This window comes from Burkholderia sp. Bp8984, assembly GCF_003853755.1.
GTDB lineage: Bacteria > Pseudomonadota > Gammaproteobacteria > Burkholderiales > Burkholderiaceae > Burkholderia.
In genome coordinates, this window is sequence record NZ_QTQN01000002.1 from 282,456 (window position 1) to 339,765 (window position 57,310).

The following is a 57,310-nucleotide window of genomic DNA, read 5'->3' on the forward strand; positions in this document are numbered from 1 at the left end:
GTCGAGCACCAGCGTGATCATGTTGCCGCCCTTGTAGGTCAGGTCGTCGCGCAGGAAGTTCGTGTCGCCGAACTGCAGCATGAACACGGGGTTCTGCTTCGCGTCGAGCTTCACGAACCGCGTGCCGTCGCGCGACAGCAGCAGCCCGTCCTGGGACGCGACGGCCTGCACGTAGTTCGCCGACCACGGCGCGCCGTCCGACATCACGTTGATCGACAACTGCGCGTCGCACTGCGCGGCAAAGCCGTCGAGCTCGCGCGCCATCGCGACCGTCTCCATCATGTCGGGGAATTCCGGTGCGCCGTCGATCGTGTCGGCGAACTGCTGGACGCCCGTCACGAACTCGGAGAATTCGAGCTCGTTCAGCGCGCCGCTGCGGTTCGCGAGCTGCGCGGCCGCGCGCAGCTCTTCATAGCGCACGCCGTTCTGCAGCAGCTCCCATTGGCCGCCTTCCGGCTTGCCTTCGATATGCACGGGCTTGCTGCCCGCGCGGCGCAGCCGCTGCGCGGCCGGCAGGATCTTGTCGCCCGGCAGCGGCGCGCCGAGGCGAATCGGCACGATGCAGTCGATCCGGCGGTCGACGATCGCGGGCGGCGCCGACGAAATCGTCGTGGCGGCCGGCAGCACGGGTTCGGCCGGTTCGTGCGATGCGGCGGCGGCCGGCGCTTCCTGCGCGGCGGCAGCGGCATCGTCGACGGCCTGCTCGGCCGACTCGGTCGACCCCGACGGCGCGGCGCCCCCGGTGGCTTCGGCCTGCAGGTCGGCCGGCGTGTCGGCAGGCGCCACGCCGCCGAAGGTCGGCTCGACGCGCGCGGCTTCGACCGGCGCGCTCGCGGCGGCGGCGGCCGGTGCCGGCGCCGCGGGCTCGCGGCGTGCGGGCTGGCGCACCGGCTCGATGAACGGCAGCTCTTCGTCGCGCTCGGGGCGATTCATCGCCTCGACCGCCTCTTCCGGCATCGGGCGCGGCATCCTGCGCCGCACCTTCGCGCCCTGCCACGCGTTGTAGACCACGACGCCGCCCACCACGACGGCGCCCGCGCCGATCAAACCGAGTGTCAACTCGTCCATGCACGCTCCATCAGCAATTCTTGTTCGTCGGAACCGCGAACGGGCGCCCATGCGCCGCGCGAACGCGGTCCGGTTTCTTCAAACGTCAATTCTGGGCAAAACCCGCGGCGGTTTCCATGTCCACCGCGACGATCCGCGACACGCCCTGCTCCTGCATCGTCACGCCGATCAGTTGCTGCGCCATCTCCATCGCGATCTTGTTGTGCGAGATGAAGAGGAACTGCGTCTTGTCGGACATCGCGCGCACGAGATTCGCGAAACGCTCGGTGTTCGCGTCGTCGAGCGGCGCGTCGACCTCGTCGAGCAGACAGAACGGCGCCGGGTTCAACTGGAACATCGCGAACACCAGTGCGGTGGCGGTCAGCGCCTTTTCGCCGCCCGACAGCAGGTGGATGGTCGCGTTCTTCTTGCCCGGCGGCTGCGCCATTACCTGCACGCCCGCATCGAGGATTTCGTCGCCCGTCATGATCAGCTTCGCCTGGCCGCCGCCGAACAGGCGCGGGAACAGGTCGCTGAAGTGACGGTTGACCTCGTCGAAGGTACCCTGCAGCAGCGTGCGGGTTTCCTGGTCGATCTTGTGGATCGCATCCTCGAGCGTCGTGATCGCGTCGGTCAGGTCGGCCGACTGCGCATCGAGGAACACCTTGCGCTCGCTCGCGGCCTTCAGCTCGTCGAGCGCGGCCATGTTGACCGGACCCAGCGCGTTGATCGCGTTGTTCAGGCGCGTGACCTCGCCCTGCAGGTACGACGGTTTCAGGTCCGGCGTCAGCTTCTCGCGCAGCGCTTCCTCGTCGACCTCGGCCGCCGCGAGCTGCTCGGCAAACTGCTCGACGGACAGGCGCGCGGCCTGCTCCTTCAGCTGCAGCTCGGTGATGCGGTCGCGCAGCGGCTGCAGCGAACGCTCGGCGACGAGACGCTGCTCGTCCGACGCGCGCAGCTTCGCGGTCAGGTCATCGAGTTCGATCCGCGCGGCCTGCAGCGCCTCTTCCTTCACCGCGCGAATTTCGAGCGCGTCCTGCAGGCCCGTGTGCGCGGTCTGCTCGTTGATCGTTTCGAGTTCGGCGCGCGCGTCTTCCAGCGACGCGGCGACGCGCTCGCTCTGCTCGTGCGCGACCTGGATGCTGCGCTTCAGTTCGTCGATGCGCGTGACCGCGTTGCGCGCGGCGAAGCGCGCGTCGTTCGCGCCGCGCTCGAGGTCGCGCGCTTCCTGGCGCGCCTGCGTCAGCGATTCGTCGAGCGCCTCGAACGCGAGCTGGTTGTCCTCGAAGCGCGCCTGCAGTTCCGCGAGTTCGCCGTCGAAGCGTTCGAAGTTCGCTTCCGATTCCGCGCGCAGTGCGCGCTGCTCGTCGATCTGCGCGCCGATCTCCTCGAGTTCCTCGCGGATCTGCGTGCTGCGCTGCGTGTAGCGTTCATGCGCCTGGGCGAGCTTCAGCACGTCCATCTGCAATGCATGCACGCGCTGGGTCGCGCGTTCGGCCTGCGCGCGCACGTCGCCGAGCGCCTGCGTGGCCTGCGTGTGTGCGGCTTCCGCGCGCACCGCCGCCGTGCGGGCCTCGTCGGCCAGCAGCGCCTGCGCGCGCACCTGGCGCGTCAGGTTTTCGATCTCCTGCTGGCGGGCCAGCATCCCGGCCTGCTCCGAATCGGCCGCGTACAGCTGCACGCCGACACGCGTGACGATGTGGCCGGCCTTCACGACGAACGCGCCGCCGGCCGGCAGTTGCGCGCGCGTCGCGAGTGCCTGCGCGACGTCGTCGGCGACGTACACGTTGCCGAGCCAGTCGTTCAGCACCGCGCGGATGCCTGCATCGTCGATGCGCACGAGCGACAGCACCGGGCGCAGCCCGGCCGCGGCGGCCGGCGGCTCGCCGGCCACGGGCGGCGCGTAGAACGCGAGCTTCGCGGGCGGCGCATCGGTCGCGAACGCCTTCACCCAGTCGAGATTCGACACTTCGAGCGCGGCCAGGCGCTCGCGCAGCACGGCCTCGAGCGCCGCTTCCCAGCCGGCCTCGACGTGCAGCTTCTTCCAGAGACGCGGCAGCGCGCCGAGCTCGTGCTTGTCCAGCCACGGCTGGATCTTGCCTTCGGTCTGCACGTTCTCCTGCAGCTGCTTGAGCGCGGCGAGCCGCGCCTCGAGCTGGTGGATCTGCGCGCTTTCGGCCTGCACGCGCTCCTGGGCCGCGCGGCGCTCGCCGTCGAGGCGCGGTACAGCTTCCTGCGCATCGGCGAGGCGCGCCTGGGCTTCGGCGAGGATTTCTTCCTGCTCGGCGAGCTGCATGCGCAGTTCCTCGAGCTGCGCTTCGTCGGGCGCGTCGAGCCCGCCCGCCTCGGACTTCAGGCGCTCGTGGCGCTGCTGAAGCTGCTGGAGCTGCTGGTCGGCATTGCGCTGGTGCGCGGCCTCGAGCTTCAGCGACTGTTCGGTCTGCGCGATCCGCGCGCGCTCGTCGTTGAGCTGCGCCTGCGCATCGCGCCATTTCGCCTCGAGCGCCGGCAGCGCGTCGTGTTTCGCGGCCGCGTTGTCTTCGGCGAGCGCGGCCTTTTCGTCGGCCATCGCGCGCGCCTCTTCGGCTTCCTCGAGCTCGTCCTGCGCCTTCTCGGCCTGCGCGCGCCATTGCTCGCGCTGCGCGTTCAGCGCGGCGATCTGCGCCTGCACGCGGTTGCGCGATTCGACGATGAACTTGATCTCGGCCTCGAGGCGGCTCACTTCGGCGTTGGCCTCGTAGAGCGCGCCCTGCGCGCCCTGCATCGCGTCGCTCGCCGAGTAATGCGCGACCCGCAGCGTCTCGAGCTGCGATTCGACCTCGCGCAGTTTCGCCGTCTGCGCCTCGAGGTCGATCTGCGCCTGTTCGATCGCGCGCTGCTGCTTCTGCTGCTCGCCGGCGGCCTCGTTCTTGCGCAGCAGCCACAACAGGCGCTGCTTCTCCTCGCCGTCGGCGACGAGTTCCTTGTACTTGGTCGCGACGACGGCCTGCGCCTCGAGCTTCTCGAGGTTCGCGCCGAGCTCGCGGACGATGTCCTCGACGCGCGTCAGGTTCTCGCGCGTGTCGTGCAGGCGGTTCTCGGTCTCGCGGCGGCGCTCCTTGTACTTCGACACGCCCGCGGCTTCCTCGAGGAACACGCGCAGCTCTTCCGGCTTCGCCTCGATGATCCGCGCGATCATGCCCTGCCCGATGATCGCGTACGCGCGGGGCCCGAGGCCCGTGCCGAGGAAGATGTCCTGGATGTCGCGGCGGCGCGCCGGCAGGTTGTTGATGTAGTAGCTCGACGTGCCGTCGCGCGTCAGCACGCGCTTCACGGCAATCTCGCCGTACTGGCCCCACTGCCCGGCCGCGCGGCCGTCGGAGTTGTCGAAGATCAGTTCGACGCTGGCCCGGCTGCCGGGCTTGCGGGCGGTCGAGCCGTTGAAGATCACGTCCTGCATCGACTCGCCGCGCAGCTCGGACGCGCGCGACTCGCCGAGCACCCAGCGCACGGCATCGATGATGTTGGACTTGCCGCACCCGTTCGGGCCCACCACGCCGACAAGCTGGCCCGGAACCTGGAAATGCGTGGGATCGACAAAGGATTTGAAGCCAGCGAGTTTGATCGAGCTCAGACGCACGGCGGTATCGGATGTGAAGAAGAGGTGAAACGGACGGGGCCGCGACGCGCGGGGCCGGACGGCCCGTGTGCGCGATGCGCCCCGGAATTCAAAAGCGGGGCCGCGCGCATCTCAAGCGTTGGGCCCCGCAAACGGCTTCCATCATACCATCGCGCGTGCGCCGTCCCGCCCGTCGCCGGGTTTGCCCGATGCCGGCGCGGCACGATGGACCCGGCTCGACAGCAGCGTCGCCAGCACGATGCACGCGCCGCCCGCCCACTCGCGCGCGCTCGGCAGTTCGCTCGCGAACACCCACGCCGACAGCGCGGTGATCACGATCTCGAACAGCATGATGATCGACGCGCGGTTCGCCGGCACGCGCGCGAGCCCGTATTGCACGAGCAGGTTGTTGGCGGCCATCGTCACGCCGATCGCGGCGATGATCGCTGCCGCGACGCCGAGCTGGCTTCCCGCAGGCGCGGCCGGCAGCCCCTCGAACAGCGACGCGACCGCGCCGAACACCGCCGCGCCGCCGAACAGCGTCGCCGTGCGCATCTCGGCGCGCATCTCCGGCAGCTCGCGGCTCGCCTTGATCACGAGCACGTTGCTCATCGCGAAACTCAGGCCGGCCGCGAGCCCCGCCCATTCGGCCGGGTTGGCCGGCAGCGGCACGCCGAGCTGCGGCGACCACAGCATCAGCATCGCGCCGCCGATCGACAGCGCCGCGAGCGCCGCGCCGGCCCAGGTCAGCCGCTCGCGCAGCAGGAAATGCGCGTAGATCGCGGTCCATGCCGGGGTCAGGTAGAACAGCAGCATCACGCGCAGCACTTCGCCGTGGATCGTGCCCCACACGAAACCGAGGTTGGTCACGCCCGCCGTGATCGCGATGCCCGGCAGCACCCAGTGCCAGCGCAGCGTGGCGATCGTGCGGTGCCGCACGACGACCACGAACAGGAACGCGACCGCGCTCGTCAGCGCGCTCGCCAGCGTGCCGGTGAGCCCGAGCGACGCGAGAATCCGCAGCGGATACCAGATCAGGCCCCATACCGACGCGCCGATCAGGATGGCCAGCGTCGGCAGGCTGCCGCGTACCGCGTTATTCATTTGATTCGCTACCCTTTATTCGAGCGGCCCGGCCGCCGTTCCGGCGGGCCGCGACCGCATTGCGTCACGTTATAATCGTCCGCTGCGAGCCGCGCGCCGTCGGCGCCCGCTCGCAGCCGTGCGGCACCCGCGCCGCCCCTTTCGCCCTTTCGCTCCAACCGGCCGCGATGGCCGCTTCGCCCGTGAACCCTCGACTCGACTCGCTCCAGCCCTATCCCTTCGAAAAGCTGCGCGCCCTGTTCAAGGACGTGACGCCTTCCGGCGACCTGAAACCGATCAGCTTCGGCATCGGCGAGCCCAAGCACCCGACGCCGGCGCTGATCCGCGACGCCGTGGTGGCCGCGCTCGACGGTCTCGCGTCGTACCCGGCCACGGCCGGCTCGGACGCGCTGCGCACGTCGATCGCACACTGGCTCGAACGCCGCTACGGGCTGCCGGCAATCGACCCGGCCACGCAGGTGCTGCCGGTGTCGGGGTCGCGCGAGGCGCTGTTCTCGCTCGCGCAGACGGTGATCGACGCGCGCCCGCGCGCGGATGGCAAGAAGGCGATCGTACTCTGTCCGAATCCGTTCTATCAAATTTACGAAGGCGCGGCGCTGCTGGCCGGTGCCGAACCCTATTTCGCGAACAGCGACCCGACGCGCAACTTCGCGTGCGACTACGCGGCCGTGCCCGATGAAGTGTGGGCGCGCACCCAGCTGCTGTACGTGTGCTCGCCGGGCAACCCGACGGGCGCCGTGCTGACGCTCGACGACTGGCGCGAGCTGTTCGCGCTGTCCGACCGCCACGGTTTCGTGATCGCGTCCGACGAGTGCTATTCGGAGATCTATTTCGACGAAGCGGCGCCGCCGCTCGGCGGCCTCGAGGCCGCGCACCGCCTCGGCCGCGGCTTCGAGCGGCTCGTGATGCTGTCGAGCCTGTCGAAGCGCTCGAACGTGCCGGGCATGCGCTCGGGCTTCGTCGCCGGCGACGCCGCGCTGCTGAAAAAATTCCTGCTGTACCGCACGTACCACGGCGCCGCGCTGTCGCCGGTCTGGCAGCATGCGAGCATCGCCGCGTGGAACGACGAAGCGCACGTGCGCGAGAACCGCGCGCTGTACCTGCAGAAGTTCAGCACGGTCACGCCGATGCTGGCCGACGTGATCGACGTGAAGCTGCCCGACGCCGCGTTCTACCTGTGGGCCAACGTCGCGCGCACCGGCCTCTCGGACACCGAGTTCGCCCGCCGCCTGTACGCCGACTATAATGTGACGGTTCTGCCCGGCTCGTACCTCGCGCGCGATGCGCACGGCACGAATCCGGGCCGCGATTTCATCCGGATCGCGCTCGTCGCGGGCACCCCCGAATGCGTCGAGGGCGCGCAACGCATCGTCGATTTCTGCCGCTCTCTTGCGCGGTAAGACGTCCATCCCGATCAATTCCATTCATCTCCTGCGAAAACGAACATGTCGCAACAACTTCAGCAAATCATCGATACCGCCTGGGAAAACCGCGCCGAGCTGTCGCCGAAGGCCGCGCCCGCCGACGTCCGCGAAGCCGTCGCGCACGCGATCGAGCAGCTCGACAAGGGTGCACTGCGCGTCGCCGAGAAGATCGACGGCAACTGGACCGTCCATCAGTGGCTGAAGAAGGCCGTGCTGCTGTCGTTCCGCCTGGAGGACAACGCACCGATGCCGGCGGGCGGCTACTCGCAGTTCTACGACAAGGTGCCGTCGAAGTTCGCGAACTACACGGCCGAAGACTTCGCCGCGGGCGGCTTCCGCGTCGTGCCGCCGGCCATCGCGCGCCGCGGCTCGTTCATCGCGAAGAACGTCGTGCTGATGCCGTCGTACACCAACATCGGCGCGTACGTCGACGAAGGCACGATGGTCGACACGTGGGCGACGGTCGGCTCGTGCGCGCAGATCGGCAAGAACGTGCACCTGTCGGGCGGCGTCGGCATCGGCGGCGTGCTCGAGCCGCTGCAGGCCAACCCGGTCATCATCGAAGACAACTGCTTCATCGGCGCGCGCTCGGAAGTCGTCGAAGGCGTGATCGTCGAGGAGAACTCGGTGATCTCGATGGGCGTGTACCTCGGCCAGAGCACCAAGATCTACGATCGCGAAACGGGCGAAGTCAGCTACGGCCGCATCCCGGCCGGCTCGGTCGTCGTCGCCGGCAACCTGCCGTCGAAGGACGGCTCGCACAGCCTGTACTGCGCGGTGATCGTGAAGAAGGTCGACGCGAAGACCCGCGCGAAGGTCGGCCTGAACGAGTTGCTGCGAGGCGACTGATGGCGAAGCCGCACACCGTGGTCGTCTACGGCATTCCGAACTGCGACACCGTGAAGAAGGCCCGCGTGTGGCTCGACGATCACGGCGTCGAGTTCGAGTTCCACGACTTCAAGAAGCTCGGCGTCAGCGCACCGCTGGTCGAAGACTGGCTGAAGGACGTATCGCTCGACGCGCTCGTGAACAAGCGCGGCACGACGTGGCGCGGCCTGGACGACGCCATGAAGGCGGCTGCGGAAACGAAGTCCGGCGCGGTTGCGCTGATGATCCACAAGCCGTCGGTCATCAAGCGCCCCGTGCTCGTCGTCAACGGCCGCGTGAAATCGCTCGGCTTCGTGGCCGATCAGTACGCGGCGCTGTTTGCCGCCTAGGGCGGCCCGCGCGGCGCCCGCGCTGCACACGACGCCTCATCGCTGCCGGCCACCGCGCCGGCATTTTTTATCGAAAGTGGTCCGAACCATGTCTGCCACCCTAGCCCTTACCGAACAGCTGATCGCCCGCGCGTCCGTCACGCCCGACGACCAGCATTGCCAGCAGATCATGACCGAGCGCCTCGCCGCGCTCGGCTTCGAATGCGAAACCATCGCGTCGCACGGCGTGACCAACCTGTGGGCCGTCAAGCGCGGCGCCGACGGCCGCGACGGCAAGCTGCTCGCGTTCGCGGGCCACACCGACGTCGTGCCGACCGGCCCGCTCGAGCAGTGGACCTCGCCGCCGTTCATTCCCGCGCATCGTGACGGCAAGCTGTACGGCCGCGGCGCGGCCGACATGAAGACGTCGCTCGCGGCGTTCGTCGTCGCGTCCGAGGAATTCGTCGCGGCCCACCCCGGCCACCGCGGCGCGATCGCGTTCCTGATCACGAGCGACGAGGAAGGCCCGGCCACCGACGGCACCGTGAAAGTCGTCGAGCTGCTAGAAGCGCGCGGCGAACGTCTCGACTACTGCATCGTCGGCGAGCCGACGTCGACCGCCGAACTCGGCGACGTCGTGAAGAACGGCCGCCGCGGCTCGATGTCGGGCGAACTGATCGTCAAGGGCGTGCAGGGCCACATCGCCTACCCTCACCTCGCGAAGAACCCGATCCACCTGCTCGCGCCGGCGCTCGCCGAGCTCGCCGCCGAACAGTGGGACGAAGGCAACGAATACTTCCCGCCGACCACCTGGCAGGTGTCGAACCTGCACGCCGGCACCGGTGCGACCAACGTGATCCCAGGCCACGCGGACCTGATGTTCAATTTCCGCTTTTCGACGGCGAGCACCGTCGAGGGCCTGCAGGCGCGCGTGCATGCGATCCTCGACAAGCACGGCCTCGAATATTCGCTGAAGTGGTCGGTGAGCGGCCTGCCGTTCCTCACGCCGCGCGGCGACCTGTCGAACGCGCTGGAGAACGCGATCCGCGCCGAGACCGGCCTCACGACCGAGCTGTCGACGACGGGCGGCACGTCCGACGGGCGCTTCATCGCGCGCATCTGCCCGCAGGTGATCGAGTTCGGTCCGCCGAACGGCAGCATCCACAAGATCGACGAGCACATCGACGTGCGCTTCGTCGACCCGCTGAAGAACGTGTACCGCCGCGTGCTCGAACAACTGATCGCCTGACGGAGCCTCGCATGACGACACCTTTTGCAACTGTTCGCGACCTGCTGCGCTATGCGGTCACGCGCTTCTCGAAGGCGAAGCTCGCGTTCGGCCACGGCTCGGACAACGCATACGACGAAGCCGCCTACCTCGTACTTCACACGCTCGACCTGCCGCTCGACACGCTCGAGCCGTTCCTCGATGCCCGCCTGCTGCCCGACGAAATCGCGGCCGTGCTCGCGGTGATCGAGCGACGCGCGACCGACCGCGTGCCGGCCGCGTATCTCACGCATGAAGCGTGGATGCACGGCCACCGCTTCTACGTCGACGAGCGCGTGATCGTGCCGCGCTCGTTCATCGGCGAACTGCTCGACGACGGGCTGCAGCCGTATGTCGCCGATCCCGAGCAGGTCGGCGCTGTGCTCGAGCTGTGCACCGGCTCCGGCTGCCTCGCGATCCTCGCGGCCAGCGCGTTCCCGAATGCCGAGATCGACGCGGTCGACCTGTCCGAGAAGGCACTCGAAGTCGCCGAGATCAACGTGCGCGACTACGGCCTCGACGATCGCATCACGCTGCATCGCGGCGACCTCTACACGCCGCTGCCCGCGTTCCGCGCCGAACCCGACACGCGCTACGACGTGATCCTGACGAACCCGCCGTACGTGAACGCGACGTCGATGGCGGCCCTCCCGCCCGAGTACCGGCACGAGCCGGAAATGGCGCTCGCGGGCGGCGACGACGGGATGGACATCGTGCGGCGCATCATCGGGCAAGCGCACAACTGGCTGCACGACGACGGCGTGCTCGTCGTCGAGATCGGCAACGAGCGCGAGCACGTCGAAGCCGCGTTCGGCGGCCTCGAGCTCACGTGGCTGCCCACCAGCGCGGGCGACGACGCCGTGTTCCTGATCCAGGCGTCGGACCTGCCGCGCAAGGCCTGACGGCGCGCCGCGACCGAACCGTGCGGTACGGCACACCGCTGTCCCGAACGGTTGGGTAAGATGCGCGTACGCGGCCGTCGCGCCGCACGACTTCAGGAGTCCGTCACGCGCCCATGACCCTCGACTGGCTACATCTCGGCACCCTGGTCCTGGCCATCCATGTGCTCGGGATCATCGCGGCGTGTCATGCGCTCATGAATACCCGCACGTCGCAAGGCGCGATCGCATGGGCCGTGTCGCTCGCCGCGATGCCGTACCTGACGCTCATCCCGTACCTGTTCCTCGGCCGCAGCAAGTTCTCCGGCTATGTCGACGCGCGGCGCCACGAGATGGAAGCGCTGCGCACGCACACGCCGCGCGCGCCATGGCTCGCTGCGGACGCAACCGACGGGCAGGCCGCCGACGCGATCGGCCGGGCCGCCGTGCTCGCGCTCACGCGGCTGGGTGGAATGCCGTTCGTCGGCGGCAATGCGGTGCGCACGCTCGTGAACGGCGACGCAACCTTCTCGGCGATCCTGTCGGCGATCGACGCCGCGCGCGACTACGTGATCGTCCAGTTCTTCATCGTGCGCGACGACGCGCTCGGCCAGATGCTGCGCGACGCGCTGCTCGCCCGCACGGCGGCCGGCGTGCGCTGCTACCTGCTGTACGACAGCATCGGCAGCTTCGACCTGCCGCGCGGCTACGTCGACACGCTGCGCCGCGGCGGCGTCGAGGTCCATCCGTTCGCGACCCACCGCAAGTTCGTCAACCGCTTCCAGCTCAACTTCCGCAACCATCGCAAGATCGTCGTCGTCGACGGCAATCGCGCGTTCGTCGGCGGCCTCAACGTCGGTATCGAATATCTCGGTGCGAACCGGCGCCTGTCGCCGTGGCGCGACACCCATATCGAGATTCGCGGCCCGGTGGTGGCCAGCATCCAGTACGTGTTCGCCGAAGACTGGCACTGGGCCACGCAGACGCTGCCGCCGCTCGCCGCGCCGCCGGAGGCGCTGCCCGACGACGCGATGCATTGCCTCGCCGTGCCGATGGGGCCGGCCGACAAGCAGGAAACCGGCTCGCTGTTCTTCGTCGAGGCGATCAACGCCGCGCGCGAGCGGATCTGGATCACGACGCCGTATCTCGTGCCCGACGAAGCGGTGATCGCCGCGCTGAAGCTCGCGGTGATGCGCGGCGTCGACGTGCGCATCCTGATTCCGAGCCGGCGCGATCACTACGTGGTGTTCGAAGCGTCGAAGCTCTATGCGCGCGATCTCGTCGACGCTGGCGTCAAGGTGTTTCGCTACCGGCCCGGCTTCCTGCATCAGAAAGTGCTGCTGATCGACCGCGTCGCGGCCGCCATCGGCAGCGCGAATCTCGACAACCGCTCGTTCCGGCTGAACTTCGAAATCATGGTGCTGACCGTCGACCGCGCGTTCGCCGCCGAAGTCGAAGCGATGCTCGACGCCGATTTCGCGATGGCCTACGAAGTCGATGCGAACGAGTATCGGCACTCGCCCGCGTGGCGGCGTATCGCAATGCACGTCGCGCGCCTGTTCGCGCCGATCCTGTAGCGGTTGCGCGAGCGCCGGCCCGGCGGCGCATGCTTTCGGACGGCATGCCCCGGCGCCGCGACCCAGGCAGGCTCGATCCGAACCGCCCGCTCGCCGCATCGAACCGTCAAAGCAGCTTGTCGATATCCGCGGCGATTTCCTCGGGCTTCGTCGACGGCGCGTAGCGCTTGACGATCCGCCCGTCGCGGTCGATCAGGAATTTCGTGAAATTCCACTTGATCGCCTTGAGGCCGAGGATGCCGGGCGCCTCGTCGGTCAGGTAGCGGTACAGCGGATGCGCGTGGTCGCCCTTCACGTCGATCTTCGCGAACATCGGGAACGTGACGCCGTAGTTGCGCTCGCAGAACGCGCCGATCTGCGTGGCGTCGCCCGGCTCCTGCTTGCCGAACTGGTTGCACGGGAAGCCGAGCACGAAGAAACCGCGGGCCGCGTACTGGTCATACAGCTTCTGCAGGCCCGCATACTGCGGCGTGAAACCGCACTCGCTCGCGGTATTGACGATCAGCAGCACCTTGCCGCGATACGCGTCGAGCGACGCCGGCGCACCGGCGAGCGTCTCTGCGCTGAACGAATACAGGGTGGACATCGGGCACTCCTTTTACGAAACCGTATCGACGTGGAGTCTAGGCGAAATCGCGCCGTTGCGGCACCTGCCGAACGGCCGATATCCGGGGCGACGCGCGCGCAGTCTAGAATAGCGGTTTTGGTCAGTCATTCCCGCCGTGATCCGTTTCAATCAGTTCAGCCTTGCGCGCGGCACCAAGCCGCTGTTCGAGTCGGCCTCGTTCGTGCTCAATCCCGGCGAGAAAGCCGGCCTGATCGGCGCGAACGGCGCCGGCAAATCGACGCTCTTCTCGGTCCTGCGCGGCGAGCTGCATTCCGACGGCGGCGATTTCGCGATGCCGCCGTCGTGGCGGATCGCCCACGTGTCGCAGGAAACGCCCGCCGTCGACCGCTCCGCGCTCGACTACACGCTCGACGGCGACACCGCGCTGCGCGAGATCGAGGCGCGTATCGCCGCCGCCTCGGCCGCGCACGACGGCGCGGCCGAAGCCGACGCGCACGCGGCGTTCGCCGACGCCGACGGCTATACGGCCCCCGCGCGCGCCGAAGCGCTGCTGCTCGGCCTCGGCTTCACGCTCGCGCAGACGCGCGAATCGGTCGCCAGCTTCTCCGGCGGCTGGCGCATGCGGCTGAACCTCGCGCAGGCGCTGATGTGCCGCTCCGACCTGCTGCTGCTCGACGAACCGACCAACCACCTCGACCTCGACGCGATCGTCTGGCTCGAAGACTGGCTGCACCGCTACGCCGGCACGCTCGTCGTGATCTCGCACGACCGCGAATTCCTCGACTCGATCTGCAACGTCACGCTGCATCTGGAAAATCGCCAGGTGAAGCGCTACGGCGGCAATTACTCGCAGTTCGAAGTGCTGCGGGCGCAGCAGCTGGCGCTGCAGCAAAGCGCGTACGAAAAGCAGCAGAAGACGATCGAGCACCTGCAGAGCTTCGTCGACCGCTTCAAGGCCAAGGCGACCAAGGCCAAGCAGGCGCAAAGCCGGATGAAGGCGCTCGAGAAGATGGAGCTGATCGCGCCCGCGCACATCGCGTCGCCGTTCACGTTCGAATTCCGCACGCCCGACGCCGCGCCGAACCCGATGATGGTGATGGAAGACGTCCGCTGCGGCTACCACGCCGAGGACGGCACGGACATCCCGATCGTCGAACGCGTGGCGCTGTCGATCCAGAACGGCCAGCGCATCGGCCTGCTCGGCGCGAACGGCCAGGGCAAGTCGACGCTGATCAAGACGCTGGCCGGCACGCTCGCGCCGCTGTCGGGCCACGTGCGCGACGGCAAGGGGCTCACGATCGGCTATTTCGCGCAGCACCAGCTCGAAACCCTGCGCGAGGACGATTCGCCGCTCGCGCATCTCGCACGGCTCGCCCCCGATACGCGCGAGCAGGAACTGCGCGACTTCCTCGGCGGCTTCAATTTCTCCGGCGACATGGCGACGAGCCCGGTCGGCCCGTTCTCGGGCGGCGAGAAGGCGCGGCTCGCGCTTGCGCTGATCATCTGGCAGAAACCGAACCTGCTGCTGCTCGACGAGCCGACCAACCACCTCGACCTCGAGACGCGTCACGCGCTGACGATGGCGCTCGCGCAGTTCGAAGGCACGCTGATCCTCGTCTCGCACGACCGCCACCTGCTGCGCGCGACCACCGACCAGTTCATGCTCGTCGCGAAGCACCGGCTGCAGCCGTTCGACGGCGACCTCGACGATTACCGCGACTGGCTGCTGCAGCATGCGGCCGAGCAACGCGCGGCCGCGAAGGCCGACAGCGCGGCGGCAGCGGGCGCGGATCCGGGCGTCAACCGCAAGGACCAGAAGCGTCAGGCGGCCGAGGAGCGCCAGCGGCTGTCGCAGCTGAAGAAACCGCTGCAGAACCGCATCACGAAGCTCGAAAGGGAAATGGAAACGCTGCACGCGGAGAAGGCGCGCCTCGACGCGTTCGTCGCCGATCCGGCGAGCTACGAAGCCGCGCGCAAGACGGAACTGACCGAAGCGATCCGCAAGCTGGGCGAGGTCAATGCCCGGCTCGAAACGGTCGAGGCGGACTGGCTCGCCGTGCAGGAAGAACTCGAGCAGATCGGCTGAACGCGCCCGGCGCGCCGTCAGCCGGTCGTTTCAGCGGCGGCCGCACGCCTAGGCACGATCCACGACTGGCGAACCCGCCCGGCCGCACCGGGCGCGGAAACGACAAGGCCGGGCGCCCGGGCCCGGCCTCTTTGTCATTGTTGCGTTCGACGTGATCGCGTCGGCCGTCCGCCGGCCGCCGGCCGCGCCATCCGCTCAACGCCGCGGCAACGTATCGCGCGGCATCTGCTCGTCATCGCCCATCAGGTGACGCCGCCCTTCGGTCGGCCGGCGGATCGCCGCGGCGACCTCCGCTTCCGTCACGTCCTCGGACACGACCCGGCGCGCCAGGCGCCCTTCGTCGTCGATCCATTCGACGATCCGGCATCCGCCGCCCCACGGCTGAACGATCGGCTCCGACACACGGCAGCCGCGCAGGTTGTAACTGCGTCCGCTCGGCGCTTCCCCATACTGTTTAAACATAGGTTCCCTTCGCATTGCGCGGTTCGACAATCCGGCAAAGGATAGGGAAAAGCGATGTCCGGCGGGTTACATCAGCCTACATATTCATTACATTCAATTACGCGACAGATCACCGTGGCCAACGCACGGCGGCGCTGGCCAGCCACGGCTATTCGAGATCGCGCACACGGTCGATCGCCTGCTCGATCCGCTCGACGGCCATCACGTTCAGTCCTTCGATCGGCTGTTTCGGTGCATTCGCCTTCGGGATCAGCGCGGCGGTGAAACCGAGCTTCGCCGCCTCGCGCAGGCGTTCCTGGCCGCGTGGGGATGGCCGGATCTCGCCCGCCAGCCCCACTTCGCCGAACACGATCAGGCCCTTCGGCAGCGCCTTGTTGCGCATCGACGAATGGATCGCGAGCAGCACCGCGAGGTCGGCGGCCGGCTCGGTGATCTTCACGCCGCCCACCGCGTTCAGGAACACGTCCTGGTCGAAACACGCGATGCCCGCGTGCCGGTGCAGCACCGCGAGCAGCATCGCGAGCCGGTTCTGCTCGAGGCCGACCGCGAGCCGGCGCGGGTTCGGCACGTGGGCCGTATCGACGAGCGCCTGGATCTCGACGAGCAGCGGGCGCGTTCCCTCCTGCGTGACGAGCACGCAGGAACCCGGCACGACCTGCTCGTGCTGCGACAGGAACAGCGCGGACGGGTTCGCGACGCCACGCAGCCCGCGCTCGGTCATCGCGAACACGCCGAGCTCGTTGACCGCGCCGAAGCGGTTCTTGAACGCGCGCACGAGCCGGAACGACGAATGGGTGTCGCCCTCGAAGTACAGCACCGTGTCGACGATATGCTCGAGCACGCGCGGGCCCGCGAGGTTGCCCTCCTTCGTCACGTGCCCGACCATGATGATCGCGGTGCCGGACTGCTTCGCGATGCGCGTGAGCTGCGCGGCGCACTCGCGCACCTGCGCGACCGAGCCGGGCGCCGATGTCAGCGCTTCGGAATAGACGGTCTGGATCGAGTCGATGACGGCGACGTCCGGCCGTTCCGCGTCGATCGCGGCCTGGATCTTCTCGAGCTGGATCTCGGCGAGCAGCTTCAGCTCGGCCGCCGGCGCGCCGCCGTCGAGCAGTGCGAGCCGTTGCGCGCGCAACGCGATCTGCGCGGCCGATTCCTCGCCGCTGATATAGAGTGCGCGCCGCTCGCTCGCGATGTCCGCGAGCGACTGCAGCAACAGCGTCGACTTGCCGATGCCGGGATCGCCGCCGATCAGCACGACGCCGCCAGGGACCAGCCCGCCGCCCAGCACGCGATCGAATTCGCCGATGCCGGTGGAGAAGCGCGGCACGTCGGCCGCCTCGATGTCGACGAGGCGCTGCACGGGCGCGCGTTTCGCGAGCGACTGGAAGCGATGGGCGGCCGGCGACTCGGCGACCGATTCGACGAGCGTGTTCCAGGCCTGGCACGACGGGCATTGCCCCTGCCACTTCGGGGTTTGTCCGCCGCACTCGCTGCAGACGTAGACGGTTTTCTGTTTGGCCACGCGTGCTGCCCTTATTCCGCGCGCACCGGTACGCGGGCGGCGACCGCGCACATCAGTTCATAGCCGATGGTCCCGCAATGGCGCGCGACGTCGTCGATCGGCAGCGCGTTGCCCCACAGCTCGACCCGCGCGCCGACGCCGGCCTGCGGGCACGGCGTCAGGTCGACGGTAATCATGTCCATCGACACGCGGCCGACGATCCGCGTGCGGATGCCGTCGACGATCACGGGCGTGCCTTCGGGTGCGACGCGCGGATAGCCGTCCGCATAGCCGCACGCGACGACGCCGATGCGCATCTGCGCTTGCGCGGAGAACGTCGAGCCATAGCCGATCGCCTGCCCCTTCGCGATCGTCTGCACGGCGATCAGCTCGGAGGCGAGCGTCATCGCAGGCTTCAGGCCCGTATCGGCGATGTCGGACGACAGCCCCGACGGCGATGCGCCGTACAGCACGATCCCCGGCCGCACCCAGTCGAAGTGCGTATCCGGATGCCACAGCACGGCCGCCGAATTCGCGAGGCTGCGCGCGCCCGCGATGCTTGCCGCGCCGCGCTCGAACGTCGCGAGTTGCTCGGCGACGCCGCGCTCGTTGTCGGCGTCCGAAAAATGGGTCATCAACGTGATCTGGCCGATGCCGGGGCACGCACGGGCGCGCTCCCACGCGGCGCGGTACTTCTCCGGCACGTAGCCGAGCCGGTTCATCCCGCTGTTCATCTTGAGCTGCACGTTGACGGGCTTCGACAGCCGCGCCGTCTCCAGCATCCGCATCTGCTCGTCGTTGTGGACGGTGGTCGTGAGGCTGTAGCGGTCGATCACGTCGATGTCGGTCGACCGGAAGAACCCTTCGAGCAGCAGGATGGGGCCGGCCCAGCCGAGCTCGCGCAGCTTCACGGCCTCGTCGAGGTCGAGCAGGCCGAAGCCGTCGGTGCCGCGCAGGCCGGGAAACACGCGCGCGAGACCGTGGCCGTACGCGTTGGCCTTGACGACCGCCCAGACCTTGGACGGGCCGGCAAAGCGGCGGACGACGGAGAGATTGTTCGCGAGGGCGGCGGTGTGGATGGTGGCGGAGATCGGGCGCGGCATGGGAAATTTACGTAAAGACGCTTGCGAATCATCAGCTTACCGCGCCTTTTGAGCACCGAAGCCGACAATTTGCGGAACGATCGGGGAATCTTGCTAGTCCGAATTGCCGTATTTTCGTGTTATAAAGCCGTGCGCACAACCCATTTCGAACGGAATAAGCCGATCGCATACCAGGCGGCCTACGCGGCCCTGCCGCAGCGACGAAAGCATCGCATCAGATGAAAAAAGGTTTTTACACCATCATGGCCGCGCAGTTTTTCTCGTCGCTGGCCGACAATGCGCTTCTCATCGCCGCCATCGCCCTGCTGAAAGACCTCCACGCCCCCAACTGGATGACACCGCTGCTCAAGCTGTTCTTCGTGTTGTCGTATGTGGTGCTGGCGGCCTATGTCGGTGCGTTCGCCGATTCGCGTCCGAAGGGGCGCGTGATGTTCATCACCAATTCGATCAAGGTGGTCGGCTGCCTGATCATGCTGCTCGGCGCCCATCCGCTGATCGCATACGGCATCGTCGGGTTCGGCGCCGCGGCCTACTCGCCCGCGAAGTACGGCATTCTGACCGAGCTGCTGCCGGCCGACCGGCTCGTCGCCGCGAACGGTTGGATCGAGGGCACGACCGTCAGCTCGATCATCCTCGGCACCGTGCTCGGCGGCGCGCTGATCAGCCCGCACATCGCGTCGCACGTGATCGCGCACACGCCAGCCTGGATCGCCACGCCCGCCGAAGCGGCGATGGTGATCATCATGGCGATCTACGTGATCGCCGCCATCTTCAATCTGCGGATCCCCGATACCGGCGCGCGCTACCCGAAGCAGGAGCGCGGCCCGGTCAAGCTCCTCACCGACTTCGCCGACTGTTTCATGGTGCTCTGGCGCGACAAGCTCGGCCAGATCTCGCTCGCGGTCACGACGCTGTTCTGGGGCGCGGGCGCGACGCTGCAGTTCATCGTGCTGAAGTGGGCCGAAGTGTCGCTCAACATGTCGCTGTCCGAAGGCGCGATCCTGCAGGCGGTGGTCGCGGTCGGCGTCGCGGGCGGTGCGATCGCCGCCGCCGCGCGGATCCCGCTGAAGAAGTCGCTCAGCGTGCTGCCGGTCGGCATCATCATGGGTATCGCGGTCATGCTGATGGCGTTCTACACGCGCGACCTGTTCCCGGCGCACTGGGCCGTGCATTTCGGCCACCTGCGCCTGCCGGTGTACCTGATCGTCGCGTACATCTTCCTGATCTGCGTCGGCGCGCTGTCCGGCTACTTCGTGGTTCCGATGAACGCGCTGCTGCAGCATCGCGGCCACGTGCTGCTGTCGGCCGGCCATTCGATCGCGGTGCAGAACTTCAACGAGAACCTGTCGGTGCTCGTGATGCTGTGCCTGTATGCGGTGCTGGTCTGGCTCGACGTGCCGGTCGGCGTCGTGATCGTGCTGTTCGGCACGTTCGTGTGCCTGACGATGTGGCTCGTGATGCGCCGCCACCAGGCGAACCAGCGTCAGTTCGACTCGGTCGCGCTGATCGGTGAATCGCGGCACTGACGCTACACTTCCTGTTTCCGTCCGTCGGCGCGGGTCTTCGAACCGGCGCCTTGCCATCATGACGCACCCGACACCCAACGTCCTGACGATCGCCGGCTCCGACTCGGGCGGCGGCGCGGGCATCCAGGCCGACCTCAAGACCTTCTCCGCGCTCGGCGCGTACGGCGCGAGCGTGATCACCGCGCTGACCGCGCAGAACACGCGCGGCGTGACCGGCGTGCACGCGCCGGACGCCGCGTTCGTGACCGCGCAGCTCGACGCGGTGTTCGACGACATCCGCATCGACGCGGTCAAGATCGGCATGCTCGCGAACGCGGCGATCGTGCACGCGGTCGCCGACGCGCTGCGGCGCCATGCGCCGCGTTTCGTCGTGCTCGATACGGTGATGATTTCGAAGAGTTCGCACGCGCTGCTCGCGCCCGATGCGGTCGACGCATTGCGCGACGCGCTGCTGCCGCTCGCGACCGTCGTCACGCCGAACCTGCCCGAAGCGGCCGCCCTGCTCGGCGACACGCCCGCGATGACCGAAGACGACATGGTCCGGCAAGGCCAGGCGCTGCTGAAGACCGGCGCGCGCGCCGTGCTGATGAAGGGCGGCCACCTGCCCGACGCGGCCGCGAGCCCCGACTGGCTCGTCGATGCGGCGCATGCGGTGCGGTTCGACGGCACGCGCGTGCCGGTCAGCAACACGCACGGCACGGGCTGCACGCTGTCGTCGGCGATCGCCGCGCTGCTGCCGCAGCGGCCCGATCTCGACAGCGCGGTGCGCGAAGCGAAGGCCTACCTGACCGGCGCGATCGCCGCGAGCGGCCAGCTCGACGTCGGCCACGGCGTCGGCCCCGTCCATCACTTCCATCGCTGGTGGTAAGCGCCGGCTGATGCGGCGTCAGTGGTCCTGGGCAGCGAACGCCTGCGCACGCGCGGGCCAGTCGTCCGGCACGATGAAACCGCGCGCCGTCTCCCGCCATACGCCGTTGCCGTCCAGTCGATGGACGCCGATCAGCGCGGGCGCCTGGCGCGCCGTCAATGCGGACGGCAATTCGAGCGAATGCGCCAGCGGTTCGGGCGCGGCGTCGGCCGCCACCCGCCGCGGTGCGAGCCATGCAAGCCGCGGCAGCACGTTCCATGCCGCACCGTCGGGCTGCGCGGATGCCCACGCCGGCCACTGCGCGTGCGTGAGCCAGAACCCGCGCGGATGATCGGCCGCGATTTCCGCGGCCACCGGCGGCAGCGGCACGCCGTGCGGATAGAACAGCCAGCCCTTGATGAACATCTGCGCATCGGACGGCGCGCCGTAGCCCAGCAGCGCGAACCCGTGGCGATCGCTCAGCCGCAGCTGATGCTCGAGCAGCCGGCTGCGCTTGCGGTCGAGGCGGTCGACGAGATTCGGCCCGACGAAATCCGCGAGCGACGCGTCGCCGTCGACCGGCGCGCATAGATAGCACTTGACCGCGAGTTCCCAGTGCAGGCGCAGCCCGCCCGGCGCATCGACGAGGAAATCGACCTCGCCGAGCGTCTTGCCGTTGCTGCGCAGCGGCAGGTTGGCGGCGACGAGCCGCAGCGACGGCCCGTGCGTGAGGAAATACTCGAGCAGGCATTCGGCATAGCGGCCGAGTCGCACGGGCCGCAGCCCGTCGAGCGCGCGGTGCAGCGGCTCGGGCGCGGCATCGAGCGCGACGAGCCACGCTTCGACGGCCACCCGCTCGACCGCATCCGCCCACGGATGCGCGAGCGGCGCGCCGGGCGCGGCAGTGAGCAGGCTCGGGCTCGCGAGGAGCCAGCCCAGATCGCGGACCGCGGCATCGTGCAGCGTATCGACGAACGCGACCGCCGCGCCGCGCGTCATTGTCCGGCCGGCCCGTGCGCGGCGGCGCCCTCCGCCCGCTGGAACGTATCGCGCGCCAGGCACAGGTCGGCCCACGCCTTCGACTTGTCCTGCAGGCTGCGCAGCAGGTACGCCGGGTGGTAGGTGACGATCACCGGCACGCCTTCGTACGTGTGCACGCGGCCGCGCAGCGATGCGATGCTCGCGTCCGTCTTCAGCAGCGTCTGCGCGGCGAAGCGGCCGAGCGCGACGATCAGCTTCGGCTTCACGAGCGCGACCTGGCGCTGCAGGTACGGCTCGCAGCGCGCGACCTCGTCCGGTTCCGGGTTGCGGTTGCCGGGCGGGCGGCACTTGATCACGTTGGCGATGTAGACGTTGTCGCCGCGCTTGAGCGCGAGCGACTGCAGCATGTTGTCGAGCAGCTTGCCGGCCTGGCCGACGAACGGCTCGCCCTGCCTGTCCTCGTTCTCGCCCGGCGCTTCGCCGATCAGCATCCAGTCCGCTTCCCGATCGCCGACACCGAACACGGTATTGGTGCGCTTCTCGCACAGGCGGCAGCTCGTGCAGCCGGCGACGCGTGCGGCGAGCGCTTCCCAGTCGAGCATCGCGACCGGCGTTGCAGCAGGACGCGCTTCGGCCGGCGGCAGCGGATCGCCGGGCGGCGCCGCGTCGAACCACGCGAAATCGTCTTCGGTGAGCGGCGGCAGGTCGTCCGCGGCGGCGGCGGCCGGGGACGATGCCGGCCCGGCGGATGCGCGCTCTTCGTCGATCGCGGCACGCGCGCCGCTGCCCGTTTCCGCAGCCGGTGCCGCGGAGCGCGCGGCGCCCCCAGCGGGCGGCGTATCCGCCAGCGGCATATCGACGCGCGGGAACACGCGTGCAGCCGCCTGCGTGTCACGCGGCTGCTCCGACGTCGGCCGCGACGCGGGCGCGACGGTTGCGGCCGCAACGGCGGACGCATCGTCCGCCGCGCCCGGCACGTCAACCGGCCCGGCCCCCGCGCCACCCGCTTCGGCGCCTTCCGCGCGCGACCCGCGCCGCACCCAGATCTGCGCGAGCCCCATTTCCTCGAGCGCTGCTTCAGCCCACGCCATGCGCGTCCCCTTCGTCCTTGTTCAGCGTCAGACGCATCACGATCGCGTCCTCCCGGCTGCGATGCCGCGCCGGATAGTAGTTCTTGCGCCGGCCGATCGTCACGAAGCCGAAGCGCTCGTACAGATGGATCGCCCGCGGATTGGACGGCCGCACCTCGAGCAGCACGCCGTCGAGCCCCTCCGCGCGCGAGATGCGCACGGCTTCGCGCAGCAGCGCGAGGCCCGCGCCCGACTGCTGGGCGGCCGGCGCGACGCACAGGTTCAGCAGGTGCATTTCGTCGATCACCGGCATCAGCACGCAATAGCCGACGAGCGCGCCCGTCACGTGCCGCAGGCACACGCCGAAATAGCCGTTGCGCAACGAATCCTGGAAATTGCCGCGGCTCCACGGGAATTCGTACGCGACCTGCTCGATCGCGACGACCTCGTCGAGATCGGTGTCGGTCATCGGCGACAGATAGCGGTCGCTCAACAGGACGCCCGTCATCGTTTTGCTCCGTCCGTCTGCGCGGCACGCGCGGCCATGCGCTCGGCGGTGGTCTGCGCGACCTTGTCGCGCACGTATTCGGGTGCGGCCTGGTCGGCCGGCACCGTCCGGCCGGCGCGGAATGCCCGCAGCGCGGCATGCGCGACCGCCAGCGCATGCGGCAGCGCATCGCCGTCGATCACGGCCGCGGCCGCCGCGGCCGGCAGTTGCGCGCCGAACGCGGCGGCCGCGTTGCCCGCGAGCGTGAACGGCGCGTCGGGCACGCCGACGGCGCCCGGTGCATCGAGCGACGCCGGATGCAGCGTGCGCCAGTCGCCCGCCTGCTCGTCCCATGCGAAGTCGGCCCAGTACGCTTCGTCCATCCGCGCGTCGAGCGCGGCCAGCACGCGCGTCGTGCCGGGTGCGCGCAGCCGCGCGTGTTCGGCGCACGCGAGCAGCGTGCTGACCGGCACGACCGGCAGCCCGCGCCCGAACGCGAGCCCCTGGGTAATGCCGGTCGCGGTGCGCAGCCCGGTGAACGAGCCGGGGCCCGCGCCGAACGCGATCGCGTCGCAATCGGCGAACGTGAGGCCCGATTCGGCGAAGAGTTCCTGGATGGCCGGCAGCACGCGCGTGCTCGACACGGCGCCCGTCAGCTCGTGGCGGACCCAGGTTTGCGGGGTGGAAACGGCGTCATCGGCGAAAGCCGAGCGCAGCAGCGCGACCGAGCAGTATTCGGTCGACGTATCGATGGCGAGGAGCACTGTTTGCGTCATGGCCGACATTGTAATGCGGCGCCCCGCTCCCACGGGCGATCGGACCCGATCGCGATGCGCGCGCCGCGCGGCCGGCGGTTTGGAAGGATCGCTCGACCCCGCGCGACGCGGCGCTTGTTAAGATCGCCCGACCTGAAACCCTTACGGAGACACACGATGAGCGAACTCACCGCCCAATTCGACCAGGCCCAGGTCGACGTCAAGCAACTGACAGAGCGACCGGGCAACCTGACGCTGCTGCGCCTGTATGCGCTCTTCAAGCAGGCGACCGACGGCGACGCGCACGGCGACAAGCCGGGCTTCACCGACATCGTCGGCAAGTACAAGTACGACGCGTGGGAAGCGCTGAAAGGCACGACCCAGGATGCGGCGAAGCAGCAATACATCGAACTCGTCGAATCGCTGAAGAGCGGCACGGCGTCCTGATCAGTCCCGCCTGCCGAGACAGGCAATCAATAGGCAATCAAATCAGTGGCGCAGCGCAGCAAATATCTCTATAATGCTGGCTGCGTCACCTCCCGCGCTCGGCTCGCAAGCCGTTCCGGCCCGACGCCTCGTAGCGTTAAGCTCCAATCCGGTTTAGAACCTGTCCCCTCCTGCTTCGACCCTCGCGGTCGTCAACTAGGCTGGCGGCCCCCGCTCCAGAAGCGCGCCGCACCCAAAACAGCTTCTAATGCCTCATCCGCCGACGGTTCGGCGGATTGCACCCGTTTCCCGATTTGCTCGCTGAATCCGACGACTTGGGTATGCGCGATTGGCGCCGACGTTTCACCCACTGTGTTTCAAGGATTGTTATGACTTCGAGCATCAACTCCAGCCCGCTCAACGCGATCGCCGACCAGGCGCTCGGTCTCGAGAACGCCGCCGCACCGGCCGCGGTCGAACCGGCGTCGGACGAGCCGACTTTCGCGTCGCTCGGGTTGTCGCCGGAGATCGTCTCCGCGCTGCAGGCCGCCGGCTACGCCAAGCCGACGCCGGTCCAGCAGCGCGCGATTCCGGCCGGCATCGCCGGTCGGGACCTGCTGGTGTCGAGCCCGACCGGTTCGGGCAAGACGGCTGCATTCATGCTGCCCGCGATCGAACGTTTCGCGCAGCTCCAGAAGGCGCAGGCGCAGCAACCGCGCGCGCCGCGCGAACCGAATCAGGGCGACCGCCGTGCGCGCCGCCCGCAGCCCGTCGCCCGCCCGGGCCTGCTCGTGCTGACGCCGACCCGTGAGCTCGCGATGCAGGTCACCACGGCCGCGTCGACCTACGGCAAGCACCTGAAGCGCCTGCGCACGGTCAGCATCCTCGGCGGCGTCGCCTACGGCCAGCAGCTGATGCTGCTCGCGAAGAACCCCGAGATCCTGGTCGCCACGCCGGGCCGTCTGCTCGATCACCTCGAGCGCGGCCGCATCGACCTGTCCGAACTGAAGATGCTCGTGCTCGACGAAGCCGACCGCATGCTCGACATGGGCTTCATCGAAGACATCGAGACGATCGTCGCCGCGACGCCCGAGTCGCGCCAGACGATGCTGTTCTCGGCCACCCTCGACGGCAAGATCGGTTCGCTGACGAGCCGCCTGCTGAAGGATCCGGAACGCATCGAGATCCAGCAGCGCCTCGAATCGCGCGCGAACATCGCACAGACCGTCCATTACGTCGACGATCGCGACCACAAGGACCGCCTGCTCGATCACCTGCTGCGCGACGACGCGCTCGACCAGGCGATCATCTTCACGGCGACCAAGATCGATGCCGACCAGCTCGCCGGCCGTCTCGCCGACGCCGGCTTCGAATCGGCCGCGCTGCACGGTGACCTGCCGCAGGGCGCGCGCAACCGCACGATCCGTGCGCTGCGCGAGCGCCGCGTGCGCGTGCTGGTCGCGACCGACGTCGCAGCCCGCGGCATCGACATCCCGGGCATCACGCACGTGTTCAACTACGACCTGCCGAAGTTCGCGGAAGACTACGTGCACCGTATCGGCCGTACGGGCCGAGCCGGCCGTTCGGGCACCGCGGTGAGCCTCGTGCACCACGCCGAGCAAGGCGCGCTCAAGCGCATCGAGCGCTTCGTGCGCTCGCCGCTGCCGGTCAACGTGATCGAAGGCTTCGAGCCCCGCAAGGCACCCCCGCGCAACGATCGCGGCACCGGCGGCCGCGGCCGTCCGGGCGGCGGTAACGGCGGTCGTCGTTTCGGCGGCAAGCCGGGCGGCGGTCATGGCGGCAACGGCCGCAGCTACGGCGGCGGCAATGGCGGCGGCTGGAGCGGCAAGCCGGGCGGCAGCCGTGACGGCGGCCCGCGTCGCGACGGCCAGCGCAGCGGCGGCCCGCGTCGCAGCAATTCGGCGTCGTAAGCACGCCCCGGCGGCCCCCGTGGCCGCCCGCCCATCCGGCAAACCGGCGCACCCGCGCCGGTTTTTTTTCGTCCCGCGCCAAATTTCACGATGCGGAAAATTTTTTTGCGTCGTAAAAAATCATGCTGCGCGGCACAACCTTACAATTGCGAGATGGGAAAAATCGTTTCTCATTGCGAAACACAAAACACAAGTTGTTGATTAAAAACGATTAAAAAGTTTCAAACTTCCTGGTATAGCCCCTGTTTCACTCGGATCGGTTTGCCTAGACTCTTATACAAGACTTCTCGAAGCGGCACGCACCGCGCCCCGCTTCGAGAACAGCATCAGCACCGTCCGATTCGACCGATCTGGCAACACACCGCATCAAGGAGCTCATCATGTCGCGACAGCAACAGGCACAGGAACTGCAAAAGCAATGGGAAACCGATCCGCGCTGGAAGGGCATCAAGCGCAGCTACACGGCTGAGGACGTGGTGCGCCTGCGCGGCTCGATCGCCGTCGAGCACACGCTGGCCAAGCGCGGCGCGGAAAAGCTGTGGCACCTCATCAACGAAGAGCCGTTCGTCAACGCACTCGGTGCGCTGACCGGCAACCAGGCGATGCAGCAGGTGAAGGCCGGCCTGAAGGCGATCTACCTGTCGGGCTGGCAAGTGGCCGGCGACGCGAACGTCGCGGGCGAAATGTACCCGGACCAGTCGCTGTACCCGGCGAACTCGGTGCCGCTCGTCGTCAAGCGCATCAACAACACGCTGACGCGCGCCGACCAGATCCAGTGGTCGGAAGGCAAGAATCCGGGCGACGAAGGCTACGTCGATTTCTTCGCGCCGATCGTCGCGGACGCGGAAGCCGGCTTCGGCGGCGTGCTGAACGCGTTCGAACTGATGAAAGCGATGATCGAGGCCGGCGCCTCGGGCGTGCACTTCGAGGATCAGCTCGCGTCGGTAAAGAAGTGCGGCCACATGGGCGGCAAGGTGCTGGTGCCGACCCGCGAAGCGGTCGCGAAGCTGTCGGCGGCGCGTCTCGCGGCCGACGTAATGGGCACGCCGACCGTGCTGGTCGCGCGGACCGACGCGGAAGCGGCCGACCTGATCACGTCCGACATCGACGACAACGACAAGCCGTTCCTGACGGGCGAGCGCACGGTCGAAGGCTTCTTCCGCACGAAGCCGGGCATCGGGCAGGCGATCTCGCGCGGCCTCGCGTATGCGCCGTACGCCGACCTCGTCTGGTGCGAGACGGGCAAGCCGGATCTCGAGTACGCGAAGAAATTCGCGGAAGCGATCCACAAGCAGTTCCCCGGCAAGATGCTGTCATACAACTGCTCGCCGTCGTTCAACTGGAAGAAGAACCTCGACGACGCGACGATCGCGAAGTTCCAGAAGGAACTCGGCGCGATGGGCTACAAGTTCCAGTTCATCACGCTGGCCGGCTTCCATGCGCTGAACTACTCGATGTTCAACCTCGCGCACGGCTATGCCCGCACGCAGATGAGCGCGTTCGTCGAACTGCAGCAGGCCGAGTTCGCGGCGGCCGACAAGGGCTTCACGGCCGTCAAGCACCAGCGCGAAGTCGGCACCGGCTACTTCGACGCGGTCACGCAGACGGTCGAGCGGGAAGCCTCGACGACCGCGCTGCACGGCTCGACCGAAGACGAACAGTTCTTCGACGGCAAGAAGGTCGCGTAACGCGCGCAAGCGTCACGCCGATGCCGGCCCGTCACGCGACGGCGCGGCATCGGCGGCACCGGACAACAATCAGGGAGGAGACGGCTGGCGCGCGATCGACGTCGCGCGACCGGTCGCGCGCGGCCAGTGGCCGCCAGCAACGACGCGCGCCGGCTTCGTCCGGCGCGCCCTTTTTTCAGCGGCGCCGCCGTGCTGTCGCCCGGGCGGCTACGAACGACGGGCGCCGCGTCTACCGATAGACGATCACCGGAATTTTCGTATGGGTCAGCACGCGCTGCGTTTCGCTGCCGATCAGCAGGCTGCCGAGCCCGCGGCGTCCGTGGGACGCCATGAAGATCACGTCGCAGCCGCCACGTTCGGCCGCCTCGATGATGCCGAGGTACGGCGACGGATGCACGCTCGTCCAGCTGTCGCAATCGACGCCGGCCGCCTTCGCGGCTGCCTGCACGTCGTCCAGGTGCGCGCGCGCCTCGCGCTCGCTGCGCGCCCGGAAATCGGCGGGCGGCTCGATGATCACTTCGGAAAACGGCGAGTACGGATACTGCGGCAGGCACGCATAGGCCGTGACCCGCGCGCCGACCGCGCGCGCCAGGTCGATCGCGCCGTCGATCGCCTTCTGCGACAGTTCGGAACCGTCGGTTGGAACGAGGATGTGCCGGAACATCGCGCCCTCCTGCGTCAGACGCACCGCGCGCACCGCGAACCCATGCGGGCCGGCTCCGGCGCGTCGCGCATGCCAGTTTCGATTGTAGTGCGCGAAACCGGGCGACCGGCGCCGGCAGCGGGTTCGCCCTCATATCGGAAACGCGCGGGCCGGTGCGCCCTGCTCGCCCCCGCCCTACTCGCCCCAATACCCCGGCCGTTCGTACGTATGTTTCAGGTAATCGAGAAACAGCCGCACGCGCAGCGGCAGGTGACGGCGCTGCGGAAACACCGCGTGGATGCCGATCGGTGGCGCCGCGAACGCGTCGAGCACGGTGACGAGGCGGCCGGCCGCGATGTCGTCGCCGACCTCCCACCACGATCGCCATGCCAGGCCGTAGCCGGCGAGGCACCATTCGTGCAGCACCGCGCCGTCCGAGCATTCCATCGTGCCGTTCACGCGGATCGACACCACCTTGTCGCCCTCCTGGAACGCCCAGCCGCGCTGCTGGTTCGCATTCGCGGCAAGCGCGAGGCAGTTGTGGCGCGCGAGTTCCGCAAGCGTGGCCGGCGTGCCGCGCCGCGCGAGATACGCGGGGGACGCGACGCACACGCGCCGGTTCTCGCCGAGCTTCAGCGACACCAGCGACGAATCGGGCAGCTCGCCGAGCCGCACCGCGCAATCGAACCCTTCGTTGACGAGGTCGACCATCCGGTCGGACAGGTCGAGCGTGACCGACACGTCCGGATGCGCGCCGCTGAATTCGGGCACGAGCGGCGCGACGTGGCGCCGCCCGAAGCCGGCCGGCGCGGAAATGCGCAGGTGGCCGCTCGCCTTCACGCCGCCGGCGGACACGCTCGCCTCCGCGTTCTGCATGTCGTTGATGATCCGCTGGCAATCCTCGAGGAAGGCCGACCCCTCGAAGGTCAGCGTGAGCTTGCGCGTAGTCCGCACCAGCAGCTTCACGCCGAGCCGCTCCTCGAGTGCGTCGAGGCGGCGGCCGATGATCGCCGGCGCGACGCCTTCCGCATGCGCGGCCGCCGACAGGCTGCCCTTCGCCGCGACCGCGGCGAACGTTTCGATCTGTTTGAACCGGTCCATGACTCGCAGGGCGGCGCTCCCGCCCTTCAAATAGCTTGAGCCGTCAAGATTAGGTATATGAAAGTAAAAGATCAAGTGATGTTTAGCGTCTTTTTTAGCACTGACAAGCACGAATAAAATCGTTTCCGACCTCTGAAACTGGAGCGCAAGGCTATGTCGGCCACAACGACACTCTCCTCTCCCGACGCAATCCTCTTCGATGCATTCGGCACGTTGTTCGACGTGCATGCGGTCGTGGCCGCGGCAGAGCAGATGTTTCCCGGTCACGGGGACCGGTTGTCGCGGCTGTGGCGACGCAAGCAAATCGAATACTCGCAGTTGCGCACGCTCGCCGATCCGTCCGGCGCCCGCTATCGCCCGTTCCGCGACATCACGCTCGACGCGTTGCGGTTCGCCGCGCGCAGGCTCGGGCTCGCGCTGAACAGCGCGGCCGAGAAGCGACTGATGGACGAATACGCGTGCCTGTCCACCTATCCCGACACGGTGCCCGCGCTGCGCAAGCTGCGCGCGCTCGACCCGCGCCCGCCGCTCGCGATCCTGTCGAACGGCAACCCGGAGATGCTCGACATCGCGATCAAGAGCGCCGGCATGACCGGCCTGTTCGATCGCGTGCTGTCGGCCGACGCGGTACGCGCGTACAAGCCGAGCCCGGCCGCGTACGCGCTCGGCACCGCCGCGTTCGGCGCGAACCCGCGCGACATCGTGTTCGTGTCGTCGAACGCCTGGGACGTCGCGGGGGCCGCCTGGTTCGGCTACACGACGTTCTGGCTCAACCGCACGGGTGCGCCCGCCGAGGAACTCGGCGCGCCGCCCGACGGCACCGGCAGCGGCATGGCCGACCTGCTCGCATTCCTCGCCACCCCGGCCCCGTCCGGCAGACCCGCGAACCGCGCGCGCCCCGGCCCGGGCGCATGACGTTCGCTGCGCTGCCGCCTTCCCCCTTCACCGAAACCGCAACTGACCGACCAAGGAGATGAGACTCATGAGCACCCCGATCACGCTGCCGCAAGGCATGGCGATCACCGGCGAAATCAAGCCGGGTTACGAAGCGATCCTGACGCCTGAAGCACTCGCGCTCGTCGCGGCGCTGCACCGCGCGTTCGAGCCGCGCCGCCAGGCGCTGCTGCAGGCCCGCGTCGAACGCACCAAGCGCCTCGACGCCGGCGAGCGCCCCGATTTCCTGGCCGACACGAAGGCGATCCGCGAGGGCGACTGGAAGGTCGCGCCGCTGCCAGCCGACCTGCAATGCCGCCGCGTCGAGATCACCGGCCCCGTCGAGCGCAAGATGATCATCAACGCGCTGAACTCGGGCGCCGATTCGTACATGACGGACTTCGAGGATTCGAACGCGCCGAGCTGGACGAACCAGATCGACGGCCAGATCAACCTGAAGGACGCGGTGCGCCGCACGATCTCGCTCGAACAGAACGGCAAGTCGTACCAGCTGAACGACAAGGTCGCGACGCTGATCGTGCGTCCGCGCGGCTGGCATCTCGACGAGAAGCACGTGACGGTCGACGGCCAGCGCGTGTCCGGCGGCATCTTCGATTTCGCGCTGTTCCTGTTCCACAACGCGAAGGAACTGATCGCGCGCGGCTCGGGCCCGTACTTCTACCTCCCGAAGATGGAAAGCCATCTCGAAGCGCGCCTGTGGAACGACATCTTCGTCGCGGCACAGGAGGCAGTCGGCGTGCCGCGCGGCACGATCCGCGCGACGGTGCTGATCGAGACGATCCTCGCCGCGTTCGAGATGGACGAGATCCTGTACGAACTGCGCGAACACAGCTCGGGCCTGAACGCCGGCCGCTGGGACTACATCTTCTCGGCGATCAAGAAGTTCAAGAACGACCGCGACTTCTGCCTGGCCGATCGCTCGAAGATCACGATGACGGTGCCGTTCATGCGCGCCTACGCGCTGCTGCTGCTGAAGACCTGTCACAAGCGCAATGCGCCGGCGATCGGCGGAATGAGCGCGCTGATCCCGATCAAGAACGATCCGGAAGCGAACGACAAGGCGATGGGCGGCGTGCGCTCGGACAAGCAGCGCGACGCGACCGACGGCTACGACGGCGGCTGGGTCGCGCACCCGGGCCTCGTGCCGATCGCGATGGAGGAATTCGTCAAGGTGCTCGGCGACAAGCCGAACCAGATCGCGAAGCAACGCGACGACGTGCAGATCGAAGGCAAGAACCTGCTCGACTTCCAGCCTGAAGCGCCGATCACCGAAGCCGGCCTGCGCAACAACATCAACGTCGGCATCCACTATCTCGGCGCCTGGCTCGACGGCAACGGCTGCGTGCCGATCCACAACCTGATGGAAGACGCGGCGACCGCCGAGATCTCCCGCTCGCAGGTGTGGCAGTGGATCCGCTCGCCGAAGGGCGTGCTCGACGACGGCCGCAAGGTCACCGCCGAGCTCGTGCGCGAATTCGCGAAGGCCGAGCTCGACAACGTGAAGCGGTCGGTCGGCGGCAACACGCAACCGTACGAGCGTGCCGCGGCGATCTTCGAACAGATGTCGACGTCGGAAGGCTTCACCGAATTCCTGACGCTGCCGCTGTACGAGGAAATCTGACGACGCGGGCCGGGTCGCCCGGTCCTGCCCGCCGCCGGTCGCGCAACACGGCGGCATGAAAAAAGCGCCCCGCGGGGCGCTTTTCCTTTGCTGGGCAGCGGGTTCTCTATGCGGATGCGGCGGCGGCTTCCCGCTCGCGCCGGTGCTGGACCCAGTCGCCCGACACGATGCGCGGACGGTCGGCTGCCGCATGCGCGGCGACCGGATAGTAGACGCACGCATAGGCACGACCGCCGAGTTCGACGGTCACCGGCTCCTGCCGGAACAGCGTGTCGACGCCCGGATAGACGCGCTCGATCTCGTCGAGCACGGGCACCAGTCGCTCGTCGATCTCGTAGACGTCGCCCCACACGAGCGACCGGCCGGCCGGCCCGGGCACCATGCCCGGATACGTGCCGAAATCGTACAGTTCGCCCGGCAGTGCGGCCGCCCCGAGCAGCGTCGGCGCGGCGATCCCGTTCCGCGCGGCCGCCTGGCCGATGTCGTTGGCTTCTCCCGCTCTCAACGTGCCGTAGACGAATACATGGCGCATCGTGGTCCTCCTCTTCGATTCAGGTGTTGCCGTGCCGGGCCGTCGCGGCCGTGCCGCGGGCGCCGGCGTCGTTGGGGCGCTGCTTGTGCGAAAACGCGCCCGCATCGATAGACCGCGCCGGCGGCACGATGGTTCTTTTCGGCGCGACGCATCACGCTGGCCAGGGCTTGCGCCGGCCGGCACACGTGCTGCCCCATACAAAGTTCATTTGAACCGTGCATTATCGGCCGAAAAACCGCCGCATGCGCCTGCGCGGCGCCTTCTAAAATGACGGCATCGCCGCCGCGCCGACCGAATCGTCCATGAACCCGCCAGCCCAAGCCGACGCATCGAACCCGTACGACGTCATCGACATCCCGCCCGAGTTCGCGCCGACCCGCGTCCACCCGATGCGTGTCCGGGCACGGCAGGTCGACGCCGGACGCCGGATCCCGCTGCACACGCACGCGTGGGCGCAACTCGCGTATGCATCGCGCGGCGTGCTGCGCGTCGCGACGACCGGGACGACATGGATGGTGCCGCCTTCCCGCGCGATCTGGGTGCCGCCGCACGTCACGCACGAGGTCGTGATCGTCGAGGAAGCGTACTTGCGCACGCTGTACATCGACGAGTCGGTCGTGCCGGACGGGCTCGACGCATGCCGGGTGGTCGAGGTGACGGGCTTGCTGCGCGAACTGATCGTCGCGCTCGACGCGCGCGACCTGAGCGGCACCCGCGAACGGCTGCTGTGCGGGCTCGTGCTCGACGAGCTGAGCCGCGCCGAACCGCTGCCGCTCGCGGTGCCGATGCCCGACGAGAAGCGGCTGCGCATGCTGTGCGAGGCGGTGCTCGCGCAACCGGCGCATGCGGAATCGCTCGAACACTGGGCGAGCGAGGTGGGTGCGAGCACGCGCACGATCTCGCGGCTGTTCAGGCAGGAACTGGGCGTGAGTTTTTCGCAGTGGCGGCAGCAGGCGCTGCTCGCGCGCGCGATTCCGCTGTTGAACCAGGGGCGCCCGCTGTCGCATATCGCCCGCGAACTCGGCTACCAGAGCCAGAGCGCGTTTTCGGCGATGTTCCGGCGCGCGTTCGGCGAAAGCCCGCGCGCGTTCATGCTGCGCGGCTACGAGCATCGCGGCGCGGAAGACGGCATCGCAATCGACGACGCCCCCGACGACGACGCGATCGACGCCGCCCGCTGACCGTCGCCGCGTGGCCCCCGCGTGGGTAACCGTTACGCGCTCAAACCGGACGCACCATGTGGCGAATCGAGCCGAGCTGGGCCAGCCTCGGCCCGGTGACGCGGTAGCCCATACGCAGGTAGAGGCGCGCGGCCGGATTGTCGACGAACACACGCAACTGCAGTTCGTGCAGCCCGCGGGCGCGCGCCCAGCGATGCGACATGTCGAGCATGTAGGTGCCGGCGCCCTGTCCGCGATGGCCGGCCGCGATCTGCACGTCGCGGATGTGCAGCGAATCGCCCTCCTCGGTCACGCGCAGCACGCCGATACGTTCGCCGTCGGCTTCCAGGATGAAGTTTTCGGATTCGCGCCAGCTCGCATAGAACAGGTCGCTGCGCCAGACGAGCCCATGGCGCTTGTAATAGCCGCCCATGTTGCCGTGCGTCAGCGCCTCGGCAAACGGAAAATCGCCAGGCTCCGCGGGCCGGAGCTGATACAGCAATCGCAGGTCGGTCGGATCGAGCATCGCGCAGGGGTCAAAAACGCATTCCGCCACGATAGCGCAGTCGCGGGCGGATGCAATCGCGAATTTCTCGTAGTGGCGCCGGATCGGCGATGCAAATGAAAAAGCCCGCACGAGGCGGGCTTTTTCATTTTCTGGCGGAGCGGACGGGACTCGCCTACATCCTGCAGGCCGCGGCTGCGCGTGCACGCGCAGCCCTTCGCGTCCCGCCGGAAGCCGCGCAGGCGGCTTCCTCCACTCCGCAGTCACGCGCCCGCGAGCGGGCGCGATCAACGACGCAAATGAAAAAGCCCGCACGAGGCGGGCTTTTTCATTTTCTGGCGGAGCGGACGGGACTCGAACCCGCGACCCCCGGCGTGACAGGCCGGTATTCTAACCGACTGAACTACCGCTCCAACTTTCTGCACCGTTACCTGCAGGACGTCGGTTACGTTCCTGCAAGCCTCGCGACACTTCTACGAAACGCCGCTGAATCTGGCGTCCCCTAGGGGATTCGAACCCCTGTACTCACCGTGAAAGGGTGATGTCCTAGGCCTCTAGACGAAGGGGACAACGTACTGCTTACATCTTTAATACAAAAGCCCGCTCAAAAACGTCTTGAACGGGCTTCGTTCTGGCGGAGCGGACGGGACTCGAACCCGCGACCCCCGGCGTGACAGGCCGGTATTCTAACCGACTGAACTACCGCTCCAACTTTCTGCACCGTTACCTGCAGGACGTCGGTTACGTTCCTGCAAGCCTCGCGACACTTCTACGAAACGCCGCTGAATCTGGCGTCCCCTAGGGGATTCGAACCCCTGTACTCACCGTGAAAGGGTGATGTCCTAGGCCTCTAGACGAAGGGGACATGATCTTTTCAGATCTGTCTGACTTTCGCTATTCACTCATCATCAACAGCGAAGGCCGAAATTCTAACTGCTTTAAATCATTTTGTGAAGCATTTATTACTTACTACCGCTGCTTCGCAAATCAATTCGTTCTGCTCTGATGGTGGAGGTAAGCGGGATCGAACCGCTGACCTCTTGCATGCCATGCAAGCGCTCTCCCAGCTGAGCTATACCCCCTTGCAGAACAGAAATGAGATTATATGGACCGAATTTGAACTTGTAAATACCCTTTTTGCGATTCGAGCGAATTTTTTTGCGAAGCCGCCGTGACACCCTGCGCGAGCGGCTTCGCACCCGCTCCAACCTCAGGCCAGCGCGGCCTCGATACGCGACACCACGACGTCACGACCGAACAGCACGAGCACCGCGTCGATCGACGGCGTATGCGTCGTGCCCGCCACCAGCAGGCGCACCGGCATCGCGAGCTGCGGCATCTTCAGCTTGTGCGCGCCGAGCGTCGCCTTCAGCGCGGCGGACACCGCTTCCTTCGTCCAGTCGGCCGCCTTCAGCGCGGCGACGAGGTCGGCCAGTGCCGGGCGCACCGCATCGGTCACGTGCTGCGCGAGCGCGTCGGTATCCGGCGCCGGCACGCGGTAGAACATCGCGGCGCCTTCGGCGATCTCCTTGACCGTCGTCGCGCGATCCTTCATCAGGCCGACCACCGCGTCGAGCGCGGGGCCCGTCGCGATCGCCGCGTCTTCGATCCCGAGCGCGTCGAGGAACGGCTTCGCCAGCGCGGCGAGGCGCGCGTTGTCCGCTTCCTTGATGTAATGGGCGTTCAGCCAGCTCAGCTTGCTGTGGTCGTACTGCGCGGGCGACTTGCCGAGATGCTCGAGGTCGAACCATTCGACGAACTGCTCGCGCGAGAAGATCTCCGCGTCGCCGTGCGACCAGCCGAGGCGCGCCAGGTAGTTGACGACGGCCTCCGGCAGGAAGCCGGCGTCGCGGTACGCCATCACGCTCATCGCGCCATGCCGCTTGCTCATCTTCTCGCCCTGCTCGTTCAGCACGGTCGGCAGGTGCGCGTAGACGGGCGGCTCGCCGCCGAGCGCGCGCAGGATGTTGATCTGGCGCGGCGTGTTGTTCACGTGGTCGTCGCCACGGATCACGTGCGTGATGTTCATGTCCATGTCGTCCACGACCACGCAGAAGTTGTAGATCGGCGTGCCGTCCGGACGCGCGATCACGAGGTCGTCGAGCTCCTCGTTCGAGATCTCGACCCGGCCCTTCACCGCGTCGTCCCACACGACCGTGCCGGTCAGCGGGTTGCGGAACCGCAGCACCGGCTTCACGCCGGCCGGCGGCTCGGGCAGCACCTTGCCCGGCTCCGGACGCCACGTGCCGTCGTAGCGCGGCTTGAGGCCGGCCTCGCGCTGGCGTTCGCGCAGCGCGTCGAGCTCCTCGGCCGACATGTAGCACGGGTACGCGAGGCCCTGCTCGAGCATCTGCGCGAGCACCGCGCGGTAGCGGTCCATCCGCTGCATCTGGTAGATCGGGCCTTCGTCGAAATCCAGGCCGAGCCACTGCATCCCCTCGAGGATCGCGTCGACGGCTTCCTGCGACGAACGCTCGACGTCGGTATCCTCGATACGCAGCACGAACGTGCCTTTCATCTTGCGCGCGAACGCCCACGGATAGAGCGCGGAGCGGATGTTGCCGAGGTGGATGAAGCCGGTGGGACTCGGCGCGAAGCGGGTACGGACAGGACGGGTCATAAACGGTAACTCGAACGCCTGGGGCGCATGAATGATTCGACGCGGGATCGACGGCGACAGCCCGGACAGCACTGGGGCCGGCCGCGCCCGGAACGGGAAAGAAGCCGGAATTATACTCGCGCCGCCCTTCGCGCCAAGCGCGCCGCTTGCTTTATGATGTGCGCGCCGCGGCCGCCAGCCGGCGCCGCGCCGGCCGCGCGGTTTGTGCCGCGCGGCCGCTCGGAACCTATCGCCGCCGCGGGCCGCACGGCCCGCCGCCAAGCCGCCGGAGAACCATTCGATGTCGTCCCCTCGCCTGTCGCGCCGTCACTTCACGATCGCTTGCGCATCCGCCAGCCTCGCCGCCTGCACGTCGTTCGGCGACAAGTCCCGCCCCGACAACGCCGCGAATCCCGCGCAGTCGCGCGAGAAACCCGTGAAGATCGGCATCGCGCTCGGCGGCGGCGCCGCCCGCGGCTTTTCGCACATCGGCGTGCTGAAGGCGCTCGAGGCGCGCGGCATCCCGGTCGAGATCGTCGCGGGCACGAGCGCGGGCTCGGTGGTCGGGGCGCTCTATGCCGCCGGGATGAGCGGGCTGCAGATCAACAAGATCGCACTCGACATGGATCAGGCGGCGATCAGCGACTGGGCGCTGCCGTTCCGCTCGCGCGGGCTGCTGCAGGGCGTGGCGCTGCAGAACTTCCTGAACAAGACGCTCAACAACCGGCCGATCGAAAAGATGGCGAAGCCGCTCGGCATCGTCGCGACGGACCTGCAGAACGGCCAGCCGATCCTGTTCCAGCAGGGCAATACGGGGCTCGCGGTGCGCGCGTCGTGCAGCGTGCCGTCGGTGTTCGAGCCCGTGAAGATCGGCAACCGCGAATATGTCGACGGCGGCCTCGTGAGCCCGGTGCCCGCGTCGTTCGCGCGCAAGATGGGCGCGAGCTTCGTGATCGCGGTCGACATCTCGTCGCGGCCGGACGGCGCGGCGACCAACAACCCGATCGAGATGCTGCTGCAGACCTTCACGATCATGGGCCAGACGATCAAGACCTACGAGCTCGACAAATACGCGGATGTCGTGATCCGCCCGAACCTCGCAGCGATGGGCGGCAGCGACTTCAACCAGCGCAACGCGGCGATCCTCGCGGGCGAGGAAGCCGTCGCGCGCGTCATGCCCGAGCTGCAGCGCAAGCTCGCGGCGGCCCGCGGCGTCGCGGCGGCATAAGCAGCGCATCGCGGCGCGCGGCGCACGACAGCGAGCGCGCCACCGACGATGGCACCGCCACCAGCCGCTTGCGCACGCCCCAAAACAAAAAACCCTGCCGCCTTCCAGTGACAGGGTTTTTTGGATCCGGCGGTTCGCCGGCGAGCGTCGGTCAGTTGCTGCCGTTCGCCGCGTCGTCGCCGATCGTGGCACGCACGCGCTGGCGCAGGTCGTCGGCCTTCATCGGGAACTCCGACTCGAGCCGGCGCGCACCGGTGAAACGCTTTTCCCAGTAGCCGCTATCGAGATCGTCGACGCGAATCGTGCTGCCCGTCGACGGCGAATGCACGAACTTGTTGTCGCCGATATAGATGCCGACGTGCGAGAACGTACGGCGCATCGTGTTGAAGAACACGAGGTCGCCCGGCTTCAGGTTGCTCATGCTGACCTTCTCGCCGACGCGGCTCATCTCTTCGGCGCGACGCGGCAGCGACATGCCGAGCGTGTCCTGGAACACGTAGCGCACGAACCCGCTGCAGTCGAGGCCGGAATCCGGCGAGTTGCCGCCCCAGCGGTAACGCACGCCGATCATGTTCAGCGCACCGACGACGACGTCGCCTGCCTTGCCCGCCATGCCGGCAAGAAACGACTTCGCGCCGCCGCTCGACGACTGGGCATTGGTCTGCTGGGGGGAGGAGCTCGACCCGATTTGAGTCGAATTCGTGACATTCTGGTTAAAACTGCTGACTTCGTCGGCGAACGCGCCGGGAGCTGCTGCGAACAGGGCGCCGATGAACAGCCCGGCGAGGGTGCGCGCGCATGCCTGGGTCAGGGATCGATGCTGCATTGGTCGATGGAATGTGCTTAAAAATCAGCTGATTGGCGGAAAATTTCGGTCGATACTAGCCAGCGCGTAATCGTTTGTCAAAACAAATTAAAAAATACAATCGAGATAGTCAGACCATTGGACGCCTATCACGCTTTCCAGACCGCTTTCAACAGCTTTTGTGTGTAAGGATGTGACGGTTTCGTGAAGATATCGGCCACGTCGCCGGACTCGACGATCGCCCCGTCCTGCATCACCGCGACCCGGTGCGCCATCGCGCCGATCACCTCCAGGTCGTGGCTGATGAATACATAGCCGAGGTTGTATTTCTGTTGCAGATTCGCGAGCAGCTTCAGCACCTGCTGCTGGATCGACACGTCGAGCGCGGACGTCGGTTCGTCGAGGATCAGGATGCGCGGCTCCAGCACGAGCGCACGCGCGATCGCGATCCGCTGGCGCTGCCCGCCCGAGAATTCGTGCGGATAGCGATGCAGCACCGTGCGGTCGAGGCCGACTTCGCGCAGCACGGCCAGCGACTTCGCGCGCCGCGCGTCCGGCGTGAGTTCCGGGCGATGCAGTTCGAGCCCCTCGCCGACGATCCGCTCGATCGTGTGACGCGGCGACAGTGAACTGAAGGGATCCTGAAAGACGACCTGCATGTTCGAGCGCAGCGCGGTCTGTTCGCGGCCGCGATAGGTCGAGAGCGCACGCCCCTGGAATTCGATCTCGCCGTGGGCCGTCCTTTGCAGCCCGAGCAGCGCCATCGCGAGGGTCGACTTCCCGGAGCCGGATTCGCCGACGATCCCGAGCGTCTCGCCCTGCCGCACCGACACGGACACGTCCGCGACCGCCGTCACGGGCGTCGTGCCGAACCAGCCTGCGAAGCCCGGCCGCTTGCGCGCGAACTGCACGCTGACGTGGCGCGCATCGAGCACGACGGGCGCAATCGGCATCACCGGCGCGACCGCGCGCTGCGGCCGGCTGTTCAGCAGCCGCTGCGTATACGGATGCTCCGGCTCCGCGAAGATCCGCTCGACCGGCCCGCTTTCGACCAGCTTGCCGCGCTCCATCACCGCGACCCGCTCGGCGAAGTGCCGTACGAGGTTCAGGTCGTGCGTGATCAGCAGGATCGCCATCCCGCGCTTTTCCGCCTCCTCGCGCTGCAGCTCGAGCAGCAGGTCGACGATCTGCGCGCGGATCGTCACGTCGAGCGCCGTGGTCGGTTCGTCCGCGAGCAGGAGGCGCGGCCGGCAGGCGAGCGCCATCGCGATCATCGCGCGCTGCCGCTGGCCGCCCGACAACTGGTGCGGGTAACTGTCGACGCGCCGCTCCGGCTCCGCGATGCCGGTACGCGCAAGCAGCGCGATCGCGCGCTTGCGCGCCTCCACCGCCGTCACGCCGTCGTGCAGCACGATCGTCTCGCCGATCTGCGTGCCGATCGTGTACAGCGGGTTGAGCGCCGTCATCGGCTCCTGGAAGATCATCGCGATGTCCGAGCCGCGCAGCCCGCGCATCTCGCGTTCGCTCTTGCCGGCGAGGTCATGCCCGGCGAAGCGGATCGTGCCGCTCACGTCGGCGTCGCGCAGCAGCCGCAGGATCGACAGCGCGGTCACGCTCTTGCCCGATCCCGACTCCCCGACGAGCGCGACGCGCTCGCCGCGGCCGATCGCGAGCGTCACGTCGTCGACGGCCACCGTGTCGCCGAAGCGCACCTGCAGATGTTCGAGCGACAGCAGCGGCTCGCCCGCGTTCGATACGACCGTGCTGCTCATCGCTGGCCTCCTGCCGCGCGCACCGAGTCGGCGATCCGCGTGTCGAGCGCGTTGCGCAGCGCGTCGCCCATGAAGGTCAGCAGCAGCAGCGTCGCGACCAGCACGCCGAACGTCGACAGCGAGATCCACCATGCGTCGAGGTTGCCCTTGCCCTGCGCGAGCAGCTCGCCGAGGCTCGGCGTCGGCGGCGGCACGCCGAGCCCGAGGAAGTCGAGGCTCGTGAGCGCGAGGATCGCGCCGCTCATCCGGAACGGCAGGAACGTGATCACGGGCGTCATGCTGTTCGGCAGCACGTGGCGCCAGATGATCTGCCAGTTCGTGAGCCCCATCGCGCGGGCCGCGCGCACGTAGTCCTGCGTGCGGTTGCGCAGGAATTCGGCACGCACGTAGTCGGCCAGGCCGATCCAGCCGAACAGCGACAGCAGCACGATCAGCAGCAGGAAGCTCGGCTCGAAGATCGACGCGAAGATGATCAGCAGGTACAGCTCGGGCAGCGAACTCCAGATCTCGATCAGCCGCTGCCCGACGATGTCGATGCGCCCGCCGAAGAAGCCCTGCACGGCGCCCGCGGCGATCCCGAGCAGCGTGCCGATCGCGGTCAGGACCAGCCCGAACTCGACCGACACGCGGAACCCGTACACGAGCCGCGCGAGCAGGTCGCGCCCCTGCGCGTCGGTGCCGAGCCAGTTCGCACGCGACGGCGGCGCCGGGTTCGGCACGCTCGAGAAATAGTTCAGCGTGTCGTAGTAATAGCGGTTCGGCGGATACACGACGAAGTTGCCCGGCGCCTCGAGCCGCTTGCGGACGTACGGATCGAGATAGTCGGCCGGCGTCGGGAAGTCGCCGCCGAAGGTCGTCTCCGGATACGCATGGAACATCGGGAAATAGGTCTGGCCGTCGTAGCGCACGACGAGCGGCTTGTCGTTCGACCACAGCGGCGCCGCGAGGCTCGCGGCGAACGCGACGACGAAGATCACGAAGCTCCAGTAGCCGAGGCGCTGCTGGCGAAAGCGCTGCCAGACGCGGCGCGCGGGCGACGGCGACACGCGCGCACGGGCCGCGTCGATGCGGGACGACACGACGGCCCGGTTCATCGCGCACCTCGCCCGGCGAGCGCGGGCAGGCGGACGGGCGCGCCGGCGAGCGGCGTGCTGGCGGACGGTTTCATGTCAGCGCTCCAGGTTGTCGAATTGAATGCGCGGGTCGACCCACACATAGCAGAGGTCCGAGATCAGCTTGGTCGCGAGCCCGATCAGCGTGAACAGGTACAGCGTGCCGAGCACGACCGGATAGTCGCGCCGCACGACCGACTCGTACGACAAGAGCCCGAGGCCGTCGAGCGAGAACAGCGTCTCGATCAGCAGGCTGCCCGTGAAGAACGCGCCGATGAACGCGGCCGGAAACCCGACGATCAGCGGCAGCATCGCGTTGCGGAACACGTGCTTCCACAGCACGGTGCGCTCGGCGAGCCCTTTCGCGCGCGCGGTCAGCACGTATTGCTTGCGGATTTCGTCGAGGAACGCGTTCTTCGTGAGCATCGTGATGACCGCGAAGCTGCCGACGACCGACGCCGTGATCGGCAGCGCGATGTGCCACAGATAATCGAGCACCTTGCCGGCGAGCGACAGCTGGGAAAAGTTGTCCGACGTGAGCCCGCGCAGCGGGAACAGCTGCCAGAACGAGCCGCCGCCGAACAGCACGAGCAGCAGCACGCCGAGCACGAAGCCCGGAATCGCATAGCCGACCAGCACGACGAGGCTCGTCGCGACATCGAACGGCGAGCCGTTGCGCACGGCCTTCGCGATGCCGAGCGGCACGGAGATCAGGTAGGTGACGAAGAACGTCCACAGCCCGATGCTGATCGACACCGGCAGCTTCTGCACGACCAGCGACCACACGCTCTGGTGGCGGAAGTAGCTGTCGCCGAGATCGAAGCGCGCGAAACGCTTCAGCATCAGCCAGTAACGCTCGAGCGGCGGCTTGTCGAAGCCGTACAGCGCCTTGAGCTGTGCGAGCTGCTGTGCGTCGACGCCGGTGTGCGCGCGCATTCCGAACGGCGCCGCGCCCTGCTCCGTCGCGCCCTTGCGCAGTTCCTGCACGGCCTGTTCGACCGGGCCGCCCGGCACGAACTGGATCACCGCGAACGTGAGCGTGAGCACGCCGACGAGCGTCGGGATCATCAGCAGCAGGCGTTTGAGGATGTAGCTCCACATAGGGCGTCGACTCGCGATCGATAGGCTGGGTTGAACGAAGGGCCGGCAGGCTTCAGTGATCGGGCTTGGCCCACCAGGTCGATACGACCCAGCCCTCGGCCGAATAGTACAGCGGCAGCGTTTGCGGATAGCCGAGCGTGCGCTTGTATGCGATCCGGTGCGTGGTGCTGTACCACTGCGGAACGGCGTAATAGCCGTGCATCAGCACGCGGTCGAGCGCATGCGTCGCGTCGAGCAGGTCCTCGCGCGTCTGCGCGGCGCCGAGCGCATGCAGCAGCGCGTCGACGGCCGGCGACTTCAGGCCGATGATGTTGTCGGAGCCCGGCTCGTCCGCGAACTTGCTGCCGTAACGCGAGAACTGCTCGGCGCCCGGTACCTGCACACCCGGCAGGCGAACCGTCGTCATGTCGTAGTCGAACGCGTCGAGGCGCTTCTGCAGCAGCGCGTAATCGGCCGTGCGAAAACGCGCGTCGATGCCGAGCTTCGCGAGATTGCGCTGGTAGGCGGTCACGACGCCTTCCATCGCCGCGCCCGAATCGTCGAGGATCTCGAACGTGAACGGCTCGCCCTGCGCGTTGCGCAACGCGCCGTCGCGGTAGGTCCAGCCGGCCTGCGCGAGCAGCGCGCGCGCCTTCAGCAGGTTCGCGCGCAGCGAGCCCGGCGGGTTCGTGTTCGGCTGCGTGACCATCGGGCCGAACACGGCCGGGTCGAGTTGCGTGCGCAACGGCTCCAGCAGCTTCAGTTCGCCCGGGCCCGGCGTACCGGTCGCCTGCAGGTCGGTATCGGCGAAATAGCTGTCGAGGCGCGTGTATGCGCTATAGAACAACTGGCGGTTCAGCCATTCGAAGTCGAACGCGAGATCGAGCGCCTGGCGCACGCGCACGTCGCGAAACAGCGGCCGGCGCAGGTTCATGAAGAAGCCCTGCATGCCCGCGCCGTTGTGCTGGCGGAACTCGCGCTTGACGAGCTCGCCGCTGTCGAAGCGCTTGCCGACGTCGCGCCGCGTCCAGTTGCGCGCGATGTATTCGACCAGCACGTCGTACTCGCCGGCCTTGAACGCCTCGAGCCGCGCGACGCCGTCGCCATAGAGCTTGTAGACGATCCGCTCGAAGTTGTCGGTCCCGACCCGCACCGGCAGGTCGGCGCCCCAGTACGCGGGATTGCGCCGATAGGTAATCGTGCGGCCGTTGTCGTAGCGCTCGATCAGGTACGGGCCGCTGCCGATCGGCTGCTCGAACGCGAGCTGGTCGAACGGAATCCGCGAACCGTCCGCGCGCAGCCCCCACTTGCGCGAGAACACCGGCACGCCGCCGGCGATCAGCGGCAGTTCGCGGTTCGTGCTGCGGAACTCGAAACGCACGGTCGCGGGATCGACCACCACCGCCTTCGCGATCTCGGCGAAATACGCGCCGAACTGCGGTGCGGCCTGCTTGCTCTTCAGCGTGTCGAACGAAAACCTGACGTCGTCGGCCGTGACCGGATCGCCGTTCGAAAAGCGCGCGCGCGGGTTCAGGTGAAACGTGACCGAGCGGCGGTCCGGCGCGATCGCGATGTCGTCGGCGAGCAGCCCGTAGGCGGATGCCGGTTCGTCCATGCTGCCGGTCGCGAGGCTCTCGAACAGCAGGTCGATGCCCGGTGCGGGGTTGCCGCGCATCGTGAACGGATTGAACTTGTCGAACGACGTGAGCCGGCTCGGGTTCGCGAGCACGAGCGTGCCGCCCTTCGGCGCGTCGGGGTTCACGTAGTCGAAATGCCTGAAGCCCGGCGGATATTTCGGCTCGCCGTACTGCGCGATCGCATAGGCCGCGTGCGCGGCGGTTGCAGCCAGTACCGCCTGTAGTGCCCATGCTGCCGCCGTGCGGCCGGCGGCCCGTACCGCATGCGCGGCGCTGAAGCGGATGCGGGTGGCGGCGGTCCGGGGCGAACCCTTCGTCATAGAGGCCCTGTCGGTCGATTGAGGGATGGAACGTGGGTCGATTCTACCCATTCAATTCGACGTCGAGCCAACTTGCGGGTTTTCGCGCATGGCACCGGCACGTTGCGGCTGCCGCGTGCGACTCGCACAGGCAAAGAAAAACCGCCCGGTGTTCAGTTCACACGGGCGGTTTTCCTTCGAGGGCGCGCACGCATCGCGCGTGCGCCGCAGATCGATCAGCGCCAGCCGTTGTGACGGCCGTTGTCCCAGTGACCGCGATCGCCGTGCCAGCCGCGGCCATGATGGCGATACCACTCGTCGCGGCCCCAGTAGCGGCGGCCGTCCCAGTAGCGATCGCCGTGCCAGCCGATCACGATCGCCGGGGCCGGCGCGTAGACGGGCGCCGGCGCATACACGGGCGCCGGCTGGTAGACGACCGGCGGAGGCGGCGGCGCATACACGGGCGCGGGGGCGACGTAGACCGGGGCCGGCACGCCGACGTTGATCCCGACATTGACTCCCGCCATTGCTGCGCCCGACACGAGCAAGGCCGTCATACCGGTCAAGAGCGAGGCAATACGCAAAGTCTTCATGGATTCCTCTTCGAGTTGTTTCGTGTGTGATTCGACTATAACGGCACGCACAGTCTCCGCATATTTCAAGTTTGTAAGAACTGATGCGCTGCATCGCACGTGGAAGCGTCCGCTAACGTCTTGTAACAATTGACGCGCTGCCGCGATGTCCGTTCCGCCGTTTCCTGAAACATCTTTCATCCTGGCCCGCGTCCGCGCCGAGCGACGCCACGCACACCGCGCGGCCACAATGACAAAGGCGGCACTCGCGTGCCGCCTTTGATGCATGAATGCGCATGGAGATCGTCCGCTGCGCCGCGATGCCGCTCAGCCGCTCTGGGCTCAGCGCGACATCATGTTCATGCTGACGTTGTGCATCACCCACAGCGTGCCGACGATCAGGATCGCCGCCGTCAGCACGGTGTAGCTGAACGCCATCACGTTCCAGCGTTGGCCGGACGAACCGTTCATGTGCAGGAAGTACACGAGGTGCACGACGATCTGCACGAATGCGAGCACGGCGAGCGCGATCAGCGATGCGTGCGGCGACAGCACGCCGCCCATCACGAGGCCGAACGACGCGGCCGTGAGCAGCACCGACAGGATGAAACCGGCGACATAGCCGCCGACGCTGCCGTGCCCTTCTTCGAGTTGCGACGAATGCGAATGGGCCATTTAGATCACGCTCGCGAGATAGACAAAGGAAAACACGCAGATCCACACGATGTCGAGGAAGTGCCAGAAGAGGCTCAGGCACGTCAGACGCCGCAGGTCGCGATCGGTCAGGTCGCCGCCGCGCAGCACGATCTGCCCGGCGAGCACGATCATCCACACGAGGCCGGCCGTCACGTGCAGCCCGTGCGTGCCGACCAGCGTGAAGAACGCCGACAGGAACGCGCTGCGCTGCGGGCCCGCGCCTTCCGCGATCAGGTGCGAGAACTCGCGCAGCTCCATCGCGAGGAACGCCGCGCCGAGCACGAATGTCACCGCGAGCCACGCGAGCAGCGCGCCGCGCCGCTGCTTGTACGCGGCCAGCATCGCGAAGCCGTAGGTGATGCTCGACAGCAGCAGCGCGGCGGTTTCCACCGCGACGCCCGGAATGTCGAACAGGTCCTTCGCGGTCGGACCGCCCGCGTACTGGTTGCCGAGCACCGCGAACGTCGCGAACAGCGCCGCGAAGATCACGCAGTCGGTCATCAGGTACAGCCAGAAGCCGAACACCGAGTGCGACGGCGGATGGTCGTCGTGCTCGAGCAGGGTTGCGCTCAGGGTTTTCTGCAACATCAGTTGGCCTCCAGTTCCACGTCGTCGACACGCGTGGCCACGCGCGCCGCCGGTTGCTTCTCTTCGATCCTGCGCACCTTCGACGCCGGGATGTAGTAGCCGTCGTTGTCACGCGAGCTGTAGACCACGAGCGTCGCGACGATGCCGACCAGGCCGCCGATCGCCATCCACCAGATGTGCCACACCAGCGCGAAGCCGAGCACCAGGCTGAAGACCGCGACCACGAGACCCGCGCACGTATTCGACGGCATGTGGATGTCGCGGATCGCCGCCGGGTTCGGCCGGCCGTCGCCGCGTGCCTTCATGTCGGCGTACGCGTCGAGCGTGCGCACTTGCGGGATCACCGCGAAGTTGTACTCGGCCGGCGGCGACGAGGTCGCCCATTCCAGCGTGCGGCCGCCCCACGGGTCGCCCGTGGTGTCGCGATATGCCGGCAGGTTGCGGTTGCGGATGCTGACCACCAGTTGCAGCAGCTGGCACGCGATGCCGATCGCGATCAGCACGGCGCCGAACGCGGCGACCAGCAGCCACGGATGCCACGCCGGATTGTCGTAGTGGTTCAGGCGCCGCGTCATGCCCATGAAGCCGAGCACGTACAGCGGCACGAACGCGACGTAGAAGCCGACCTGCCAGAACCAGAACGCAGCCTTGCCGAGCTTCTCGTTCAGCTTGAAGCCGAACGCCTTCGGGAACCAGTAGTTGAAGCCCGCGAGATAGCCGAACAGCACGCCGCCGATGATCACGTTGTGGAAGTGCGCGATCAGGAACAGGCTGTTGTGCAGCACGAAGTCCGCGCCCGGGATCGCCATCATCACGCCGGTCATGCCGCCGAGCGTGAACGTGACCATGAAGCCGATCGTCCACAGCACCGGCGTCGTGAATTCGATCCGGCCGCGGTACATCGTAAACAGCCAGTTGAACACCTTCACGCCGGTCGGGATCGCGATGATCATCGTCATGATGCCGAAGAACGCGTTCACGTTCGCACCGGAGCCCATCGTGAAGAAGTGATGCAGCCACACGAGGAACGACAGCACCATGATCGCGCAGGTCGCATACACCATCGTCTTGTAGCCGAACAGCGGCTTCTTCGAGAACGTCGCGATGACTTCCGAGAAGATGCCGAACGCCGGCAGGATCAGGATGTACACCTCCGGATGGCCCCACGCCCAGATCAGGTTCAGGTACAGCATCGCGTTGCCGCCGGCTTCGTTCGTGAAGAAGTGCATGCCGAGGTAGCGGTCGAGGCCGAGCAGCGCGAGCGTCGCGGTCAGGATCGGGAACGACGCCATGATCAGCACGTTCGTGCAGAGGGCCGTCCACGTGAACACCGGCATCTTCATCAGCGTCATGCCCGGCGCGCGCATCTTGATGATCGTCACGAAGAAGTTCACGCCGGTCAGCAGCGTGCCGACACCCGAAATCTGCAGCGCCCACAGGTAATAGTCGACCCCTACCCCCGGGCTGAACTGCAGCTCCGACAGCGGCGGATACGCGAGCCAGCCGGTCTGCGCGAACTCGCCGATCACGAGCGAGATGTTGATCAGGATCGCGCTGACCGCCGTCATCCAGAACGAGAGCGAGTTGATGAACGGGAACGCGACGTCGCGCGCGCCGATCTGCAGCGGCACGACGAGGTTCATCAGGCCGACCATGAACACCATCGCCATGAAGAAGATCATGATCACGCCGTGTGCCGTGAAGATCTGGTCATAGTGGTGCGGCGGCAGGTAGCCGGGCGCGTTGTACGCGAGCGCAAGCTGCATGCGCATCATGATCGCGTCGGCGAAGCCGCGCAGCAGCATGATCAGCGCGACGATGATGTACATCACGCCGAGTTTCTTGTGGTCGACCGTCGTCAGCCATTCCGTCCACAGCCACTTCCAGCGGCCGGTGATCGTCAGTGCGGCGAGAATGCCCAGCACGACCAGCCCCATGAAGGCGCCGGCCACCATGATGATGGGCTGATCGAACGGGATCGCCGCTAGTGTGAGTTTGCCCAACATGCGTTACCCCTTCGTGCCGCAGGCGGCGTCCTTCAGATCGAGGACGTGGCCATCGTTGTATTTCGCGATGATGTTGTGGAAGAGCCGCGGATCGACCGACGAGAAGTAGCGCACGGGCGCCTTCTCGCTCGGCTGCGCGACGGTGCCGTACACGGTCGCATCGAGCCGGTCGGGCGAGGCCTTGACCTTCTGCACCCATGCGTCGAACTGTTCGCGCGGCTCGGCGAGCGTGCGGAACTTCATGTCGGAGAAGCCGCGGCCGCTGAAGTTGGCGGACGTGCCCGCGTAGTCGCCGGCTTCATCGGCGATCAGGTGCAGGCGCGTCTGCATGCCGGCCATCGCATAGACCTGGCCGCCGAGCTGCGGAATGAAGAACGAGTTCATCACCGAGTCGGACGTGATGCGGAAATTCACCGGCGTGCCGACCGGAATCGCGAGCTGGTTCACCGACGCGATGCCGAGTTCCGGATAGATGAACAGCCACTTCCAGTCGAGCGCGACGACCTCGACGTCGATCGGCTTCACCGACGACTCGAGCGGCTTGTACGGATCGAGCTCGTGCGTGGTTTTCCACGTGAGCACGCCGAGGAACAGGATGATCAGCGTCGGCACCGTCCAGATCACGACCTCGATCGCGGTCGAGTGCGACCAGTTCGGCGCATAGGCGGCGTTGCGGTTCGATGCGCGGTAACGCCACGCGAACCACAGCGTGAGCAGGATCACCGGCACGACGACGATCAGCATCGCCCATGTCGAGGTCGCGATCAGCGCCTTTTCGGCGGCCCCGACGCTTCCTTTCGGATTTAGTACATCTAAATTACAGCCTGACAGGCTCAGCGCCGCGCCGATCGATATCAGCGCCGTCCAGCCTTTTGAAGCTCTTCTTTTCATCACACAGCCCGAGGGTCATTGAATCCGTTGCGTTTGCCCGATGCGCATTCGATCCACGAAAGTGGCCGAATCATACGTCGCGCGGGCGCGGCGAAAAACCGGTGGGTGCGACAAATCATCATTGCAGAATCCGCAGTGAGACAGATTGTCGCGGGGCAATTTCACGCAGCCGGGAGGCGGCCGCGGGCCTCGGGTCTCACGCCGAGGGCCTTGAGACGGCCGAAATCGGCGAAAAACCGCGGGCTCGTGTCCGCCCTGCCCCGATGAATGCGCGCGCAACGATGTCCGCATCGGCACGCGATGCGGACCTCGTGCGCGGCGTCACGCGCTCAGCCGTGCGCCGCGGCCATGTACGCCGGCTGCGCCGGTGCGCCGCCGTCCCCGGCCGGCAGCTTCGAACGGCTCGCTTCCTCGATCAGCCGTGCGACGGTCGGATCGATCGCGTCGGTGAACGGCTTCGGATCGACGCCCACCATCAACACGATCAGCGCGAGCGACGCGAACATCACGATCTCGCGACGGCTCAGGTCGGCGAGCTTCGCGATACGCGGACCCGCGATCTTGCCGAACACGACGCGCTTGACCATCCACAGCGTGTACGACGCGCTGAGGATCAGCGTGAGCGCCGCGATCGCGCCGATCCAGAAGTTGACGCGGATCGCGCCCATGATGACCATGAACTCGCCGACGAAGCCCGACGTGCCCGGCAGGCCGACGTTGGCCATCGCGAACAGCAGCGCGAACGTCGCGAAGCGCGGCATCACGCCCGCCACGCCGCCGTACGCGGCGATCTCGCGCTGCTTCGTGCGATCGACCAGCACGCTCACGCACAGCAGCATCGCACCCGCGACGAAGCCGTACGACACGAGCTGCACGATCGCGCCTTCGACGCCGATCTGGTTGAACAGGAACAGCCCGAGCGTGACGATCCCCATGTGCGCAACCGTCGAATACGCGAGCAGCTTGCCGAGATCGGTCTGGGCGAGCGCGATCAGGCTCGCGTAGACGATCGCGAACAGCGACAGCGCGATCACGGCCGGCGCGAAGAAGTGGCTCGCGTCCGGCGTGATCGGCAGCGCGAAGCGCAGGAAGCCGTAGCCGCCGAGCTTGAGCATCGCGAGCATCAGCGCGGCACCCGTCGGGCCGTCGGTGTAGACGTCGCGCAGCCACGTATGAACCGGCCACATCGGCACCTTGACCGCGAACGCGGCGAAGAAACCGAGGAACACCAGCAGCTGCGGCGCGAAGCCGAGCTGCAGCGTGCGCCATGCGTTCATGTCGAACGTATGCGACTTCGCGTACAGGTACAGCATCGCCATCAACAGCAGCAGCGAACCCGCGAACGAGATGAAGAAGAACTTCACGGCCGCGTAGACGCGATGCTCCCTGCCCCACGTGCCGATCAGCAGGTACAGCGGAATCAGCGTCGCCTCGAAGAAGATGAAGAACAGCAGCCCGTCCTGCGCGACGAACACGCCGACCATCAGCCCCGACAGGATCAGGAACGACGCGTAGTACTGCGCGACCCGCACCGTCACCGCTTCCCACGACGCGATCACGACGACGAGCGTCGTGAAGGCGGTCAGCACGACGAGCCACAGCGACGCGCCGTCGATCCCGACACGCCAGCCGGCGTTGAAAGCCGCCAGCCAGTTGCGGGTTTCGGCGAACTGCATCGCGGCCGAGTGCGAATCGAAACCGGTGACGAGCGGCACGACGGCGGCCAGCCCCGCGAGTGCGCCGACCAGCGCGATCAGCCTCGTGCGATGCGGATGACGGTCGGAACCGGCGCGCAGCAGGCACGCGCCGAACAGGATCGGAACCCAGATCGCCAGGCTCAGAAAGGGGAAATCATGCATGTCAACAGGCCTTGAGAGGGTCGCGCGCTGCATCGGAAACAGGCGTGACGAAGGAAACGAAATCAAATCGACAGATAGATTTCGCGGACCGCCAATGTTGGCAAAATGTAAAGCGGAATCAGGGCAAAGTTTGACGCCGCTCAAGCGCAATCGGGTTAACCAGCATAAGGCGAATGATTATTTTTTGCATCGCAGCAGAGGAGCTTTTCACGACGCCCGGATAGATCGCTGATTTTTATGCGTAATTTTTCGTATTGTAATGCGACGCCGATCGCACGAATCGGTGCGATGCCGCATTTTTGGCCGGAAGACCGATTCTTCGGGGCGCAAGCGTGGAATGCGGGGAAGGATGAATGAGAGCGATTCAATCCTTACACGGATACTTTCATTTTTATTTCACCGGCCGCCGATCGCCGCGATCCGGAACACCGGAAATCGCGGCGCATTCCGTCAGCGTTGATGGCTCAGCCTGTCCCATACGCGCATCGTCACCGCGCGATAGTGGTTGTGTTGCGCGGGGAAATGGACGAAGCGGCTGTCGCGCGTCGCATAGACCGGCGATGACGCGAGCGACATCGCATCGACGATGTAGCGCGCGTCGATCATGCCCGCCTCCAGCAGTTCGACATAGAGCGCCTGCTGGTCGCCGCCGCTCGCATAGACCGACGACCGATCGCCGATGCGCTCGATGCGCGCACATATGCGCTCGACCAGTTCGCGCATCGGCGCGACGTTACGCACGCCGATCATGCACGAGTTGATCGCCCAGGCCGTGTGGTCGGTGCCGATCACGAAATCGCGGCCGTCGATCACGCCGTCGACCGTCTGGCGCTGGTCGATCGCGAGGATGTCGGCGTCGACCCAGAACACGAACGCGTGATCCGGCAGATGTTCGCGAATCAGGTGCAGCTTCGCCCAGTTCGCATCGACGCCGGCCGGCAGGAGCGCGGGCGGTTCGCGATACGCGTGGTACGCATAGCCGTGTCGCGTGCAGTAGCGAACGAAGTTCTCTTCGTGAAGATCGCCGTAACCGGCGATGTGCGACGTGTGCAGGCTCACGAACGCAATGCTTGCATGCGGGTTCAGGTGTCGCGCCGGTTCGCGCGGGCGTTGCTGCGCGGTGCGCCAGTCGTCCATCGCGCTCGGCTGCTCGCCCCGCTGGACACGCGCCGCGTCGTCGACGAGCGCGAGCACGTAGCGAAAGTCGTAGTCGGGCGTCGGCACCCATACGCCATCGATCTGCTGCCATTCGGGCGCCTGGTGCGCCACGAGCGGATGCGCGCCGACGACCGCGTCGATCGCTAGCCCGTCGCGCCATACCGTCTGGGCCGACGCGAAATGGCCGGTCGCGAGCGGCTGGTCGAACGGCAGCGGCGGGAAGTGCTCGGCAAGCAGCGTCGCCTCGCATGCGTGTTGCCGCTCGGGCAGGCGCATCGCCCACTTGCCGAGCTCGACCACCAGCTTGCGCAAGCACTCGCGCACGTCGGGCACGTTGCGAAAGATCATGCCGCTCGCGGCGGGCAACGACGACTTCGAGGTCTGCGTCGTGACGATCGCGTCATAACCGTCCGCGACGGCCGGCAACGCATGCTGGCCGAACACGACCGAGAACGGATCGAGCACGAGCAGCAACGCGCCCTGCTCCATCGCGACGAGCTGCGCGATGATCGCGTGGTACTTGTGCAGCACCTGCTGGCGCTCGCCGTACACGTGCGTGCCGTCGACGATCGCGTGCCGGTAGCCGTGGGCCCGCGCGTAACGTTCGTGATTGTCGACGAGCCCGTCGACGGGACGGTGCGAAAGGATGGTCAGTACGGAATGCATGCGTGCCGGAACTCCCGATTGAGCCGCGCGAGGCGATACGCCTATTTAGCGCATGAGCGCCGCCCGAGTCGAGCATTGATTGGCTGTCCGGACGAAGCGTGGCGCCGGGCGGTGCGTGCGGAAACGACGCCGGAAAAGAAAAAGCCCCGCAAGTCCGAGAACTTGCGGGGCTTTGTCACCGCTTTTGGCGGAGACGGAGGGATTCGAACCCTCGATCCAGGTTTTGGCCCAGATGCTCCCTTAGCAGGGGAGTGCCTTCGACCTCTCGGCCACGTCTCCCAAACTTTCGCTCGCACCAGGGAGGCAGTGCGACGAGAACGAGATAATATAGGGTTTCGAACCGTGCGTCAATTTCCGTGATGCATTTTCTTCAATACATCACGAAAAAATTCACGCGGCCTGGTCGAGTTCGAATGCCTTGTGCAGCGCGCGGACGGCCAGCTCCATGTATTTCTCGTCGATCAGCACCGAAATCTTGATTTCGGACGTCGAGATCATCTGGATGTTGATGCCCTCTTCCGACAGCGTGCGGAACATCTTGCTCGCGACGCCCACGTGCGAACGCATGCCGACGCCGACGACCGACACCTTCGACACCTTCGGGTCGCCCTGCACGCGCTCGGCGCTCACATGGCCCTGCACCTGGTTGGTGAGGATGTCCATCGCCTTCTGGTAGTCGCCGCGGCCGACCGTGAACGTGAAGTCCGTCTTCCCTTCGACGCTCTGGTTCTGGATGATCATGTCGACGTCGACGTTCGCGTCGGCGACCGGGCCGAGGATCTGATACGCGATGCCCGGCTTGTCGGGCACGCCCATCACCGCAATGCGTGCTTCGTCGCGCTGGAACGCGATGCCGGAAATGACTGCCTTTTCCATGGTCTCGTCTTCTTCAAAAGTAATCAGGGTGCCCGAGCGCATTTCTTCGTCGAGCGCAATCAGCGGATCGGTCAGGCTCGACAGCACGCGCGTCTTCACCTGGTATTTGCCGGCGAATTCGACCGAGCGGATCTGCAGGACCTTCGAGCCGAGGCTGGCCATTTCCAGCATTTCCTCGAACGTCACGCGATCGAGGCGTCGCGCCTCTTCGACCACGCGCGGGTCGGTCGTGTAGACGCCGTCGACGTCCGTATAGATCAGGCACTCTTCGGCATCCAGCGCGGCCGCGACCGCCACCGCCGACGTGTCCGAGCCGCCGCGGCCCAGCGTCGTGATGTGGCCGTCCGGATCGACGCCCTGGAAGCCCGTGATGATCACGACCTTGCCGGCGTTCAGATCGGCCTTCACGCGCTCGTCGTCGATCGAGTGGATGCGCGCCTTCGTGAACGCGCTGTCCGTCTTGATCGGCACTTGCCAGCCGGCATAGCTCACGGCCTCGACGCCGATTTCCTGCAGCGCGATCGACAGCAGGCCGACGCTGACCTGCTCGCCGGTCGACGCGATCATGTCGAGCTCACGCGGGCTCGGCTGGCTCGAAATCTCTTTCGCGAGACCGAGCAGACGGTTGGTTTCGCCGGACATCGCGGACGGCACGACCACCATCTGGTGCCCGGCCTGATGCCATTTTGCGACGCGTTTCGCGACGTTCTTGATGCGCTCGACCGAGCCCATCGAAGTGCCGCCGTATTTGTGTACGATGAGTGCCATTGTCGTTCTGAACTGGAGGAGAAGCCGCACGGGCGCGCTGGGCAGGCCGCGTTGCCGTTCGGTCACGCGGCTTGTGGCTGTGGACGGACGACGAGGGGGACGGCTGGGACGCAACACGCAAGCGTGACGGATTTTGCCCGGAAGGCCGATCAGGCCGCGCAAACCGGGTACGTCACGCGGAAAACCTGCACAAATCGCTCAAAAATCGAGCCGAGCAAACGACCGAGCGTACCCGATAGAGGCCCGCTTGACAAGCCGCTCGCCGGTTCGGCAAGCGTTCCGGCGCTGTTTACCAAATGGTGAAAACCGGCGCGCGATCGCGCGGCGGCAAGCGTGTCGCCGCTATGCGATCAGCAGGTCGGGACGCCATTCGATCCGGCGCCACGCGCCGGCATCGGCCAGCCCGTCGCCGTGATTCACGCCGAGCCGCGGCACGTAGACGAGCCGCTCGCCCGCAAACAACAGCGGCACGTCGCGCTGCCAGGCCGGCACGCCGCGCTCCTGGAACAGGTTCTTCAGCGTGCGGCCCGGGCCGCCGGGCGACGTACGCAGCCGCTCGCCGCCCGCGCGGGCGCGCGCGGCGAGCGTCGCGCCGCGCAGCAGCGCCTCCGGCACCGCGCCGTCGCTGCCGGCCTCGGCCGGCGCGAACACGAACGTGCCGCGCCATGCCGGCACGCGCCAGACTTCCTGGCCGTCCCACGCGAGCGAGGATTCGGGATGCGGCGTTCCGGTGCCGTCGTCGGCCGGCTCGGCGCTGTCGCCCGCCTCCCAGTACACGGTGTCGCGATAGAGCCGCAGGCACTGCCCCGCGTGATCGACCCGCAGCGCATGCGCGTCGTGCGCGGCGCGCAGCTGCCGCATCATGTTCGCCAGCCGCCCCGCCGACGCACCGGGCAGCCCGAGCCGGCGCATCCAGAAACGCAGCAGGTTGGCGCCGCGCGTATCGTCGAACGCGACCAGCGCATCGCGCGACAGCGCGCGGCCGTCGTCGCGCGCGGCGCCGGCGAAATCCAGTTCGGCGAGATCATCGAGCAGCCGCTGCGCGGCGGCCGCATGCTGGGCCGCGCGGCCCAGCGCATCGCGAAAACCCGGGAAATGCACGGCGAGCGCCGGCAGCACGTCGATGCGCAGCGCATTGCGGGCGTAGCGCGTGTCGCCGTTCGATTCGTCGTCGATCCACGTCAGCGCGCGCTGCGCCGCATAGCGCTCCAGTTGCGCGCGCAACAATCGCAACAGCGGCCGCACGCGCTCGACGCTTGCGCCGTCAGGCCGATAACGCGGTGCCATCGCGGCCAGGCCCGCGATCCCCGCGCCGCGCAACAGCTGAAGCAGCACGGTCTCCGCCTGGTCGTCCGCATGCTGCGCGACCCAGAGCGCGGCCACGCCGTGGCGCTCGCACATCGCGTCGAGCGCCGCATAACGGCGCTCGCGCGCGGTCGCCTCGATGCCGAGGCCGCTGTCGCGCGGCACATCGACACGCTCCGACTCGAACGCGACGCCAAGTTGCCCGGCCGTCGCCTGCGCATGCGCGACCCATGCGTCAGCGTTCGCGCTAAGGCCGTGGTGCACGTGCAGCGCGACGCAACGCGCGGCGCCCGCCACACGCACGGCCGCGTCGAGCAGCACCGTCGAGTCGAGGCCGCCGCTGTACGCGATCGCGATGCGCGCATCGGCCGGCAGATCGGCAAGCGCAACGCCGACCGCGTCGAGGACGACACGGTCGGCGGAGAATTCGGTCGGGGGGATCACGAGCGAGACGCGCGCCGGACGGCGCGCGATGCGAACACGCCGGTCATGCGCCGGGCGTGGTTTCCTTGAACTTGCCGTAGGCCATCAGGCGCTCGAAGCGGCGCTCGCGCAGCGCATCGATGCTCATGCCCTGGAACTGGCGCAGCGAATCGGCGAGCGCACGGCGCAGCAACGCTGCCATGCCCTTCGGATCGCGGTGCGCGCCGCCGAGCGGCTCGTTGATGATCTTGTCGATCAGGCCCAGCGCCTTCAGGCGATGCGCGGTCAGGCCCAGCGCTTCCGCGGCCTCGGGCGCCTTCGCGGCGCTCTTCCACAGGATCGACGCGCAGCCTTCCGGCGAGATCACCGAGTAGGTCGAGAACTGCAGCATCATCACGGTGTCGGCCACGGCGATCGCGAGCGCACCGCCCGAACCGCCCTCGCCGATCACGGTCGTGATGATCGGCGTCTTCAGTTCGGCCATCACGTACAGGTTGCGGCCGATCGCCTCCGACTGGCCGCGCTCTTCCGCGCCGATGCCCGGGTATGCGCCCGGCGTGTCGACGAACGTGAAGATCGGCAGCCCGAATTTCTCGGCGAGACGCATCAGCCGTTCTGCCTTGCGATAGCCTTCCGGACGCGGCATCCCGAAGTTGCGCGCGGCGCGCTCCTTCGTGTCGCGGCCCTTCTGATGGCCGATCACCATGCACGGATGGCCGCCGAAGCGCGCGAGGCCGCCGACGATCGACAGGTCGTCCGCGAACGCGCGGTCGCCATGCAGTTCGTGAAAATCGGTAAACAGTTCCGCAACGTAATCGAGCGTGTACGGACGCTGCGGATGCCGCGCGATCTGCGAGACCTGCCACGGCGACAGGTTCGCGTAGAGGTCCTTCGTCAGTTGCTGGCTTTTCTTCGACAGCCGCTCGATT

Annotated in this window: 47 protein-coding genes, 6 tRNA genes and 1 pseudogene (2 of these 54 only partly in view); 17 read left to right on the forward strand and 37 right to left on the reverse strand. The window is 67.4% G+C overall.

The genetic code is table 11. The features are described 5' to 3' along the window. The 3 genes from DID98_RS03440 to DID98_RS03450 form a co-directional block, all read right to left on the reverse strand. Positions 1-1,068, reverse strand: the 5' portion of a protein-coding gene (locus DID98_RS03440) for a cell division protein ZipA C-terminal FtsZ-binding domain-containing protein (RefSeq protein ID WP_124570238.1). It extends 225 nt beyond the left edge of the window; only the first 1,068 of its 1,293 coding nucleotides appear in the window; its start codon is at positions 1,066-1,068; its stop codon lies off the left edge, out of view. An 85-nt stretch (positions 1,069-1,153) separates the two neighbouring features. Then, the gene (smc, locus tag DID98_RS03445; protein ID WP_124570239.1) at positions 1,154-4,666 is read right to left on the reverse strand and encodes a chromosome segregation protein SMC; all 3,513 of its coding nucleotides are present in this window, start codon (positions 4,664-4,666) and stop codon (positions 1,154-1,156) included. 141 nt (positions 4,667-4,807) lie between these two features. Then, a complete protein-coding gene (locus tag DID98_RS03450) occupies positions 4,808-5,749 on the reverse strand; it encodes a DMT family transporter (RefSeq protein WP_124519996.1) in 942 nt (313 codons plus the stop codon). Between the two features lie 167 nt (positions 5,750-5,916). On the opposite strand from DID98_RS03450, the gene dapC reads away from it, so the two are divergent. The 6 genes from dapC (at position 5,917) to cls (ending at position 12,091) form a co-directional block, all read left to right on the forward strand. Continuing rightward, positions 5,917-7,149: a succinyldiaminopimelate transaminase gene (dapC, locus tag DID98_RS03455; protein WP_124570240.1), complete on the forward strand. Its 1,233-nt coding sequence runs from the start codon at positions 5,917-5,919 to the stop codon at positions 7,147-7,149. Between the two features lie 45 nt (positions 7,150-7,194). Further along, complete coding sequence (dapD, locus tag DID98_RS03460) at positions 7,195-8,022, forward strand: 2,3,4,5-tetrahydropyridine-2,6-dicarboxylate N-succinyltransferase (RefSeq protein ID WP_006478479.1); 828 nt, start codon at positions 7,195-7,197, stop codon at positions 8,020-8,022. Continuing rightward, entirely contained in the window at positions 8,022-8,390 is a 369-nt protein-coding gene (locus tag DID98_RS03465) for an ArsC family reductase (protein ID WP_121859337.1), read from the forward strand. The genes dapD and DID98_RS03465 overlap by 1 nt, the downstream gene beginning before the upstream one ends. An 88-nt stretch (positions 8,391-8,478) precedes the next feature. Further along, positions 8,479-9,618, forward strand: coding sequence for a succinyl-diaminopimelate desuccinylase (dapE, locus tag DID98_RS03470; protein ID WP_124570241.1), 1,140 nt, complete (start codon positions 8,479-8,481; stop codon positions 9,616-9,618). 11 nt (positions 9,619-9,629) lie between these two features. Continuing rightward, positions 9,630-10,538: a 50S ribosomal protein L3 N(5)-glutamine methyltransferase gene (gene prmB / locus DID98_RS03475; RefSeq protein ID WP_124519992.1), complete on the forward strand. Its 909-nt coding sequence runs from the start codon at positions 9,630-9,632 to the stop codon at positions 10,536-10,538. Between the two features lie 113 nt (positions 10,539-10,651). After that, positions 10,652-12,091, forward strand: a complete 1,440-nt coding sequence (cls, locus tag DID98_RS03480; RefSeq protein ID WP_124570242.1) for a cardiolipin synthase — start codon at positions 10,652-10,654, stop codon at positions 12,089-12,091. Positions 12,092-12,197: 106 nt separating this feature from the next. Here the strand turns inward: cls and DID98_RS03485 are convergent, their stop codons facing one another. Further along, complete coding sequence (locus tag DID98_RS03485) at positions 12,198-12,677, reverse strand: glutathione peroxidase (RefSeq protein WP_069745053.1); 480 nt, start codon at positions 12,675-12,677, stop codon at positions 12,198-12,200. A 136-nt stretch (positions 12,678-12,813) separates the two neighbouring features. Here DID98_RS03485 and DID98_RS03490 point away from each other — a divergent pair, with 136 nt between their 5' ends. Further along, positions 12,814-14,745 (forward strand): ATP-binding cassette domain-containing protein, encoded by a 1,932-nt coding sequence (locus DID98_RS03490; RefSeq protein WP_044847944.1) that lies wholly within the window; start codon positions 12,814-12,816, stop codon positions 14,743-14,745. Between the two features lie 195 nt (positions 14,746-14,940). Here DID98_RS03490 and DID98_RS03495 read toward each other — a convergent pair whose 3' ends face one another. The 3 genes from DID98_RS03495 to alr all read right to left on the reverse strand — a co-directional run bounded on the left by DID98_RS03495 (position 14,941) and on the right by alr (position 17,814). Next, positions 14,941-15,207, reverse strand: a complete 267-nt coding sequence (locus DID98_RS03495) for a DUF2866 domain-containing protein (RefSeq protein WP_044847945.1) — start codon at positions 15,205-15,207, stop codon at positions 14,941-14,943. A 148-nt stretch (positions 15,208-15,355) separates the two neighbouring features. Then, a complete protein-coding gene (gene radA / locus DID98_RS03500) occupies positions 15,356-16,732 on the reverse strand; it encodes a DNA repair protein RadA (RefSeq protein ID WP_044847946.1) in 1,377 nt (458 codons plus the stop codon). Between the two features lie 11 nt (positions 16,733-16,743). Beyond that, positions 16,744-17,814 carry an alanine racemase gene (alr, locus tag DID98_RS03505; RefSeq protein ID WP_044847947.1) on the reverse strand — a complete coding sequence of 357 codons (1,071 nt, stop codon included), beginning with the start codon at positions 17,812-17,814 and terminating at the stop codon, positions 16,744-16,746. Between the two features lie 218 nt (positions 17,815-18,032). Between alr and lplT the strand changes: the two genes are divergently transcribed. Both lplT and thiD read left to right on the forward strand, forming a co-directional pair. Then, the gene (lplT, locus tag DID98_RS03510; RefSeq protein WP_044847948.1) at positions 18,033-19,340 is read left to right on the forward strand and encodes a lysophospholipid transporter LplT; all 1,308 of its coding nucleotides are present in this window, start codon (positions 18,033-18,035) and stop codon (positions 19,338-19,340) included. Positions 19,341-19,398: 58 nt separating this feature from the next. Next, the gene (gene thiD / locus DID98_RS03515) at positions 19,399-20,208 is read left to right on the forward strand and encodes a bifunctional hydroxymethylpyrimidine kinase/phosphomethylpyrimidine kinase (protein WP_124570243.1); all 810 of its coding nucleotides are present in this window, start codon (positions 19,399-19,401) and stop codon (positions 20,206-20,208) included. An 18-nt stretch (positions 20,209-20,226) separates the two neighbouring features. Here thiD and DID98_RS03520 read toward each other — a convergent pair whose 3' ends face one another. Genes DID98_RS03520 through tsaB form a run of 4 tightly spaced genes read right to left on the reverse strand, consistent with a single transcriptional unit; the run spans position 20,227 to position 23,510 of the window. After that, a complete protein-coding gene (locus tag DID98_RS03520; protein ID WP_124486175.1) occupies positions 20,227-21,186 on the reverse strand; it encodes a DUF1853 family protein in 960 nt (319 codons plus the stop codon). Further along, positions 21,183-22,259, reverse strand: a complete 1,077-nt coding sequence (locus DID98_RS03525) for a uracil-DNA glycosylase family protein (protein ID WP_124570244.1) — start codon at positions 22,257-22,259, stop codon at positions 21,183-21,185. The genes DID98_RS03520 and DID98_RS03525 overlap by 4 nt, the downstream gene beginning before the upstream one ends. Next, entirely contained in the window at positions 22,246-22,746 is a 501-nt protein-coding gene (gene rimI / locus DID98_RS03530) for a ribosomal protein S18-alanine N-acetyltransferase (protein ID WP_044847952.1), read from the reverse strand. Before rimI ends, DID98_RS03525 begins: the two co-directional genes overlap by 14 nt. Beyond that, complete coding sequence (tsaB, locus tag DID98_RS03535) at positions 22,743-23,510, reverse strand: tRNA (adenosine(37)-N6)-threonylcarbamoyltransferase complex dimerization subunit type 1 TsaB (protein WP_124570245.1); 768 nt, start codon at positions 23,508-23,510, stop codon at positions 22,743-22,745. The genes rimI and tsaB overlap by 4 nt, the downstream gene beginning before the upstream one ends. Before the next feature lie 147 nt (positions 23,511-23,657). Here tsaB and DID98_RS03540 point away from each other — a divergent pair, with 147 nt between their 5' ends. The 3 genes from DID98_RS03540 to aceA all read left to right on the forward strand — a co-directional run bounded on the left by DID98_RS03540 (position 23,658) and on the right by aceA (position 27,525). Further along, positions 23,658-23,927 carry an acyl-CoA-binding protein gene (locus DID98_RS03540; protein ID WP_124570246.1) on the forward strand — a complete coding sequence of 90 codons (270 nt, stop codon included), beginning with the start codon at positions 23,658-23,660 and terminating at the stop codon, positions 23,925-23,927. A 368-nt stretch (positions 23,928-24,295) separates the two neighbouring features. Next, positions 24,296-25,837 carry a DEAD/DEAH box helicase gene (locus DID98_RS03545; RefSeq protein WP_044847955.1) on the forward strand — a complete coding sequence of 514 codons (1,542 nt, stop codon included), beginning with the start codon at positions 24,296-24,298 and terminating at the stop codon, positions 25,835-25,837. Between the two features lie 380 nt (positions 25,838-26,217). After that, positions 26,218-27,525, forward strand: coding sequence for an isocitrate lyase (gene aceA / locus DID98_RS03550; RefSeq protein ID WP_124570247.1), 1,308 nt, complete (start codon positions 26,218-26,220; stop codon positions 27,523-27,525). Between the two features lie 229 nt (positions 27,526-27,754). Here aceA and DID98_RS03555 read toward each other — a convergent pair whose 3' ends face one another. Both DID98_RS03555 and DID98_RS03560 read right to left on the reverse strand, forming a co-directional pair. Next, entirely contained in the window at positions 27,755-28,189 is a 435-nt protein-coding gene (locus tag DID98_RS03555) for a universal stress protein (RefSeq protein WP_044848000.1), read from the reverse strand. Positions 28,190-28,363: 174 nt separating this feature from the next. Next, positions 28,364-29,269 carry a LysR family transcriptional regulator gene (locus DID98_RS03560; protein WP_044847957.1) on the reverse strand — a complete coding sequence of 302 codons (906 nt, stop codon included), beginning with the start codon at positions 29,267-29,269 and terminating at the stop codon, positions 28,364-28,366. Between the two features lie 153 nt (positions 29,270-29,422). On the opposite strand from DID98_RS03560, the gene DID98_RS03565 reads away from it, so the two are divergent. Together DID98_RS03565 and aceB are read left to right on the forward strand one after the other, a co-directional pair. After that, positions 29,423-30,184 (forward strand): haloacid dehalogenase type II, encoded by a 762-nt coding sequence (locus tag DID98_RS03565; protein ID WP_124570248.1) that lies wholly within the window; start codon positions 29,423-29,425, stop codon positions 30,182-30,184. 67 nt (positions 30,185-30,251) lie between these two features. Beyond that, entirely contained in the window at positions 30,252-31,844 is a 1,593-nt protein-coding gene (gene aceB, locus DID98_RS03570) for a malate synthase A (protein ID WP_124486169.1), read from the forward strand. 106 nt (positions 31,845-31,950) lie between these two features. On the opposite strand, the gene DID98_RS03575 is transcribed toward aceB, so the two are convergent. Continuing rightward, positions 31,951-32,376, reverse strand: coding sequence for a gamma-glutamylcyclotransferase (locus DID98_RS03575; RefSeq protein WP_124486168.1), 426 nt, complete (start codon positions 32,374-32,376; stop codon positions 31,951-31,953). A 302-nt stretch (positions 32,377-32,678) separates the two neighbouring features. On the opposite strand from DID98_RS03575, the gene DID98_RS03580 reads away from it, so the two are divergent. After that, positions 32,679-33,557 carry a helix-turn-helix domain-containing protein gene (locus tag DID98_RS03580; RefSeq protein WP_044847960.1) on the forward strand — a complete coding sequence of 293 codons (879 nt, stop codon included), beginning with the start codon at positions 32,679-32,681 and terminating at the stop codon, positions 33,555-33,557. 40 nt (positions 33,558-33,597) lie between these two features. Here the strand turns inward: DID98_RS03580 and DID98_RS03585 are convergent, their stop codons facing one another. The 7 genes from DID98_RS03585 to gltX all read right to left on the reverse strand — a co-directional run bounded on the left by DID98_RS03585 (position 33,598) and on the right by gltX (position 36,661). Then, positions 33,598-34,062, reverse strand: a complete 465-nt coding sequence (locus DID98_RS03585) for a GNAT family N-acetyltransferase (RefSeq protein ID WP_014896698.1) — start codon at positions 34,060-34,062, stop codon at positions 33,598-33,600. 315 nt (positions 34,063-34,377) lie between these two features. Next, positions 34,378-34,454 (reverse strand) — tRNA-Asp (locus DID98_RS03590). Between the two features lie 80 nt (positions 34,455-34,534). Further along, a tRNA-Glu gene (locus DID98_RS03595) sits at positions 34,535-34,610 on the reverse strand. Positions 34,611-34,673: 63 nt separating this feature from the next. Continuing rightward, positions 34,674-34,750: transfer RNA gene (locus tag DID98_RS03600), tRNA-Asp, on the reverse strand. Positions 34,751-34,830: 80 nt separating this feature from the next. After that, positions 34,831-34,906 (reverse strand) — tRNA-Glu (locus tag DID98_RS03605). Positions 34,907-35,047: 141 nt separating this feature from the next. Continuing rightward, a tRNA-Ala gene (locus DID98_RS03610) sits at positions 35,048-35,123 on the reverse strand. Between the two features lie 128 nt (positions 35,124-35,251). Beyond that, positions 35,252-36,661 (reverse strand): glutamate--tRNA ligase, encoded by a 1,410-nt coding sequence (gene gltX, locus DID98_RS03615; RefSeq protein WP_124570249.1) that lies wholly within the window; start codon positions 36,659-36,661, stop codon positions 35,252-35,254. Between the two features lie 280 nt (positions 36,662-36,941). Between gltX and DID98_RS03620 the strand changes: the two genes are divergently transcribed. Beyond that, positions 36,942-37,868: a patatin-like phospholipase family protein gene (locus tag DID98_RS03620; RefSeq protein ID WP_044847962.1), complete on the forward strand. Its 927-nt coding sequence runs from the start codon at positions 36,942-36,944 to the stop codon at positions 37,866-37,868. Positions 37,869-38,019: 151 nt separating this feature from the next. On the opposite strand, the gene DID98_RS03625 is transcribed toward DID98_RS03620, so the two are convergent. From DID98_RS03625 to DID98_RS03700, 14 genes are all read right to left on the reverse strand, one after another. Further along, positions 38,020-38,694 (reverse strand): C40 family peptidase, encoded by a 675-nt coding sequence (locus DID98_RS03625; protein ID WP_044847963.1) that lies wholly within the window; start codon positions 38,692-38,694, stop codon positions 38,020-38,022. A 128-nt stretch (positions 38,695-38,822) separates the two neighbouring features. After that, positions 38,823-40,445, reverse strand: a complete 1,623-nt coding sequence (locus tag DID98_RS03630) for an ABC transporter ATP-binding protein (RefSeq protein ID WP_124488273.1) — start codon at positions 40,443-40,445, stop codon at positions 38,823-38,825. Continuing rightward, positions 40,442-41,539, reverse strand: a complete 1,098-nt coding sequence (locus tag DID98_RS03635) for an ABC transporter permease (protein WP_124488274.1) — start codon at positions 41,537-41,539, stop codon at positions 40,442-40,444. The genes DID98_RS03630 and DID98_RS03635 overlap by 4 nt, the downstream gene beginning before the upstream one ends. Before the next feature lie 75 nt (positions 41,540-41,614). Continuing rightward, a complete protein-coding gene (locus DID98_RS03640; RefSeq protein ID WP_124488275.1) occupies positions 41,615-42,658 on the reverse strand; it encodes a microcin C ABC transporter permease YejB in 1,044 nt (347 codons plus the stop codon). 52 nt (positions 42,659-42,710) lie between these two features. Continuing rightward, positions 42,711-44,594, reverse strand: a complete 1,884-nt coding sequence (locus DID98_RS03645) for an extracellular solute-binding protein (protein WP_124570250.1) — start codon at positions 44,592-44,594, stop codon at positions 42,711-42,713. Positions 44,595-44,809: 215 nt separating this feature from the next. Continuing rightward, on the reverse strand, positions 44,810-45,166 hold the full coding sequence (locus DID98_RS03650) for a hypothetical protein (RefSeq protein ID WP_044848002.1): 357 nt from the start codon (positions 45,164-45,166) through the stop codon (positions 44,810-44,812). A 321-nt stretch (positions 45,167-45,487) separates the two neighbouring features. Continuing rightward, a complete protein-coding gene (gene cyoD / locus DID98_RS03655) occupies positions 45,488-45,820 on the reverse strand; it encodes a cytochrome o ubiquinol oxidase subunit IV (protein WP_011352504.1) in 333 nt (110 codons plus the stop codon). Further along, positions 45,821-46,429: a cytochrome o ubiquinol oxidase subunit III gene (gene cyoC / locus DID98_RS03660; RefSeq protein ID WP_044847968.1), complete on the reverse strand. Its 609-nt coding sequence runs from the start codon at positions 46,427-46,429 to the stop codon at positions 45,821-45,823. After that, complete coding sequence (cyoB, locus tag DID98_RS03665; RefSeq protein WP_124570251.1) at positions 46,429-48,435, reverse strand: cytochrome o ubiquinol oxidase subunit I; 2,007 nt, start codon at positions 48,433-48,435, stop codon at positions 46,429-46,431. The genes cyoC and cyoB overlap by 1 nt, the downstream gene beginning before the upstream one ends. 3 nt (positions 48,436-48,438) lie before the next feature. Continuing rightward, positions 48,439-49,326, reverse strand: coding sequence for a ubiquinol oxidase subunit II (gene cyoA / locus DID98_RS03670; protein WP_044847970.1), 888 nt, complete (start codon positions 49,324-49,326; stop codon positions 48,439-48,441). 329 nt (positions 49,327-49,655) lie between these two features. After that, positions 49,656-51,185 (reverse strand): NuoM family protein, encoded by a 1,530-nt coding sequence (locus DID98_RS03680; RefSeq protein WP_124488279.1) that lies wholly within the window; start codon positions 51,183-51,185, stop codon positions 49,656-49,658. Between the two features lie 450 nt (positions 51,186-51,635). Further along, a complete protein-coding gene (locus tag DID98_RS03690) occupies positions 51,636-53,009 on the reverse strand; it encodes a hypothetical protein (RefSeq protein ID WP_124570252.1) in 1,374 nt (457 codons plus the stop codon). A gap of 185 nt (positions 53,010-53,194) precedes the next feature. After that, positions 53,195-53,288: transfer RNA gene (locus DID98_RS03695), tRNA-Ser, on the reverse strand. Between the two features lie 111 nt (positions 53,289-53,399). After that, complete coding sequence (locus DID98_RS03700; protein WP_040144529.1) at positions 53,400-54,653, reverse strand: aspartate kinase; 1,254 nt, start codon at positions 54,651-54,653, stop codon at positions 53,400-53,402. Here DID98_RS03700 and DID98_RS36570 point away from each other — a divergent pair. After that, positions 54,636-54,873 (forward strand): annotated as a pseudogene (locus tag DID98_RS36570) (hypothetical protein); the annotation flags it as partial. The gene DID98_RS03700 and the pseudogene DID98_RS36570 overlap by 18 nt on opposite strands. 122 nt (positions 54,874-54,995) lie before the next feature. Here DID98_RS36570 and tilS read toward each other — a convergent pair. Next, positions 54,996-56,402, reverse strand: a complete 1,407-nt coding sequence (tilS, locus tag DID98_RS03705; protein ID WP_124522113.1) for a tRNA lysidine(34) synthetase TilS — start codon at positions 56,400-56,402, stop codon at positions 54,996-54,998. Between the two features lie 43 nt (positions 56,403-56,445). Further along, positions 56,446-57,310, reverse strand: partial view of an acetyl-CoA carboxylase carboxyltransferase subunit alpha gene (locus tag DID98_RS03710; RefSeq protein WP_006478433.1) — the 3' portion only. 107 nt of this gene lie beyond the right edge of the window; only the last 865 of its 972 coding nucleotides appear in the window; the start codon falls outside the window, past its right edge; its stop codon occupies positions 56,446-56,448.

Bases quoted from the DNA above. Each gene is read 5' to 3' on its own strand.
- DID98_RS03450 (WP_124519996.1), bottom strand. From the start codon at position 5,749: ATGAATAACGCGGTACGCGGCAGCCTGCCGACGCTGGCCATCCTGATC.
- dapC (WP_124570240.1), top strand. From the start codon at position 5,917: ATGGCCGCTTCGCCCGTGAACCCTCGACTCGACTCGCTCCAGCCCTAT.
- dapD (WP_006478479.1), top strand. From the start codon at position 7,195: ATGTCGCAACAACTTCAGCAAATCATCGATACCGCCTGGGAAAACCGC.
- DID98_RS03465 (WP_121859337.1), top strand. From the start codon at position 8,022: ATGGCGAAGCCGCACACCGTGGTCGTCTACGGCATTCCGAACTGCGAC.
- dapE (WP_124570241.1), top strand. From the start codon at position 8,479: ATGTCTGCCACCCTAGCCCTTACCGAACAGCTGATCGCCCGCGCGTCC.
- prmB (WP_124519992.1), top strand. From the start codon at position 9,630: ATGACGACACCTTTTGCAACTGTTCGCGACCTGCTGCGCTATGCGGTC.
- cls (WP_124570242.1), top strand. From the start codon at position 10,652: ATGACCCTCGACTGGCTACATCTCGGCACCCTGGTCCTGGCCATCCAT.
- DID98_RS03485 (WP_069745053.1), bottom strand. From the start codon at position 12,677: ATGTCCACCCTGTATTCGTTCAGCGCAGAGACGCTCGCCGGTGCGCCG.
- DID98_RS03495 (WP_044847945.1), bottom strand. From the start codon at position 15,207: ATGTTTAAACAGTATGGGGAAGCGCCGAGCGGACGCAGTTACAACCTG.
- alr (WP_044847947.1), bottom strand. From the start codon at position 17,814: ATGCCGCGCCCGATCTCCGCCACCATCCACACCGCCGCCCTCGCGAAC.
- lplT (WP_044847948.1), top strand. From the start codon at position 18,033: ATGAAAAAAGGTTTTTACACCATCATGGCCGCGCAGTTTTTCTCGTCG.
- thiD (WP_124570243.1), top strand. From the start codon at position 19,399: ATGACGCACCCGACACCCAACGTCCTGACGATCGCCGGCTCCGACTCG.
- DID98_RS03520 (WP_124486175.1), bottom strand. From the start codon at position 21,186: ATGACGCGCGGCGCGGCGGTCGCGTTCGTCGATACGCTGCACGATGCC.
- DID98_RS03525 (WP_124570244.1), bottom strand. From the start codon at position 22,259: ATGGCGTGGGCTGAAGCAGCGCTCGAGGAAATGGGGCTCGCGCAGATC.
- rimI (WP_044847952.1), bottom strand. From the start codon at position 22,746: ATGACGGGCGTCCTGTTGAGCGACCGCTATCTGTCGCCGATGACCGAC.
- tsaB (WP_124570245.1), bottom strand. From the start codon at position 23,510: ATGTCGGCCATGACGCAAACAGTGCTCCTCGCCATCGATACGTCGACC.
- DID98_RS03540 (WP_124570246.1), top strand. From the start codon at position 23,658: ATGAGCGAACTCACCGCCCAATTCGACCAGGCCCAGGTCGACGTCAAG.
- DID98_RS03545 (WP_044847955.1), top strand. From the start codon at position 24,296: ATGACTTCGAGCATCAACTCCAGCCCGCTCAACGCGATCGCCGACCAG.
- aceA (WP_124570247.1), top strand. From the start codon at position 26,218: ATGTCGCGACAGCAACAGGCACAGGAACTGCAAAAGCAATGGGAAACC.
- DID98_RS03555 (WP_044848000.1), bottom strand. From the start codon at position 28,189: ATGTTCCGGCACATCCTCGTTCCAACCGACGGTTCCGAACTGTCGCAG.
- DID98_RS03560 (WP_044847957.1), bottom strand. From the start codon at position 29,269: ATGGACCGGTTCAAACAGATCGAAACGTTCGCCGCGGTCGCGGCGAAG.
- DID98_RS03565 (WP_124570248.1), top strand. From the start codon at position 29,423: ATGTCGGCCACAACGACACTCTCCTCTCCCGACGCAATCCTCTTCGAT.
- aceB (WP_124486169.1), top strand. From the start codon at position 30,252: ATGAGCACCCCGATCACGCTGCCGCAAGGCATGGCGATCACCGGCGAA.
- DID98_RS03575 (WP_124486168.1), bottom strand. From the start codon at position 32,376: ATGCGCCATGTATTCGTCTACGGCACGTTGAGAGCGGGAGAAGCCAAC.
- DID98_RS03580 (WP_044847960.1), top strand. From the start codon at position 32,679: ATGAACCCGCCAGCCCAAGCCGACGCATCGAACCCGTACGACGTCATC.
- DID98_RS03585 (WP_014896698.1), bottom strand. From the start codon at position 34,062: ATGCTCGATCCGACCGACCTGCGATTGCTGTATCAGCTCCGGCCCGCG.
- gltX (WP_124570249.1), bottom strand. From the start codon at position 36,661: ATGACCCGTCCTGTCCGTACCCGCTTCGCGCCGAGTCCCACCGGCTTC.
- DID98_RS03620 (WP_044847962.1), top strand. From the start codon at position 36,942: ATGTCGTCCCCTCGCCTGTCGCGCCGTCACTTCACGATCGCTTGCGCA.
- DID98_RS03625 (WP_044847963.1), bottom strand. From the start codon at position 38,694: ATGCAGCATCGATCCCTGACCCAGGCATGCGCGCGCACCCTCGCCGGG.
- DID98_RS03630 (WP_124488273.1), bottom strand. From the start codon at position 40,445: ATGAGCAGCACGGTCGTATCGAACGCGGGCGAGCCGCTGCTGTCGCTC.
- DID98_RS03635 (WP_124488274.1), bottom strand. From the start codon at position 41,539: ATGAACCGGGCCGTCGTGTCGTCCCGCATCGACGCGGCCCGTGCGCGC.
- DID98_RS03640 (WP_124488275.1), bottom strand. From the start codon at position 42,658: ATGTGGAGCTACATCCTCAAACGCCTGCTGCTGATGATCCCGACGCTC.
- DID98_RS03645 (WP_124570250.1), bottom strand. From the start codon at position 44,594: ATGACGAAGGGTTCGCCCCGGACCGCCGCCACCCGCATCCGCTTCAGC.
- DID98_RS03650 (WP_044848002.1), bottom strand. From the start codon at position 45,166: ATGAAGACTTTGCGTATTGCCTCGCTCTTGACCGGTATGACGGCCTTG.
- cyoD (WP_011352504.1), bottom strand. From the start codon at position 45,820: ATGGCCCATTCGCATTCGTCGCAACTCGAAGAAGGGCACGGCAGCGTC.
- cyoC (WP_044847968.1), bottom strand. From the start codon at position 46,429: ATGTTGCAGAAAACCCTGAGCGCAACCCTGCTCGAGCACGACGACCAT.
- cyoB (WP_124570251.1), bottom strand. From the start codon at position 48,435: ATGTTGGGCAAACTCACACTAGCGGCGATCCCGTTCGATCAGCCCATC.
- cyoA (WP_044847970.1), bottom strand. From the start codon at position 49,326: ATGAAAAGAAGAGCTTCAAAAGGCTGGACGGCGCTGATATCGATCGGC.
- DID98_RS03680 (WP_124488279.1), bottom strand. From the start codon at position 51,185: ATGCATGATTTCCCCTTTCTGAGCCTGGCGATCTGGGTTCCGATCCTG.
- DID98_RS03690 (WP_124570252.1), bottom strand. From the start codon at position 53,009: ATGCATTCCGTACTGACCATCCTTTCGCACCGTCCCGTCGACGGGCTC.
- DID98_RS03700 (WP_040144529.1), bottom strand. From the start codon at position 54,653: ATGGCACTCATCGTACACAAATACGGCGGCACTTCGATGGGCTCGGTC.